This window comes from Advenella kashmirensis W13003 (genome assembly GCF_000506985.1).
GTDB lineage: Bacteria > Pseudomonadota > Gammaproteobacteria > Burkholderiales > Burkholderiaceae_B > Advenella > Advenella kashmirensis_A.
In genome coordinates, this window is sequence record NZ_KI650981.1 from 391,820 (window position 1) to 449,490 (window position 57,671).

Genomic DNA, 57,671 nt, shown 5'->3' on the forward strand with positions numbered 1-57,671 from the left:
ATGGCTGCGGCGCAGGCCTTGATAGACGTCTGCTTCGACAGCGGCGACTACAAGGAAGGCCGGTTGGCTTTTGCCGAAAAACGAGCACCTGTATTCAAAGGAAAGTGAAAAACATGAAGCCAGTAGATGGAAAAGCGTTGCAGCGTATTCGGGTTCTTGATCTCACGCGGGTTCGTGCCGGTCCTACCTGCATTCGCCAGTTTGCCGATTGGGGAGCAGACGTGATTAAAATAGAAAGCCCCGAATCCATGGAGGTCAGCGATGGATGGGGCGGTATGCGTGATGGGCCAGATTTCCAGAATTTGCACAGGAACAAACGGTCCTTGACGATCAATCTGAAGGATCCCAAAGGAAAGGCCATCTTCTACCGGCTGGTTGAGAAGGCAGATGTGGTGGTGGAAAATTTCCGCCCTGATGTGAAATTCCGTTTGAATATTGACTACGAGACGCTCAGTAAAATCAATCCTCGCATTGTATACGCGAGCATTTCTGGGTTCGGGCAAGACGGCCCCTACGCCAAACGCCCGGGATTTGACCATATCGTGCAAGGAATGGGTGGCCTCATGTCGATTACGGGTGATCCGGCGCATGGTCCCATGAGAACGGGGATCGCTGTTGCAGACACCGGATCGGGCCTGTATTGCGCACTCGCCATTATGACCGCGCTTTTTGAGCGGGAAGACTCGGGCAAGGGCCAGTGGGTGCAAGTATCGCTGCTCCAGACCATGATCGCCATGCTGGATTTTCAGGCTGCGCGCTGGCTGATGCTCAATGAGATACCGTCTCAGCCGGGCAATAACCATCCTACCTCGATTCCCACCGGTGTATATCCGACAGCGGATGGGCACATCAATATTGCTGCAGGTGAACAGGCGATGTTTCTGCGCCTGTGCAACGCGATCGGTCGGCCTGACCTGATTGAAGTGGAAAACTTCAGTACTGAGGAAAACCGCTCGATCCACCGTAATGAACTGAATCACGTTCTGTCTGATATTACTCGCCGAAGGAAGTCGTCGGAATGGCTGTCGATCATGGAGAAGGGACACGTTGCAGCAGGACCCATTTACCGAGTGAACGAAATGTTCGACGATGCGCAAATCAAGCATCTGAAAATGGCGGCGCCCGTTGACCACAAGCGGATCGGCAAGATTAAACTGGTGGCGCAGCCCTTTTCTATGAGTCGAACGCCATGTGAAATAAGAACAGCTGCACCGGATCGCGGTGAAAACACAGTCGAAATACTGACTTCTCTCGACTATTCGGACCGGGAAATCGAAGCACTGCGGCAGGAGGGGGTCATTTGAGCACGATGATAGCCCAGCGGGATGCTGCGATGAAGTCACTGGAAACGCCTCCGCGTCCTGTGTTCAGCACGGTCATTCCGACGCGCTGGAGCGATATGGATGCAGATGGGAGAGTGAATAATCTCGTGATTCTCAGGTTTGCGGAAGAAGCGCGTATGCAATGGGCTGCATCACTCGAATTGGCGCAAATCGCACCGGACCTGATGCCTGTCGTCGCAACTGTCGGGGCGGATTTTTTAAGTCCGATTCCATACCCATGCGACCTGATCGTGGATATTCGCTCTCGTCGTCTGGGCAACAGCAGTCTGGATCTTGGATTTGATATTGCAGATTCCGTATCCACAGGCCGTTTGTATGCACGGGCGTGTGCTACCTGGGTCTGGCTGGACAAACGTACTTCCAGGCCCGCCCCGATGCCGCAGTCGTTAAGAGAGCACTGCGAGTCATTCATGACGCATGCGGACTAGCGCTTTACGCATTCGCGAAAACAGTTTCTGCGAGATGGGCGTATTTTTTATTCTTCAAAGGTGATTTGATATGGATTTAATTGAAACCAAATTTTTGAAACTGGCCGCCGATAACGCACCGGGGCAGGAAACGAGAATAAACCGGATCGGTGACAGCGGCAGCGTAGTTGCGCTGAAAGGAGGAGAGCTGTCGGGCGTGCCTGTCGATTTTTCTCACGGTGATGTCGATGCCTTTCTTCCCAGCCCGGGCGCGCAAGAGGCTTTTGTCGCTGGCTATGCCAGCGGCGGCCGGCAGGCATATACAGAGTATCGGGGAGGCCGCCAGACCAGACAGGACTTAGCCTCCAAATTGGCTGCATTTACTGGAAAACCGATAGAAAATGACGACTCGCTCATCCTTACGCCAGGCTCCCAGGGCGCGCTGTTTCTTGCCATGGCATCTGTTATCACGGCGGGGGACAAGGTGGCCATTGTCCAGCCCGATTATTTTGCGAACCGCAAAATCGCTCAGTTCCTTGAAGCCGAGATCACACCGGTCCGCTTGCATTATGCGGCCCAGACCGACAGGGCAGGCCTGGATCTGGACGAACTGGAAAGCGCATTCAAGTCGGGCGCCAAACTGTTTGTATTCTCTAATCCGAACAACCCTGCCGGTGTAATCTACTCCGAAGACGAAATTGGTACGATCGCCAGTTTGGCGAACCGCTACGGTGTCACTGTCATCGTGGACCAATTGTATTCACGCCTGTTATATGACGGAAAAGGCTATACGCATTTGCGTGCTGCTGAAATCGATCCGGATAAGGTGGTGACCATCATGGGGCCGTCCAAAACCGAATCGCTCAGCGGCTATCGTCTTGGCGTGGCTTTTGGTTCCCTGCCCGTTATTGATCGCATGGAAAAGTTGCAGGCCATTGTGTCGTTAAGAGCGGCCGGGTATAACCAGGCCGTCCTGAACGCCTGGTTTTCGGAACCGGCAGGCTGGATGGCGCAGCGCATCGCTCAGCACCAGGCGATCCGCGATGATCTGGTTGCGAAACTGCGCACGATTAACGGCGCGTCGGTACGAACACCGGAAGCGGGCAGTTATCTATTTCCTACCTTGCCGACATTGTCCGTATCGACACTGGACTTCGCAGGCGTCTTGAGGAAAGAGGCAGGCGTTACGGTTACCATCGGGACGGAATTCGGTCCGCGGCACAAGGACAGTGTGCGCCTGAATTTTTCGCAGAACCACCAGGCGGCGGTACATGCGGTTGACAGAATGGTGCAACTTATACAACGGTATCGTTGATGGGAGCGTCAACGCAACCGGCTTTGCCCGTGCCACAAGGCAACTATGTGGTGGCACGGCGCCATGGCGACGTGGTCTGGAGTGCGGGCATGACGCCCAGGCAGAATGGCAAGCTGCTGTTCAGTGGAAAAATTCGTACGAGTGATTCTTTTCATATACATCAGGAAGCAGTGCATTTGGCCTGCATAAACGCGCTGGACGCGGTTTCATCGCTAATCAGAGAAGATGAGAAATTGGTTCAGATCTTGCACTTGATTGTGTATATCAATGCCGAGCCGGATTTCGAAGCGCATTCGCGCATTGCAGACCTGGCTTCGAATTGCCTGATGAACGTATTAGGCGAAATCGGAGTTGCCAGCCGAACGGCGCTGGGCACGGCTTCGCTGCCGGGCCAGGCGCCGGTCGAAATACAGCTTACGGTCGGGGTTGGTCAAGCCCGACCAACATGATGACAGAAATAGAAGGGTGTCATAGCCAGGCCATTTACGGGACGCATAGTCAGCGACGCGTCAACAGCCAGCATGGTCGCGGAATCCGAATTGTTTCAATATCGCCTGTCCAGCCTCGCTCATAATGAATGCACGCAAGGCAAGCACGTGGCCGCTTTCGGGATTCATACTTGCCATGACGTAGTCTGCCTGGATCTGCAGCGGTCCGGGCAATTCAATGACCCGGGTTCGCCCAGCCAGCTCGATGGCATCACGATAACTGGCGTAGGACAGGAAAATATCGGCCGTACCCGAGTCCACCAGATACTCACTCGCAGCCCATCCGTCTGGTATGGGAGTCGACGTTCTGCCTCCAACAAGAGGGGTCGCTTTACTTTTGAGAATAGCGCTTGCGCCGTTCCGCAATTGATCCGCCTTCTCGAATACTTGTACTGCGTAATCCCCGGAGGGGTCAAGCACTGGCGTCGATGTTCCGACCGTCAGCAGGGGATCGAGCATTGCCGTCAGCAGCGTTTCGGTGCAGATGTCCGAATTATTTTTGACCACTGCGCATAACTCATTCCTAGCAAATCGTTGTGAGTTGACGGCCAGCCCCATTGCAACCAGACGCGCAGGATTTGCGCGGTCTGCAGAGGCGAACAGATCAGCGCGTTCGCCTTTTTGCAAGCGTTCGCGCAATAAGCCTGCCGGTCCGAATTGCGCGTGAACCGATAGTCCACTGTCCTGCTCAAATCGCTCGAACAGGACTGTCAAAGCACGTTTCAGGCTTCCGGCAGCATAGACGACAATGGCTTCATTCAATTTGTGACTCCTGGCGGTTTACATTGTTGATCATGTTTGCGTATTCAGGCGAGGGGCGATTCGCTATCGGTTTCGTATCGGGATCGACCGCAATCACCGTTTTGTATTCATGTCCATCATGGGTTATGTTCAGCACCTTCAGCGGCGTGTCATAGGCCAGGGACAGCCGTTGCGAGGTGAGCACCTGATCCGGTTTCCCCACCAGCGGGGCGGCATAGGGGCTCATGAGCATGACCTGATCGGCAATGGCAAGCGCGTGAACCGGCTCGTGCGTTGAAAACACAACTGCAATATTGTCGTCTTGTGCAAGCTTTTGCATGAGTTTCAGGACGCGTTGGCGGTTGCCGGGATCCAGCGCCGAAGTGGGCTCATCCAACAGCAGAATCCGGCATTCCATTGCAATGGCCCTGGCGATCAGGACCAGCTGTTTCTGGCCTCCCGAAAGCGCATTGAATTCGCGGTCTGCCAGGCGTTCCAGCTGCATTGATGCCAATGCCGCCCATGTCTTCTCCCGATCCAGTCGGGAAGGCGATTGCAGGGCTGACAGATGCATGGCGCGACCCATCTGCACGATGTCGAAAACGGAGTAGGAGAAGGCGGGCGCAAAGCTTTGTGGGACGAACCCGATAATGTCGCTGTGCACGATCGAGCCTGCGGACAGGGGCAGCAATCCCATGAGCGTTTTCATGAACGACGTTTTGCCCTGACCATTGGGTCCGAGTATGGCAAAGATGGCGCCATACCGGATGTCGCAACTGATGTCCTTGAAGACGGGATCCGTTTTCGCATAGGCAAATGCGGCATCACGTACGTTGACAGCAATATCAGCCACTCCACCCCCGGCTCTGCGAGCGCCGCAACAGGCAAAGAAACACGGGTGCGCCAATGATTGCGGTCAGTATGCTCAACGGAATCTCGCTGCCTGTGAGACTGCGTGCCACATTGTCCACGCACACCATGAACACTGCACCCATCATGAACGAAACAGGCAAGAGCTTGCGATGATCAGGGCCTGTGAGGAGGCGTGCCGCATGCGGGATAACCAGACCAACCCAGCCGATGCTGCCGCTGACCGCGACCTGGGCAGAGACGACGATAGCCACCGCCGTCAGGAGCATCCATCGCAGGTGGCCCGTATTCACATGCAATGCCCGAGCCTCTTCATCGCCCAGCGACAAGATATTAATACGCCAGGCGAGTATAAGCATCAGGGCGGTCGCAGCTAGCGTGGGTCCGGCCAGTAATGTGAGTTTTGCGTAGGTCGCTGTTGAAAAACTGCCCATCAGCCAATAGACAATGACCGGTAATTTTTCTTCGGAGTCAGCGACGTATTGGATCAAGCTGACCAGAGCGGCAAAAAAGCCGCTAAGCACAACACCGGCAAGGACGACACCCAGGGTATTGGCGCGCGGCAAAGTACGCGTGACCGCATACACCAGCAACAGGGAAAGCATGCCCGAGCCGAATGCACTGGCCAGCAATCCCACGGCACCCCAGCCCAGCAATATGCTGAGTGCGCCGCCGACCGTGGCGCCGGTCGAGACGCCGATAATATGCGGTCCGACCAGGGGATTGCGGAACACGCCCTGTAGTACCGCGCCTGCTACTGCCAGCCCGCCGCCAGCGAGTGAAGCAACAAGAATGCGCGGCATGCGCACCGTCCAGACCACCGTTTTTTCAATATCATTGCCCTGTGCTGCGGTGTGCATGACAGGTTCCAGGAGAATCGCTGACAGATTCGACAGCGATATCGGATATCGACCCAGCGTAAGCGAACATGCCAGCAACCCGAGCCACGCGAGCCCCAGAACCAGCAATATCACTCTGGCAGAGACAGCGCCGCGCATCAATGGGGACGCGTGTACTTCATGCCATAGAAGGCAGAATAGTAACGGTCGGCAAGCGCCTGCATATCGGTATCGGCAAACTGATCGGGATAGAGTTTTTTGGCCATCCAGGTTTCGCCCAGGGCAATGGCCTCGGGCATGGGGTAGCCCCAGGCCTTGGCGTATTCGGGCATCAGGTAAACATTGCCTGTTTTGACTGCATCGATATTCTTCCACTGAGGCTGTGTTTTGATTTCATCGACCACCTGTGAATATCGATCCTGCACAAAAATGACCTCCGGATTCCATTTCAGGACATCTTCCATGGAGACTTTTTTGTAGCCCTTGATGTCTTTGGCTGCCACGTTCATGGCGCCGGCATGCTGCATCATCAGGCCGGTATATTTGCCGGAACCGTAGGTCGTGAGTTCCGGGTTCGCCATATATACCCGCTTGCGCTTTGCTTCTGGCAATGCGTTTATTTTTCCGCTCAGTCTTTTGCGTGACTGTTCAACAGCAGTAATGAGCGACTCGGCACGGTCAGTTGTACCGGTGATGTCTGCAATCAGGCGGATGCCGTCTTTCAGGCCTTCGGTATAGGCGGTGTCTTCATTATCAAGGCTGGGATTCAGAGCATGGGCCTGACCGGGGTTGTCCCGGCGCAGGGAAATGGCGATCGTGGGTATGCGACTGCTTTCGAGTTGCTTAAGCATATCGTCTGGTACGTAATTGGTAATAAATACGACATCGGGCTTGAGCGCCAGCACAGCTTCGATATTGACGCTGGCCAGATCACCAGGTGTCGGCATGGATTCCAGTGGTGGATAGAAACGGGCGAAATCGGGGCCAAGCTGTTTTTTCCAGCTTTGCAGTACGCCAACGATCTTGTCCGCAGCGCCCAGCTGGGCCAGGATATTGAGTGTCTGGTGTTGAAGCACAACGACATGGCGGACGTTATCGGGTATCTCTACCTTGCGACCCAACTGATCGGTGACTGTGCGATCCGCCATGGCTGCGCCAGCCCAAAATAGCATGAACGCGGCAATGGCGTGAGGGATGAATCTGGCTTGGAAAATCATGGGCGTAATAATCTGGATAGGTAAATATTCGATATGTAATTTACTATATATCGAATATTTACCTGGCGCAAGCCGACCGGCCATTCATTGTTTGATACCTCTTGTGGGCGGACACCACATCACTGTCGATCCGGCTGGCCCAATTCAATCGAGCGGCGATAAGCGGCGCTGGTCGCGGCTGCTACCAGTTGGCGAAGGACGCCTGCCTGTTCAAACGTTTCGATGGCAGCATGTGTCGTGCCATTGGGCGAGGTCACGTTTCGACGCAAGGCTGCCAGATCGGAATCAGGCAGGCATTGCAGTTTGGCCGCACCCAGTGCAGTATATTTTGCAAGGTCGGTCGCGATGCCCGGCGGCAATCCCAATGCCAGTGCACTGTCGGCCAGGGCCTCGCTGAACAGATGATAATAGGCCGGTCCGCTGCCACTAATTGCAGTTACAGCATCCAGCTCACGTTCTTTTTCTAGCCAGTAGGCGCGTCCCACGCTGTCGAACAGCGTTGTAATCATATCGTGTTGCTTCTCAGACAAGGGCTGGCTGGTATACAGACCGGTGCACCCGGCAAGAACCTGAACAGCGGTATTGGGCATCGCCCGCACGACCGGCGCGGGTATAGCGAGGGCGGTCTGCAGGCGCTGGGTGGTGACACCCGCTGCCAGCGATACGATGCAGGTATCCGCTCCCGTTTGCGCAGGCAGGCATGACAGCACCTGACCGACGAGTGCGGGTTTGACTGCTACGACAATCAGATCGAAAGTTGACTCGGTGACCGGCACGGCCTGCTTTACAACTGTCGCCTGGAATTCATTGTTATCTGCCTGTGGGTCGACCGCAGTAATCTGACTGGCAATGCCTTGTGCGAGCCACGCTTCACCCAATGTACTGCCCATTTTTCCATAGCCTAAAAATAAGATGTTCATTTCCATTCCTGTTTATGCAATATTGGCCTTTGCCAATGATTATTGAGAGTCAAAATCGTATACTTATCTAATTAATCGTATCTTTTGATGTGGTTCCCGAATGGGGTAAAACATCATTGAAACTGCTACTAAGAAAACCAAAGATAAAAGATGACTAAATCACGAGTAATGTTGTCCGCAACCCAACGCGCCTATACCGAATTGAAGCAGCGGATCCTGGATGGCGCCATCGCGGAAGGGTCCCCAATCCGGCAGGATGAGACCGCCGAGGAAATCGGCGTCAGCAAGATACCGCTGCGGGAAGCCTTGATGCGTTTGCAATCGGAAGGGCTGGTTGTCATTACAAGAAACTCAGGTGCTACGGTTGCAAAATTTACTGTTGCAGATTATCAGCAGATGCTGGATATCCGTATCGGGCTGGAGTGCAGGGCACTAGAATTGGCTATCCCGAATATGGTGCCTTCGGATATCGAGCATGCGCGTACGCTGCTTGTTGCCTATCATCAGGCCATGAGCGCGCGCGAGTGGAGCGAGTTGAATAAGAAATTCCATGAGTGCCTGTATATCCCGGCCAATAATCCACGACTGCTTGCCATGATCAATTCGCTGCAGAATAATATGGGCAGGCTGCTGAGCCTGCACGTGTCGATGGCTGCCAACCGCTCTCGTTCACACGAAGAACATTTGCAGATTGTCGATGCCTGTGAACAGGCTAATGTGTCGCTGGCCGTTGCTCTGTTGCGCAAGCATATAGAGCAGTCCAAGAAAGAAGTGTCTGCTTCGTTTCGTAGTGCTGTACAACAGCTTGCCTGATGATTTTGTCGTAGCAGAAAGGCTCTGGAGGCACCCCAGACAGGGTTCGGTGCATTCATTTTTCCGTTAAAAAAGCGCTGTGCATTTGTGCTTTATCGAGCGCATCTTCTGAGGCTGCAATGACAAACGTCGCAACCGCATTGCCCGTCAGGTTGGTCACCGTGCGCATTGCATCCATAAACCGGTCTACGCCAAGCAAAAGAACAATACCTGCCAACGGCACGTGCGGATAAACGGTCAATGTGGCGGCAAGTGTTACAAAGCCTGATCCTGCAACACCGGCAATGCCTTTGGATGTCACCATGAAAATCAGGATCAGCATGATTTCTTCGTAGAACGTCAAATTGATATTGCATGCCTGGGCGACGAAGATCACTGCCATGACAAAATACATGGAGGACCCGTCCAGATTAAATGAGAATCCAGACGGGATCACAAACCCGACGATATGTTTTTTGCAGCCCGCTTTTTCCAGTTTTTTCATCACACTGGGTAGAACGGCTTCGGAAGATGCAGTGCCGAATGCCAGTAGTAATTCCACCTTGAGGTACTTGATCAGGCCCCATAACGGCACCCTGGCGTAGGCTGCAATCGCGCCCAGTACAATGACAATAAACCCGATGCAGGCCAGATAGAACAGAACCAGCAGCTTTGCCAAGGGCAGCATGGAGCCGATTCCATATTTGCCGATGGTAAATGCGATGGCGGCAAAAACGGCCAGTGGCGCAAACTTCATGACCATGCCGACCATAATGAAGATCGCTTCGGAAATACGTTCGACGATCATGATTACCGGCTCGGCGCGTTTCCCCATTGAAAGCAGGGCACCACCGAACATCAATGCGAGCAAAAGTACCGGCAGGATATTGCCGTTAGTGAATGCAGACACGAAAGTGTCGGGAATAATGCTCATGAGCCAGCTGACGGTTGTCCGCCGTTCCGCTGTTTCAGTGAAGGTGGCAAGTGCAGAGGCGTCCAGCGAACTCAGATCAATGTTCATACCGGAGCCGGGTTGGAAAACGTTTGCAAGAATCAGGCCGAGAGCCATTGCAATTGTCGTAATGACCTCAAAGTAGATAAGCGACTTTAACCCGATGCGTCCTACGCCGGCACCGGACCCAATATTGGCGATGCCTGCCACGATGGTACAAAAGATCACCAAACCCACAAGGGCTTTGATCATTTTCAGAAAAGCGGCTGACAACGGGCTCATTTGCGTTGCCAGATCGGGTAGCCACATCCCCAGGAGTGCGCCTGCAATTAGCGCAAACACCATTTGCACGGCTAGATTTCGATAGAGTGGTTTTTTCTTCGAAGCGGGTGCAAAACCAGTCGTATTACTGTGTTCCTGTCCTGCTTCGGCGTTCGCCAGATTCTTCAAGTCATTCACTCTCCACCTCCCTTTTATGCCTTATCGCGACGCCAGAGCAATTTATGCTGCCTGGTCTGGTCGATCACTGAACAGCATGTATGCTAGAGCACGCTCTTATCTTTCATGGATATGAGGTCCTCGACAAAATGATTGTTGTCGTACCTTTCCAGGCTGAACATCCGCCCATAGTCAGGCAGGGTACCGCCACCCATCCACGCTGCGCACAGTGCACCCGTTGCACATGCGCCCATGGTGCCGTACCCGGATAAAGCGCCTGCCATGAATGCGCCTTTGGTTTTCATGGGGCCGATCAGGGGCCAGTTTTCTTCTGTCATGGCGTAGTACCCGCCATAGTGGTGCGTATTCCGTGGTAAGCGACCAATATAGGCTTGCAGGCCAGGGTGCAGCTTGCTGCCGGCGCGCAGCAGACTATCCGGAAATTGCGGATCGACAGGATCCTCTGCGTGAGGATCGGATTGTTGCGTGTTATAGGCCCATCCCATTTTGATCCACTTGCCGCTTTCGGCACCATCTGGTCGGCAGTGGATGCCGCCGGGCATCAAGTCCAGTAATTTTGCGGCTTGTGGATCTTCGGCCAGAATGGCGCGTTCTTCTTCAGTCCAGCTCAATTGCTGCGGGTCCAGGTCAATAGTGAAGGGCATGTTTCGGGGAATAACGCCTTCGCGGTCTTCAAACGCGATTTTCTGCTGATATACGCAGGAGACGGGCATGGATTCGCCCAGCAATTGCCCGACGTCTTTGAAGAACGGTCCGGCAGCATTCACCAGCCGGTCTGCACGCACGCTGAACGAGCCAGACGGGGTATCGACGCTTAATAAAAAAGGTTCGTTTGACTGGATCGCGGTCACTTTTCCACGTAATACCTGACCGCCTGCTTCACGGATTTTCTCCAGCATGAACTGGCCCAGTTGCTGGCCACTGATTGACCCTGCACGGCGAATATGGATGACTGCCGCAATGTCCTGTGCATAGGTCGGAAAGGTGTTGCGGATGAGTGTGGGGTCGAGCAGGACGTCGACGCCTTCAGGCGCGGTTGACCAGTCTGCTGAAACCGGAGGCACATAAGATGCGTTTGATGTACCGTCGTGGATCCGGATCAGCGATGAATGCGCAGCGCCATAGCCCTGGTAGAGATCATCGATCAGATCCTGCGGATTGTTGCGACGGGTGACCAGGGTGTAACCGCGGCGGGTCATATTGATGCGGTTGTTGGTTTGCGCAGCGATTTCTTCCATGAGTGACATGCTGTTGTCCGTAAATGCGGTCATCATGGGGTGTGGCCACCAGTTACGATAATTCTCCCCCGATTGGGCCGAGGTCAGGGACATGGGACCCAGTGGGTCGATCAAAACCGTATTTTTAATACCGTAGTCTTTCAATAAATAATAGGCAACGGCAATGCCGACGCTGCCTGCACCAATGACTGCTACCTCTGCAGCTAGTTCGTTACTCATGATTTCCTTCGCTTCGATCGTATTAAACGGCTGATGATATCAATTATTATATACGATAATATAAAATAGTATACTAAAATAAAAAAGCAAAAATGCTCGTACTATTAACGGCGCGTTTGACGCTAATTGTTATGCTGTACTTGCGTGAGCATTCGCGCGCAAAAAGACGGGCAAGTGCACCGCCTGAATGATCCAGGCTGCTCTGGCTACTCCGGTTTGATATTCGAGGCGTCGGCCATTTCCTTCATTTTTTTCAAATCAGTTTTGGCAAACTGTTCTAGCGCACTGCCAACATCGTTTTGCGGGATGAGGCCAAATGCCAGCTGCCGCTTGCGGAAATCATCGTCCTGATACAGTTTTTCCATTGCTGCGATCAGTTTCTTTTTGATGTCCTCGGGTGTCTTTTTCAGTAAGGCAACAGCAGTCCAGCCCGCTACATCGAAGTCTGGATAACCCAGTTCGGCGATGGTGGGTACATTGGGCAGGTCCGAGGTGCGTTCCTTGGTCGAGACGGCAAGAGGGCGCACTTTACCGGCTTTGATCTGTGCCATCGAGGCCATGGAGGTGTAGAAAATACCGTTCACATCGCCTGTTATTGCCGCCGTTAAACCTTGCGGACCGTCTTTATACGGGATATGCAATAACTGGATGCCTGCGACGTAAGCCAGCATCTTGCCTGTCATGTCACCTGTGGATCCGACCCCCGACGACGCGTAACTGACTGCTTCCGGCGCTTTTTTTGCCGCCTCTATGAACTGTTTCAAATCGCTGGCTCCTTTGTTAGCGGATACCAGAAGAAAGCTGGGCATTTTTCCGGTTGCGCCGATCAGCGAGAAATCGTCCGGACGATAGGTGAGGGATTTATATAGGATCCGGTTCAGCGTGAACGTTGCATTGGTGCCCAGGAGAATTGTGTAGCCGTCCGCCGGACTATTGGCCACCGTGGCTGCGCCGATCGATGTGCCGGCGCCCGGTTTGGCTTCCACCACGACAGGGACACCGAGTTCTTTGGACAGTTTTTCGGCCACGACACGCCCCAGAATATCGGTCGCGCTGCCCGGTGCAAAAGGCACGATCATTTTGATGGGACGATCGGGATAGCCCGCTGCGTGGGCCGACGTTGCCAGCGCCATTCCCAATAGGGTGGCAAGTATTTTTTTCATATGAGTTCCTTTATTGTTTTATTGAACAGGCAACGCGAGTTTGTGAAATTTTCCACCCTTCATCACAGCTGCAATATGGTCAGTATGTTGTTCCAGTATCGTAATGTCTTCGTACGGATCGCCTTTGATCAGGAGCAGATCGGCGTGTGCACCGGGTACAAGCTCCCCGAGGCGACCCTGCATGCCCAGTATCTCCGCATTAATGATGGTGGCCGACCGCAGTGCATCGGCGCTGCCGATTACTTCTGCCAGGACCGAGAGTCCTTCTGTCTGGTACTGTTGCGTGTGGCCAGACAGATCCGTACCCAGGCCGATTTTGACCCCGGCTTTTTTGAAGCGTGCAATGCCTTCGCGTCCGGCAACCCGGACGACTTCGTTTTTTTCCATGCTTTGCGGGCTTTTGCCTGACTTGGCGCCCAGGCGCGTATTGATTTCATGGACGACCTGGGTCGGTACCACGAACACATTTTTTTCTGCCATCAGCGTCGCCGTTTCGTCGGATACAAAGTTGCCGTGTTCGATGGTTCTCACGCCCGATTCCACGGCCCGGCGAATGGCGACGTCCAGATAGGCATGGGCGCAGACATATTTCCCCCAGCGTTCCGCTTCTTCTACGCAGGCCTTGATTTCATCAAGACGGTATTGAATCGACTCCAGAGGATCGTGAGGCGAAGCGACACCGCCGCTGAGCATGATTTTGATGTGATCGGCACCCAGGCGCAGTTCCTGACGGGTGGCTTTGATCATATCGTCCACTCCGTCCGCGATCCGGCTGAACAACGCCAGGCCACTGCTGCAACCGCAGTCGCCCATAAATATCATGCGCCCTCTGAAGTCGCCGTGCCCGCCGGTCTGGCTGACGGCGCGTCCGCCCACAAATAATCGCGGCGATGTCAGCAGCCCCTCCTGTTCGGCGTCACGCATGCCAAAGTCGCCGCCCGCGACATCCCGTACTGATGTGAATCCGCGATCCAGCATTCCGCGCAGAACGTTGCTTGCCTTGACTGTCGCATAGGTTTGCGGCACGTCGCCCAATGCTGCGATATTCATCTGGTTCATGAATATATGGACATGGGCATCAATGAGGCCTGGGGCGACGGTGTAGCCGGCGGCGTCGAGGGTGGGGAAGCCGTTTTTTCGAATAGGATCCGGGCTGACCTGCATGATGATGCCATCGTCGATCAGGATATTGACGGCGACGCCAAGCCGGTTTTCGCGCGGGTTCAGCAAACGTGCGCCCGCTATGATGTAGGAACTGCTCATGAATCTCTCCTGCGGATTTGGAAGTATGCGAGAACGGATATCGGCAGTGTTGCCGTATCGGGATAACCGTCGCTGCGATACAGACCCCGCTGTGGCACTGGCGCTTGACGGGATGAATGTGAAGATGCGATTTAGTATACTATTTTTAATAATTATATAATATAGGGTTGACACCTAGACGACGGTTTGTTTTGTTCTGTACGTGGGAGGGATCCTCTTATGCCGGGCGGTTACCAAGCCGGCGGCTGATATAGTCCGCAGTCTTCTGCATGATAGGAAGAAAGGTGGGAAGGATCGTGTCTTCTTGATGGCGTGCCAGGTTCAGGCTTGTCGTCAGGGCTGCCACGATTTTGTTTCTGTCGTCTCTGATGGGAACTGCCAGGCCGCAGATGCCCAATTCAAGTTGCTGGCTCGCAATGGCAAAGCCCTTTTGGCGGGCTTGCATGATCGCCTTTTTCAGGGGCGTAGTTTCGATGATCGTATTTTGCGTCAGGCGTTCGAAGGGAGCATGAGACAGATATGCCTCCAGTCCATCGGCATCCAGCCCCGAGAGCAAAATCTGGCCGCTGGAGGTCGCATGAGCCGGCAGCCGTTCGCCGACGCCCAGGCGGCGTGAAAGTGGGCTGGGCATTTCTGCACGCGCAATGTACACGATATCGTGGCGATCCAGGACCGAGACGGTGCAGATTTCGCCGGTTTTTTCCATATAGTCATCTACGGCTGCCCGCGCCAGCTCGCTCAAAGGCAGCGAGGTCAGGTAGGCATAGCCCAATTCAAGAATCGCAGGCGTGAGACAGAATTTTCGCTGTTCCATTTGTGCATATCCCAGCGTGATCAGCGTATGGAGCAACCGTCGGGCGCCTGCAGCGGTCAGTCCGCTCCGCTGGGCAACTTCGCTCAATGTGAGTGACTGGTGTCTGGGGCCGAAAGCTCTGATGACGGAGAGCCCGCGGGCAAAGGCCTCAACGAACTGATCGCTGCCCTTGGGTAAACCCGAGGTGGAGAAAGGCATGTTTTCTGGCATAATAAATTCTATTGTAGAAATAAAGTTCGACAGTCGAAATAATTAAATTGGATAATAAATCCGGAACACTGCTCTGTCAATACGTTTCGGAGCAAAAGTAAGGAGATTCAAGCTATGGAACTCACGCCCGTCAATGCGCGATTTGTTGCCGAAGTGACTAATATCAATCTGGCGAATCCGCTCATGCCCGGAGACCGCGATGCGTTGCAGCAGCATTTGGAGCAGTTTGCAGTTTTGGTGTTTCCCGATCAACCTCTCACAGAAGACCAGCAACTTACCATAGCCAAAATATTTGGCAATCTCGAGGTTTCGGTGGGCGCATCCATTTATAACGCGAACCGGCCAAGGCGTTTGGGGCACAGTGAGCTATCCGATATTTCCAATCTGGATGAAGCAGGCAAGATTCTTGACGATGGCGATATCAGGAGGCTGATTAATATCAGCAACCAGTTATGGCATACCGACAGTTCGTTCAAGCAGACGCCCGCCAGTGTGTCGCTGCTTTCTGCCCAGGAAATTCCTCCGGTGGGAGGGGCGACCGAATTTGCCGACATGCGCGCCGCCTGGGATGCGCTGGATGAACAGACGCAGACAAAATTGAAGCCGCTGATTGCGGTTCACGATTACTTTCATTCCAGAGGATTGACTGGATTCGATATCAACGGCATTCCAGACAGCTGGCGAGAGATGCAGCCTCCGGTTAGACAAGTGCTGGTGCGTCATCACCAGGCCAGCGATCGCTTCTCCCTTTATCTGGCTTCGCATATCAGCGAGATTGTGGGTATGACCGACGCGGAAAGCAAGACACTGGTCGACGAGTTGATGGCTTTCGCAACCCAGCCGCAATTTGTGTATCGCCATCGCTGGCGCCCCAATGATCTGCTGATATGGGATAACCGCAGCACCATGCACCGGGGCACCGGTTTCGACGAGAAATATCGCCGGTCCATGCGCAGGGCCACTGTGCAAGACGTCGGGCCTACGGTAGCGCCGGACAATTCTACAAACCGCTATTTGCAGAAGGAAACGGTATGATCGGGTTCATCAGAAAAACAGCAGCGTTGATACTGAGCCTGGGCTGTTCGGTCGCCGTGGCCGCTTTTCCCGACAAGCCGGTTAACATCGTGGTTCCTTTCGGAGCCGGATCTTCGACAGATATCCTGGCAAGAGGGGTTGCGCAGGAACTGAGCAAAGTGTGGGGCCAGCCGGTGACCGTAGACAACAAACCGGGAGCGGGGGGGGCTATCGGCTCTTCATCCGTGGCGCGCAGCAAGCCGGATGGCTATACGCTTTTGATGGGAACAAACGGGCCGATGGCCGCCAATCCCAGCCTATACAAAAATTTGACCTATGATCCCTTGCGGGATTTTGAGCCGGTGGTGCTCATGGGGCGTCTGCCGATGGTGTTGATCGCCAACAACGATACCGAGCCGATGAGCGTAACCGAGTTGGTGGCTGCTGCGAAAAAGCATCCCGGGACATTGAATTTTGGCGCCAGCAATACAACGGCACGCGTATGGGTGGAGCTGTTGAAGCAAATGGCCAGTATTGATGTAGCGACCGTACTGTATAGCAATGTCAGCGGCATGATGACGGATTTGATCAGTGGCAGAATTTCATACGCGTTTGAAAATGTCGGTCCCTCCCTTTCACAAATGCAGGCAGGTACGGTCAGGGCGCTTGCAGTTACCACGCCCGAAAGGGCCGCTTTTTCGCCAGACACGCCGACGATTGCCGAGTCCGGGCTGGACAAGCATCAACTGGTGGTATGGTTCGCTTTGTTTGCACCTGATAAAACGCCACAATCTGTCATCGACACTGTAAACAAGACCGTCAATCAGGTTCTGAAAACGGATGCGTTAAAACTGTTGTCATTACAGATCGGCATGGCACCGGTCGGAGGATCGGCGCAAAGTCTTAAGCAATATCAGGAAAGTGAAATCCGCAAGTGGCATGACTTGGTCATGTTGACTGGCGTACAGATTAACTGAACCAAAATCGGCCGGGTGGGTGCATGGGGCGATGGGCGCCTCAGCCGTCCCTGCAGACGGCTTAATGACTGATGCAAGTCATAAAATGAAGACGGCGCAAAGCAATGGGTATGATCCTTATTTAACGCTGGGACGCCCCACGCATGTTGCCGCCCAGAGCAAAAACACGGCCGGCGCAGAATAGACTACAAAGGGCGGCAGCACGGGAAGCAGCAGGCCTGCAGCCAGCGGACCTGTTCCTGCACCGATATCACGCCATACGGAACGGGCGGCCAGCGCCCGCACCCTTTCGGGTCCGGGGGTGCGGCGCATGACAATGGGCGCGAGCAGCGGCAATTGCAGGGCGCGCAGCACCACGATCGCTGCCGCGCAGCTCCATAGCCAACCTGCGCCGAAACCCATCAGGGCGACGCACGTCAGCAGCGACAGCGCCAGCAGTAGCCGCTCCGCACCGAATCGTTCGGCGAGTCTGCCGCCCACTGGACTGAGCAAAATTTCACCAAGATAGCGCAGCGCCAGCAGAATACCTGCCGTCATGACGGCGCCGCCGGGAAAGAGGTCTTTACCAAGGTAGGACAGGCCGATAATGAAAAGGCCATCCAGCGTGAATCCTTCCAGGAAGGACCACATATCCAGGCTGTTGGGCCGACCCGGGCCACGGCGCCCGGACGGCGCCGGATAGGGATGGGCCGGCAGTGCGCGCGTGACCAGTACGCCGGTGATTGCGGTCACGGCGAGTATCCAGAAGATCAGGCGCGGCCCGTACCCGTATGCAAGCAATGCCGCAAGCGGCAGGGCGATAGCCGGACCGAGTGCGATGAACGCTCTGGAGCGGCCCGATCGGCGCGAGGCGCCTGCGGCGTCGGCAGTTGCCAGCGCCTGGGTCGAAAGATTCAGGGCTGCGAAGGCAAGACCCCACAGCAGCCTTAATGGCAGGAGGGCCCACAGACCCGAGAGCGTTGCATAGCCAACAGCGCATAAAGCTGCGGCGATGACAGCCAGCGTGCAGACCAGACGATCGCCGTATCGCGCGTAGGCGCGCGCAACCAGGCCATAGCCGGCGATGCGCACCAGACGGTTGGCGGCCAGCAGCACACCTGCACCGGCCAGCGATACGCCGAATGCGTCCGAATACATGGGCAGCAGGAGATACAGGACGACATCGGTCGGCAAGGCGAGCGCCAGAGCAAGGGACGCAAGACGGGAATGCCGGTCGGCCGGGTTCGGACTCTGGTTCTGGGGCGCGGTTGGGGGCGAAGTCGTTGTCGGGGAGGGAACAGGGATCATGCCGGGATGCTACACCGGCACCGTCGATATCACAAACGAGATTAATTTACCGCATGTGTTATAAAATTGAACGCATGAAAGATCCCTTGCCTCCCCTCAATGCCGTGCGCGCTTTTGTCGCGGCGGCGCGCCACCAGAGTTTTACGCTGGCCGCCAACGAGCTGCACATTACGCACAGCGCGATCAGCCATCAGGTGAAGGCATTGGAAGGTTATATGGGTGTCCGCTTGTTTGAACGACGCGTACGGCAAGTGAGTCTGACCCTGGAAGGCCTGCGGTTTTTCAACCAGGCAGACGGTGCGCTCAGGCAGATTGCCGAAGCGGCGCGATCGGTCATGCACCAGGCGCCTGAGCGCGTGGTCAGAATCAATGTCCGTCCCTCGTTTGCGGTGCGATGGCTGATTCCCCGATTGCCTCGATTTATCGCGCTTTATCCGGATATCGAACCACATGTCCTGACGACGACTGTGCAGCCGGAGGCCGCAGACGATTTCGATGTCGCTATCCGGCGGGGGTTGAAAGGCTGGTCGGATGCAATGCAAATCTGTCCGTTTATCGAAGACGAAGTATGCCTGGTTGCATCCCCGGCCATGTTGGCCGGACATCCGGTCTCCGACCCGCGTTCGCTGGCGCGTTTCACTTTGCTCAGATCCAGGACCCGCAAGGGCGACTGGGATGCGTGGCTGGAACACGGTCGCAGCGGCAGCATCAAGCCAGCCGGTCAAATGCTGTTTGATCATGTGCATTTTGTCCTCCAGGCCGTCGAGGATGGACTCGGGTTTGCCGCCGTACCGGTTTCACTGGTTTCTCACGATATTGCGTTGGGGAGATTATGCTGCCTGCTGCCCGATCAGCGCATGCCGATCACCCGATACTATTACGGTATTGGGCCCAATGTTGTGCCTGACGCACAGTATTTTTTGGAATGGCTGGCCCTGGAGGGGGCGAACGCACCCGGAATATGAGGCGGTTCGCAGTTTCAGGTGTATGATAATTATCATATAACCACTGGTTATTTTATCGGCTCTTGTTATGCTGATATAGTTTTCTCCAAGGAAATCTGACTTTTTAATAACCCTTGCGAATAACGCCAGGCATTCAGGAATGTTGACCATGATGAAACCAGGAAAATTTTTTGCGCTCGTCGGCGCTGCCCTTATCGGCCTGAGCGCGTTTGCCGCCCAGGCCGATCAATTGGACGATATCAAGAAGAGCGGCGAACTGGTCGTCGGTGTGCTTGGCACCGATGAGCCCGCCACTTTTATCGATCCCAAGACACGTGAATTTATCGGCTACGAAGTGGACCTGGCCAAGGCAGTAGCCGATAAGATCGGTGTCAAGGCCAAATTCAAGCAGGTGGCTGTGGCCGCCCGTATTCCCGAATTACAGCAGAAGCGTGTCGATATCATCGCGGCGGGCCTGACGCATAACAAGGAACGCGAAGCGCAGATCGACTTTTCCGTTACCACCTTTGTGACCGGTCAGAAAGCCCTGGTGCGTGCCGACAGCGGTATTACCGATTTGTCCGGACTGGCGGGCAAAAAAGTGCTGACCATCCGCGGCGGAACCCAGGAGCCCAACATCCGCAAGGCCGTGCCCGATGTGAATGTGGTCACCTTCGATACCAGCCAGCAGGCGTTTCTTGCCTTGCAACAGGGCAAGGGTGTCGGCTATGTTGATGACGAGGCCGCGTTGTTGCGTGTATATGCCAAGCTGGGGCCCAAGAAGAAAGACTTCGTGGTGCTCAAGGAAAATATCAGCGAAGAACCGTTGGCTTTCGGCCTGCGCAAGGGTGAAGCCGGTCTGAAAAAAGTCGTCGACGATACGCTGCGTGAACTGGAAGCGTCCGGCCAAGCCGAGAAAATTTTCTTCAAATGGTATGGACCCGAGACAAAGTCGCAATTTTCAACGCGTGGTTTCAAGCTTGAAACCGACACTATAAAAGAGTAGCGTCGAATACACGTTGATGGTGGCGGATCCATTGCAATCCGCCTGCTGCATCCTGTCGCGGCATGACCGGCACTGCTGGCTTCGTGCCGATTTATTTTTTTTTATCTTGCCGATCCATGCCCGAGTTTGACGCCTCCATGCTGTTGAGCGGTCGCTATCACGAAATGCTGCTGGCCGGTCTGTGGTTATCCGTGCAGTTGCTGGCGGTGTCGCTTGTGTTCGCCCTGCCGCTGGCCACCTGTATTGCCTTGCTGCGGCTGTCACCATTTCGCCTGCTGCGCGCCGTGGGCTTCACCTATGTCGAGACGATTCGCAATATTCCGTTGCTCGCCCATATGCTGTTCTGGTATTTCGGTGCGCCTGAATTGCTGCCCGAAGAGGCCAGGCAGTGGCTTTATGCCGGCAACACCGAAGCAACCTGCGCGGTGATCGCGCTGACGCTTTATACGGCTGCTTACATGGCGGAAGAGATTCGCAGCGGCATTCGCGCAGTCGCATTCGTGCAAATGGAAGCGGCGCGGGCACTGGGCTTCAGCTTTCTCATGTCCATGCGCCTGGTGATTCTACCGCAAGCCCTGCGCGTCGTTACGCCGCCCCTGATTTCACAGACGCTTAATCTTTGGAAAAACACCAGTATTGCAACTGTCATTGGTGTGGCCGAACTCATGTATCAGGCAGGCCAGGTCGAGAGCGCCAGCTTCAGAAGTTTTGAAGCGTTTGCCTTCGCTACGTCGGCTTATCTCAGCTTATCCCTGCTGATCACTGCCTTGGCCACGTGGTTCCAGCATCGTTATCCGCCGAGGGCGATATGAGCGGATTTCTGGACGTCATCGATACTTATTGGCTGTATTTTCTGGTGGGGCAGTATCCGAACGGCCCGCTGGGTGGTCTGGCGCTGACGGTGCTGCTGGCCAGTTGCGCGCTGGTCATGGCCATGCCGCTGGGCATTGTGCTGGCGTTTGCCCGGATCAGCCCATGGCGCGCCGTACGCTGGCCGGTCAGCATACTTGTGTTTGTGGTGCGCGGCACACCGCTGCTGATGGTCGTGTTCTGGGCGTATTTTTTCCTGCCCAGTGTCACGGGAGTCAAGACGAGTCAGTTCTGGACCATGCTTATTGCACTCGTCATTTTCGACGCAGCCTATCTGGCCGAAATCATCCGGGCCGGCATACAGGGTATGCCCAAAGGGCAGATGGAGTGCGCGCGTTCGCTTGGATTCGGCTATTTCCGCGCCATGCGGCTGGTGATCCTGCCGCAGGCGGTGCGCCATATGCTGCCGTCGCTGGTCAATCAGTTTATTTCAACGATCAAGGAAACATCGCTGGGCTATATCATCGGCCTGGCTGAAGTGTCGTTTATTACATCCCAGATCAACACTCAGGTCATGGTCTATCCGGCACAAGTCTATCTCGTACTCGGGTTGACCTATCTGGTATTGTGTTTTGGCCTGTCCCGATTTGCCTACTGGCTTGAAAAACGACGTGGAAAACGACGGGCGATAACCGCTGTCGGCAAGGAAGCAATATGATAGAGATCGAAAAAGTCAATAAATGGTATGGTGATTATCACGCGCTGGTCGATGTCACCGAGAGCGTGGCTCGCGGGGAGGTGGTGGTAGTATGCGGACCGTCGGGTTCCGGCAAATCGACGCTGATACGCACCCTCAACCGGCTCGAGCCCATCCAGTCCGGAAACATCCGGGTCAATGGCCAGGATATTCACGCCCAAAACATTGACCTCAATGCGTTCCGGTCGGGGATCGGTTTTGTTTTCCAGCAATTTAACCTGTTTCCTCATTTGACCGCCCTGGAAAACTGTACGCTTGCCCCCATGCACCTGCGTGGCCTGTCTGCAAAGGTTGCGCAGGAAAAGGCGCTGTCACTGCTGGATCGCGTCGGGCTGGCCGACAAAGCGTCCGCCATGCCGGAATCGCTCTCGGGCGGGCAACAGCAGCGTGTGGCCATCGCGCGCGCACTTGCCATGGAACCACCGCTTATGCTGTTCGATGAGCCGACCAGTTCACTCGATCCGGAAATGGTCGGAGAAGTCCTGCTGGTGATGCGCGACATGGCAAAAGAAGATATGACCATGGTCTGTGTGACGCACGAAATGGGATTCGCGCGTGAAGTCGCCGATCGGATTCTGTTTATGGATGCAGGCAAAATACTGGAGCGGGCAACTCCCGACGATTTTTTCAACCGACCTGCCCACCCGCGTGCCGCCAAATTTCTGGCAGACATCCGCACGCCTTTTGCGAGGGCGATATGATATGACGCAGTCTGTTTCCTCTGACGTTTCTTCCCGGTCGTTGCCGGTCATCGATGTCGGTGCCCTGATCGCGGCTGACAATGCCAAGGCCATGCAAACCGTTGCCGAGCAGATTCGCGATGCTTGCCGCGTTCATGGTTTTTTCTATGTTTCAGGCCATGGCGTTGATGGGGAATTGATCGAACGCCTGGATTTGCTCAGCCGACGGTTTTTTGCACTTGATGAGCAGAAGAAAATGCGATGGCGGATGGCGCTGGCGGGCAGGGCGTGGCGCGGTTATTTCCCCCTGGGCGGGGAGCTGACTTCGGGCAGGCCCGATTGGAAAGAAGGGCTTTACCTGGGGACCGAGCTGGCCGAAGACCATCCCCTGGTGCTGGCGGCCACACCTGTCCACGGACGTAATCTGTTTCCCGATATTCCCGGTTTCAGAGACACGATATTGCAGTATATGAATGCGGTGACCGCCTTGGGTCACGTCCTTATGCAAGGCATCGCGTCAAGTCTGGCGTTGCCGCCTGCGTATTTTTACGAGCGCTATACTGCCGATCCCCTGATCCTGTTCCGTATCTTCAATTACCCCAGCCAGGATGTCCCCGGCGATCTGGATGTGCAATGGGGTGTAGGGGAACATACCGACTACGGTCTGTTGACGATCCTGCTGCAGGACCAGATTGGCGGCCTGCAGGTCAAGACGCCCGGCGGCTGGGTCGATGCCACGCCAATACCGGGTACGTTCATTTGTAATATCGGCGATATGCTGGAGCGCATGACGGGGGGATGGTATCGTTCCACCGCGCACCGTGTTGTCCGCAATACGTCCGGTACGGATCGCCTGTCTTTCCCACTGTTTTTCGATCCCAACTATTTCGCCGAAGTTCATCCAATCGACGGCTTGCCTCAAGTGCCGGACCCGGACGACAGCGCATCGCGCTGGGACCAGGCCAATGTGCATGCGTTCAATGGAAAATATGGCGACTACCTGTTGAACAAGGTGTCCAAGGTATTTCCGCAACTGAAGCAGGATGTGCTGTAGCCAGATGGCCGGCGCGTCTCGCGGCCCTGGCCGACAACGGCCATCACCCTGATTGCTCCGGGTTTGCCGGTTCATTATGATTCTTCCGGCGTTTCAGGTACCAACACTTACCGGCGCGCTCATCTTGCGCAGTAATGCCACTACGCTCTGGGCGGTAATCCGTCCTGTCTTGGGATTGTCCGAGGGGATATTCTGGATTTGCATGGATAGCAGTGCCGAGTCCGAAATGACTTCGATATGGTGTGTATTGTGCGTCAGGGATGGATCTGCCCAGACTTCCAGACGCGTTTTGTCGGGCCCGACCCCCGCCAGCGAGACACTGGCAGCCACGTTCAGATTGGCGGGGAAGCCTGCGGCAGCTTCTCTGGCCGAGCCGGAAAAAAGCAAGGAGGGTTCCGTTAGATTCAGCACGTCGATATTGCGTTCTTTTACGAAAGGCGCGCCGGCAAATCCTTGCAGCGGTTTCCGGGAAATCATCTTGACAGACTGAATCTCACCCTCGGCCGCGCCCAGCAATGCGTCCAGGCCCAGAATGGCTCCCGAGGGAACCAGAATCTGGCCGCCGTGATGCCGGGCCAATTCGATCAGTTCCGGATGCGCCAGAAGGGCGCCACTGCTCAGACTGATAACTTTTTTTCCCTGTTGCAGGAACGGCGATGCGATGCGAGGCAGAAGGTCGGCTGGCGCACATTCGATCACAATATCGCAATGCGGTTCCAGATCGTCCAGCACGACGAAGCGTGGCGGCGACTTGCCTTCCCAGTCAATCTCAGGGGGGCTATCGGGATTCCTGACGCCGATCGCGGCCAGTTGCAGGCCGTGTATGTCTTTGTTCAACTGGTGTGCAATTGAGCGGCCAATTGCGCCAAAACCTGCTATGCCTATCTGTAATGCTGTCATCTTTACTTTTCCTGTTCTGCAATCATATCCGGCCACGTTTTCGGTTGCTTTCATTCTATGGGGAAGGGCGGGCGGATCACAAACGATTTCTTGTCCGGGCAGGGATTAGCGCAACTCATGGCTGGAAGCGCCGGCGGCATCCAGTATCCACGTACGGAATTTCTGTATCGCCGCACGCCTGGGAGAAGAGGACGATGTCAGCAGGTAATAGTCGCCTGCGCTTCTGACGGGTTTGATGCCGGGCAACAAAACCTCCAGTTCGTTGTTGCCCGGATATCCCTGCAGGAGGATGTCGGGGATCAAGGCGATGCCCTGATGGTCCTGTGCAGCGCGCAACGAGATATAAAAATGGCCGAATTCCGGGTCATGCCCGCTGGGCCTGTATTCGACGCCATAAGCCGCCAGCCATTCGCGCCAGGCGTTGGGGCGGCTGGCAGTATGCACCAGCGGGGCGGTCTTCAAATCCTGTACCTGTGTGATGGTCGGTTGCGTGGCATACCATGTCCTGGATGCGACCGGCACCATTACATCGTGAAACAGCAGATCTGCCTCGATATCCGACCATTTATCAAGCATGATCAGATTGACCGTGGGATAGTGTGCAGGATAGCGCTGTCCCGGCAGTTTGCCGACACGCAGGGCGACATCGATATTGTCCGATTGCATATCGACCGGACGGATGTCCGACACGACCCGGACTTCGATATCGGGATGCAGGGATGTAAAGGACGCCAGCCGAGGCATGAGCCAAAGCGTGCCGATCGTCGGGATGGTACTGACGGTGAGTGTCTGGCGCGGATCCTGGACCGATAGCGCTTGCGTCGCTTTTTCGAAGCCATCGAGCAGTACATGACAAGCTTCATAAAATTGCTGCCCTGCGCTGGTCAATTCGATATGCCGCGCATGGCGAATGAACAGAGGCGTTCCAAGAAAGGCTTCGAGCTTCCGAATTTGCAAACTGATTGCCCCCTGGGTGACAAACAGCTCGTCGGCCGCCTGGGTAAAGGAAAGAAGCCTGGCCGCCGCTTCGAAATAGCGTGTTGCCAGCAGGGGGGGAAGGCGTCTGCTCATGGTCTGCTCTGCGTGGGCCGATACGGCCGTGAGGTGAAAAAATAAGTTTGGCATTAGCACAGCTAATCGCTGCACATACTATAAATCGTTTGTCTCGTTGACTACGTCTGACTAACATGAATTAAAGATAAATATGCATTGGATAGGCGGAACCAGGCCGATGCTTATTGTGCGTACCAGCCACTCATTCTGACAGGGGGAGAAAAATGATGATCGACACGGAAGACAGAACGCGTATTCGCCAGCGGTTTCTCAAGGTTGATGCGTCCAATGTTGCAGATGTTCTGGATGAGCTGGGTTATCCCGACCAGGGGCTCTCCTGCGAATTCCAGCGGCAGACCGGCAGCGAACGGCTTGCAGGCTGGGCTTACACCATACGTGGCCAGATGACCCCCTATGGGCTGGGCGGTGACGCCGAAAAAATGAAGGCTTGCGCGAATTTGTCGGCCGGCGACGTATCGGTATGGGCCGGAGACGGGGAGGGAATTTGCTATTTCGGCGAATTGATATGCATCGGCATGAAAGACAAAGGCTGCGTGGGCGCTTTGGTCGACGGCGGCGTGCGTGATACGAGCTGGATAAGCAAATTGGATTTCGCCGTGTTTGGACGGTTTCGTACGCCGGTGCAATCCATCACCCGCTGGAAAGTCAATGCATGGGATGTGCCTGTTTATTTGACAGGCGCGACTGGCCGGCGCGTGATCGTTTCTCCGGGAGATTTTATTCTTGGCGATGACGATGGCGCGATCGTGATCCCGCAGGCCATCGTGAAGGAAGTCCTGGAAAAATCGGAAAAATTGACCGAACAGGAAACTGCGGTTCGCAAAAGTCTGAGCGCCGGGATGACATTAACGCAAGCCCTGGCTCAATACGGACACGTATGACCTACTAATTGACCAAAGCGTAAGCTCTGGGGATCGGCACGCCTGGTCGATCGACATCGTCCCTTAAAAGGAGATATCTCATGCAGCACACTTTCAAGATTTCGTTGCTGGTCAAAATCTGCTTTCTGACGATGTCGATGCTGGTGTCAGCGGCTGCGCAGGCCTGGCCCGATCGCGCTCTGAAAATGATTGTGCCGTTTCCTGCGGGCGGCATCAATGATACGGTTGCCAGGCTGACCGCGAGTTACCTGGGAGACGAATTGGGTACGAGCATTATCGTGGAAAACCGGGGTGGCGCAGGGGGAACGATTGGCACGACGGTCGCTGCCGGCAGTCCGGCCGATGGCTATACTATTTTGCTGGGCGCAAGCAGCACGATTGCTGTCGCTCCCAATCTTTATAAGGAGCTGGGCTACGATCCCGAAACCGATCTGGTTGCATTGGGGGGCATCGGTTCGGCGGCCAGTCTGTTGGTTGTCGCCTCCAATGCCAAATGGCACTCATTGAGCGAATTGGTGACGGTAGGCCGGCAGTCGCCAGGCAAGGTCAATTATGGTTCCGCAGGCGCCGGAACCAGTCATCACGTCAAGACGGAATTGCTGCAGCAGCGTACGGGTGCCAAATGGACACATGTTCCATACCGAGGCGGCGCGCCGGCCATGACGGACCTGATGGGCGGACAAATCGATTTTCTGCTGGAACCCTTGCCCACCGCCTTGCCTTACGTTGAATCCGGGCGCGTCAGGGCTCTGGGCGTGACAACACTGGAACGCGCGCCCATGTTGCCGGATGTCAGGACGTTTGACGAACAGGGGATCAGCGGATACGATGCGACGCTCTGGTTCGGCCTGTTTGCCCCCGCAGGCGTGGACGAGGCCATCTCACGGCGCATTGCCGATGCCTTGCGGCGGGTATTTTCCCGCGAGGCTGTCAGGCAGGATTTCGAAAAACGCGGAGTGAGTGTCTATACGGAACCCCAGGCCCGATTCCAGACTTTCGTTGCGTCGGAAATCAGGCGTTGGGGAGACGTTGTCCGCAAGGCAGGCATCCCGATGCAATGAGCGGGGTGCAAGCGATAGACTCAATCCAGAAGGTTGCGCAGAACGTATTGCATAATGCCGCCGTGGCGATAGTACTCGGCCTCGCTGGGGGTGTCGATGCGCACGATCGCCTCGAATTGCACATCGCCCGCACGCACCTGAACCGTGGCGGGAATCGTATCCTGGTTCAGCGCGACCACACCCGTAATATCAAAGGTTTCTTCGCCGGTCAGCCCCAGGGTGGTTGCGGTTTGTCCTTCGGGAAATTGCAGGGGTAACACGCCCATGCCCAGCAAATTGGAGCGGTGGATACGCTCATAGGACTCGGCCAGCACCGCGCGCACGCCAAGCAGCATGGTGCCCTTGGCTGCCCAGTCGCGAGACGAACCGGAGCCGTATTCCTTGCCGGCCAGAATGACCAACGGTACGCCAGCCGCCAGGTAGGCGCGCGACGCTTCGTAGATGCTCGTGACCGGCGCATCGCTGCGCGTGAAGTCCCGCGTCAGGCCTCCTTCGGTGCCCGGCGCCAGTTGGTTGCGCAGGCGCACATTGGCAAAGGTACCGCGGATCATCACTTCATGATTGCCGCGCCGCGATCCGTATGAGTTGAAGTCTTTGGGCGCGATGCCCTGGGCGGTCAGGTAGGCTGCTGCAGGCGAATTTCTGGCTATGGAGCCGGCGGGGCTGATGTGATCAGTGGTGACCGAATCGCCTAGTTTCGCCAGCACTCTTGCGCCGGCGATGTCAGTCACGGGAGCGGGGCTGCGCGGCATGTCCTCGAAGTAAGGCGGCTTGCGCGCGTAGGTGGACGCGTCGTCCCATTCAAAAATCTGCCCTTGCGGCGTGGGCAGCGAGCGCCAGCGGCCATCGCCTGCAAACACATCGGCATAGCCGCGCGTATACATATCCGATTCGATAGAAGCGTCGACAACCTGCTGAACGTCGCTGGCTGCAGGCCAGATATCTTTCAGGTAGACGTCCTGGCCGTCTTTGCCCTGGCCGAGCGGCTGGCTGAACAAATCGATGTCCATCGTGCCGGCCAGAGCATAGGCCACAACCAGCGGCGGCGACATCAGGTAGTTCATCTTGACTTCGGCATGGATGCGGCCTTCGAAGTTTCGATTTCCCGATAGCACCGATACGACAGACAGGTCATTTTCATTGATCGCCTGGCTGACTTCGGGAATCAGCGGACCCGAGTTGCCGATACAGGTTGTACAGCCGTATCCCACAAGGTTAAAGCCCAACGCTTCGAGATAAGGCGTAAGCCCGGCCCGTTCGTAGTAATCGGTCACGACTCGGGAGCCTGGGGCCAGACTGGTCTTGACCCACGGACGGCGGTGCAGTCCTTTTTCCACGGCATTCTTTGCCAGAAGGGCGGCCGCCATCATGACTGTGGGGTTGGAGGTATTCGTACAGGAAGTAATCGCTGCGATGACGACAGAACCATGATCGATATTGCAGCGCGTGCCGTCGCTTAGCACGATCGGGATCGGATCTCGTTGACGGCGCTGGCCGGTAGTCGCACCCTCGGTGTGGTCGGTCGGTTGCATGGCGCGCTCTGGCGCGTCGCCGTATGATGGTGGATCAGAGGCCGGAAACGATTCGTCCACCGCTTTGTCATATCCTTGCGGCTTTTCCTCGGCTTCGCGAACGTAGGTTGCCAGCGCACCGCGAAATGCGTCCTGGGCATCGGACAGCGCGATCCGGTCCTGGGGGCGCATCGGGCCGGCAATGGAAGGTACCACGGTAGACAGATCCAGTTCCAATCTTTCCGAATAGCGGGGTTCGGCTTGCGGATCGTGCCACAGGCCCTGGGCTTTCGCATACGCTTCCACCAGCGCGATCTGGTCGGCCGGCCGGCCGGTAAAGGCAAGATAACGCAGGGTTTCATCGTCGATCGGGAAAATCGAAATCGTCGAGCCGTATTCCGGACTCATGTTGCCGATCGTGGCGCGATTGGCCAGGGGAACAGCAGAAACGCCAGGGCCGTAAAATTCGACAAACTTGCCAACGACTTTATGCTTGCGCAGCATTTCCGTAATCGTCAGGACCAGATCGGTGGCGGTCGAGCCTTCCGGGAGGGACCCCGTGAGTTTGAAGCCGACTACGCGGGGAATCAGCATCGAAATGGGCTGGCCCAGCATGGCGGCTTCGGCTTCGATGCCACCCACCCCCCAGGCAACAACGCCCAGGCCGTTGACCATCGGTGTGTGCGAGTCGGTGCCCACGCATGTGTCCGGATAGGCGGATTGAACGCCGTCATCTTCGGCAGTGAATACGACTCTTGACAAATGTTCCAGATTAACCTGGTGCACAATCCCTGTTCCCGGTGGAACCACCTTGAAATCCTTGAACGCATCCTGCCCCCAGCGCAGGAATTGGTAGCGTTCCATATTGCGTTGGTATTCGATTTCGACGTTACGCTCAAATGCATTCGTTTGTCCAAAGACATCGACAATGACCGAGTGGTCGATGACCAGCTCGACAGGCGCCAGCGGATTGATTTTGCCGGGATCGCCGCCCAGGTCCACCATGGCTTCGCGCATGGCAGCCAGGTCGACGACAGCGGGAACGCCGGTGAAGTCCTGCAATACGACCCGCGCGGGCGTAAACGCGATTTCACGGTCCGGCTCCGCATCGGGATTCCAGCCCGCCAGGGCGCGGATGTCCTGATCTGTGATGTCGGATCCATCTTCGTTGCGCAGCAGATTTTCCAGCAAGATCTTCATGCAATAGGGAAGTGTTGCCACATCAAGATTGTTATCTTGCACGGCATCGAGCCGGTAGATGCGGTAAGACTGCTCTCCTACCTTGAGTGTGCTTTGCGCGCCAAAACTATCCATGCTTGTCATGATGTGTTCTCCTCGGACAAATGAACGGGGTCAGTGCCTAACGTAACACCAAAGCGCAGAGTTTGCAAAGCAAAGGGTGCGAAAGGGAAAACCTGTCATGAATAAGTCATACGCGCTGTGGACAAGTCCACGGTTAAAAAGCAGTTTGCACATGCTTTTTAACCGTGGTTACCTTCGTTAGGCGCTGCTTAACCGTTGAGAACTGTTCCACCATTCACATGCAGTGTCTGTCCGGTGACATAAGATGAATCTGAACACGCAAGATAAACGTAAGCCGGCGCCAGTTCGCTGGGCTGGCCCGGTCGCCCCATGGGGGTGTCTTTGCCGAAATTTGCCACTTTTTTTGCGGAAAACGAAGCCGGAATCAGCGGAGTCCAGATGGGGCCGGGAGCAACGGCGTTGACCCGGATCTGCCTGTCCACGATCTTGGTCGACAACGAACGGGTAAAGGAAGTAATGGCGCCTTTTGTCGCTGAATAATCGATCAGATCGGGGTTGCCTTTGTAGGCTGTGATGGACGAGGTGTTGATAATACATGCTCCCTCGCGCATCACTTCAAGCGCTTCCTGGGTAATGGTCACAATACTGAAAAAGTTTGTCTGGAATGTGCGAACCAGCTGATCATGGCTGATGTCTTCCGGTTCCGGTGCAGTATGCTGTTCTCCGGCATTGTTGACTAGGATGTCAAGCTGGCCGTAATGCTTGAATGCATCGTTGACGCACTTTTTGGCAAACGCCACGTCTGCAATATCGCCTTTCAAGAGCAACACCTCTGAGCCGTAACGCTCGGCGCATTGTTTTGTTTCCTGTGCATCTTTGTCTTCTTCCAGATACACAATTGCAATTTTTGCACCTTCCTTGGCAAAGGCGATCGTTACTGCGCGACCAATTCCGCTATCGCCTCCCGTAATCAGCGCTATTTTGCCCTGCAGTTTTCCTGCCGCCTTATATTGCGGATCATCATATATGGGTGCGGGATGCATTTTGCTCTCGAGGCCCGGTTGAACGTCTTGTTCCTGTGCTGGCATTGTCTCTGTCATATCTTCTCCTTCTTACAAAAGATGATAGATGGAGCAACTGCATGCTCCAGGGCTTTAACTGTCTTTTTTCTTATGTACGTGCTTGGGTTTATCGGACTGGCTTGTGCTGGCCATTTCCTTAAGTTCCTTTTTGGACATTGAGTCATACATGGACTTGGAGGCGCCTTTCAGGCTACTTACTTTTTTTTCGCCTTCTTTGGCTGACAAGGCAGCACCCGCTGCCTGTTGCTGGCTTTTGGATTTTGCAGGCATGATGTACTCCTTCTAAAGTAATACACAGGTTTATTATCTGCCTGCAGCAACAGGCAAGGCAAATATCAGGGCAGCTACTTTGTAATCAGGCGTAATGTGCAAACGATCGTAATTTCCCGTTTGCTGTCATTACCCATTTATCTTCATGCAACAGGATCTGTACGCACCGACAGTCGGACGCGAACGTGCCAGTTGCGGTTCTATTTCAGATGTACAGATTTATTAAACAGATGTAACTTTGCGAGAGGTTTGCACTCTCTTCTTGTACATTCTTAGTATTAATCGCCAGAGAACTGTTCGTACGGCTAAATTGATCTTCGATTTTTTTACAGCATCACCAAATAAAAAAGGAAATCATAATGCTACATTACGCGATCGTTTTTTTTATTATTGCAATCATTGCTGCAGTACTCGGATTCGGCGGAATCGCGGCGGGTGCCGCGTCTATTGCGAAAGTGATATTTGTCATTTTCATCATACTGGCCATTGCGTCTTTTTTCTTCGGCCGTAATCGATAGCCCCAATCTGCAGGCGGATGCCTCGACACCCGACCTGGCTCAGGACAGTCCGCGTACAAAGGCCGCAATCGCATCGGTCGTTTGTTCAGGCTTGTCCCTGTGCGGAGAATGACGACAGTCGTCAATCACATACAGCTGAACGTCGGGTGCACGTTCGGCGATGCCTTCAATTTGTGCAAGCGAGCCGTACTCGTCTTCGCGTCCCTGAATGGCCAGAACCGGGCAACGGATCTGTGCCACTTCATCTTCTATTGTCCATTCCCGAAAGGATGCACTGAGCCATACATCGTTCCAGCCCCAAAAGGCGGAGTCAACGTTGTCGTGATAGCGTGCGAGTTTTTCAGGAAGATCGCTGCTCAGGTAGGCGGATTTGGCAAGCTCAATGTTTTGAATCGTGGCGTCTTCTACAAACAGATGCGGAGCCATGACGATCAGCGCCTGAATTTGGTCGGGAAAGGTGGCCGCATACAGCAGGGCGATGGAGGCGCCATCGCTATGGCCCACCAGAATGGGACGATCCCGACGTGTGTCTATGTCCAGCGCTTCGAAGAAGGCCGGCATAAATTGTTGCGCCTGGTGATGCATGAAATCCGGCAGCCATTTTTCTTGGGCCGGTCGGGGCGTTGATTTGCCATAGCCATAGCGCGAGAAAACCAGGCCCCGACACTGCAGAACCGAGCAGACTTTCGCCGGCCAGTCTTTCCACATGGCAACTGAACCCAGACCTTCATGAAGAAATACCAGCAGCGGCCTGTCGATGCGTTCAGGATGGAGCAGTTGGTATTCGATGGAGAGTGTTTTTTCGTTATATGAAACGTCGATCAGTTGTTTGTCAGCCATTTTCGGAATAAGTGTGTGTTTATGGTTGTCCATGCCAAGTTTAAGTAAAATAGGCGGTTGCGGGCAGTTGCCTGGTCGTGCCAGCGGTATTTATTCGCAGACAGGTCAGTTTAGCAATTCAGGCGCTGCATTTATAGAGGGGCATCCGGCTATTGCTGCGATGCCGTTCACATTAAGGTTTGTTAAATGAAATTCGCGCAATTCCAGCCTGGGATGGTTTTTGAACAGGGGCCCCGGCATTTGACCGAAGAAGAAATTATCAGCTTTGCCAAGGCATACGATCCACAGTGGTTTCATGTCGATCCTGTACGGGCCAAGGCGGGTCCATGGAAAGGTTTGATCGCCAGTGGCTGGCATACCTGTGGGATTGCCATGAAAATGGCTGTGGAAGCGGCGCTGGAAGGCTCCGAATCATTTGCTTCGCCGGGTCTGGATAGTGTCAAATGGCTCAAGCCGGTGCGTCCCGGAGACGACCTGTTCTGGAAAGGCGTCGTCAAGGCCAAACGCATTTCCAATACACGTGAAGGATTGGGCATTCTCCTGTGGAGCTGGGAAGTGACCAATCAGAAAGATGAGACGGTTCTGGAACTGGATGCCACCAGTCTCTTTGATATTTCAGATAGCATTGAAAAAGATGAGGACTGACGTAAGTCGTCCTGTTAATGCTATTCGGTCGTTTCGCTGTTAAATATTCATTCTCAGTCGCGTCCGGTGCACACACAACAACGCCTCCGACAGGAGGCGTTGTTGTGTGTGCCAGAATCTTGTGGGTTAAAGCAAGGACATGTTTATAACAATCAATAAAAAGCCTGCAAGCCGGTTTGTGCACGACCCAGGATCAGGGCGTGAACATCATGCGTGCCTTCGTAGGTATTGACGACTTCCAGATTCACCAGGTGACGCGCGACGCCAAATTCATCTGAAATACCGTTGCCACCCAGCATGTCGCGCGCCAGACGGGCAATGTCCAGTGATTTACCGCAGGAGTTGCGTTTCATGATGGAGGTAATTTCAACGGCAGCCGTGCCTTCGTCTTTCATGCGACCCAGGCGCAGGCAACCCTGCAGGCCCAAGGTGATTTCGGTTTGCATGTCGGCCAGTTTTTTCTGGATCAACTGGTTTTGCGCCAATGGACGACCGAACTGCTTGCGGTCCATTGTGTACTGACGGGCGGTGTGCCAGCAGGCCTCTGCCGCGCCCAGTGCGCCCCAGGCGATGCCGTAGCGGGCAGAATTCAGGCAAGTGAAAGGACCACGCAAGCCGCTCACGCCGGGCAGCATTTGCTCGTCTGAAACCTGAACGTCGTCCATGACGATTTCACCTGTGATGGAGGAGCGAAGGCCGACTTTGCCGTGGATGGCAGGAGCAGACAGGCCTTTCATACCTTTTTCGAGAATGAAACCGCGGATTTTTCCATCGAAATCCCCACCGACACAGCGCGCCCATACGACGAACACATCGGCAATCGGGGAGTTGGTAATCCACATTTTGTTGCCGCTCAGGCTGTAGCCGCTGTCGATTTTTTTTGCACGGGTTTCCATGCCGTCGGGGTCGGATCCGTGGTTGGGTTCGGTCAGGCCGAAGCAGCCGATCCACTCGCCAGCGGCAAGCTTGGGCAGGTACTTGGTTTTTTGCGCTTCACTACCAAATTCGTTGATGGGTACCATAACCAGAGAGGACTGGACGCTCATCATGGAGCGGTAGCCCGAGTCGATGCGTTCCACTTCGCGCGCGATCAGGCCGTAAGAGACATAGTTCAGGCCGCCGCCACCGTATTCTTCGGGGATGGTTGGCCCCAGCAGGCCCAGTTCGCCCATTTCGCTGAAAATCGCCGGGTCGGTTTTTTCGTGACGGAATGCTTCCAGCACACGGGGCGCGAGTTTGTCCTGGCAGTAGGCCGCTGCCGCGTCACGCACCATGCGTTCTTCGTCGGTCAACTGGGAATTGAGCAAAAGGGGATCGTCCCAGTGGAAAGAGGGGTTAGAGGACATGTTGGCTCCTGTACTTGTAATGGAATGGGTGCTTCCTGCGGGATTGCAGGGGCGATATGAGACGTTGCCGTTGAACGATATAGCCCGTTTGTGTGCATTGTATGTGTTAAATTATCAACGATCAATTGAAAAAAATGCACAATGTCGTGCGCAATGTTCAGATCAACTGTCAGGAGAGGGCGATGCGTAAAGGGATTCCCAGTCTGGGCGCGCTGCAGGCGTTTGAGGCTTGCGCGCGTCTGGGCTCATTTTCCAGGGCGGCTGAAGAATTGTCGCTGACCCATAGCGCCGTCTTTCGGCAGGTGGAGGGGCTGGAGACGCGCCTGGGCGTAACATTGTTCAATCGCGTCCGCCGCCGTATTTCACTGACCACGCAAGGGGCGGAGTACGCAGCCCGTATCCGTCATCACCTGGAACAATTGCAAAAAGACACCTTCGGCTTGATGAGCCGATCGGGCCTGGGACGCAGCCTGCATATCGCGACCCTGCCCACCCTGGCCACGACGTGGTTGATTCCCCGGCTGGCTGATTTTCAGCGGCACTGGCCCGATATTCAGATCAGTCTGTCGGTACGCACGCATCCGTTTCAGTTTACTGATGTGCCCGTGGACGGGGCGATTTATCATGCTTCGCAGCCCTGGGCAAATACCCAGAGTGTGGTGCTGTTTCAAGAGCAGGAGCTGGTGCCGGTCTGCTCCTCGCAATTGCTTGCGAGAGCCAGGCAGAAGGGAGCGGGCGCGCTGGCTCAACTGACGCATCTGCATATGATGACGCGTCCGGATGCGTGGCCGAACTGGTACGAGCATAATGCGCTCCCGTTTTCACCCATGGTGCTGGGTGGCCCGCGCTACGAACTCTTCACCATGTTGCTGGCCGCGGTCGATGCAGGCTTGGGCGTGGCTTTGATGCCCGCCTTTGTGGCGAGGGAACATATCAAGAGTGGACGCTATGTGATGCCCGTGCCGCTGACACTGCCGGTGGATCAGGCCTATTATTTTGGCTATCCCAAAGCCGATAGCTATCCCGAGGCACTGACGCTGTTCGAGGCCTGGGTCAAGGCGCAAGCCGTTCGTTAAGAAACGGGCATTCGCATTCGGGTGTCACGCATGGACATATTGAATCAAGCACCCCTCTCAATAGCGAGCCGAAATATCAGAATATCGCTGCTGCATTGATGGGCAATGCAGACGGTAAAAGGGCCCGACCGAAGCCGGGCCCTGCCTGATAAGGAGATTGCGATGCGTAAAATCGCTTTACAACTTATCCTGATCAGCATATTGCTGGTGATGCTTTTATATAGCACGCCAGCTTACTGATCAGGGACTGGTGGGCCCCAACCCACCAGTTTCAGGTTTTAATTTACTCAACTGTGTTTCTTTTGTCAACGTCGTATTTTCCGAGAGTTTGCTAGCGCACATCAGCGGACTTTCATCACCAGAATCACCAGACTCTTAAGTTTTCAGACAATTTTTCGCCCGCCCGCCTGACATCAGCTCGTCCCACCTATTGATACGAGAACGTGATGGTGGATACCGCACGAACGTCTCCCGGTTGCATCTTTCCGGTTCGGACATAGCGGGCCTGGAATGCAATCGACGGATTGCTCGGGGCCGTGTTGTTGCTGTTATTGGGGCCGATCTGCCATTGATTGGTATTGCCTTTGGCAGCCGAATCCGGACCGAAGCGGCAGGGTACCCCGCGTCCGCAATTGCTGGCGCTGAATGAGGGAGAGGTTTGCAGCAACTGCACGCCTATTCCTTTTGCCGAGCCGACATTGGTCAGCGTATCGCTCGTGTTAGAGGCCTTGTTGGCGTCGGTCAGGGTGGCGAACATGGTAATGCCCGGGTCGCATTTCAGCGAGAAACGAGCCGTCTCGCCACCGCCGGAAGTACTGCCGATCGCAGGAAAGGCTGACACGGGTACATCCGGCAGGCGGATATTCTGGACGGTGGCGCCGGTTCGGGTGCACGTGGAGCTGCTTCCATGTATACGGATGGTGAATTTGGCTTTGGACGGGCCTTGAAAGGGTTTCCCGTTACGCAACAAGCGAAATGTGACTGGAAAGACCGTATGCGTCCATTCCTGGGGCAGGGTGTTGACGAAAGGCTTATCGCCAAGCTTGATGAACGTGACCCTGATGGACAGTCCCGCCTGGCAGCAGGATCCTGAAGCGGGTGACCTGAAGGTGATTCTGCGACCTGGCTGAGTACCCGGCTCAGTGACCTGATCATTGATGGGCAACCAGGTTGCAGACGCCGGGTCTTTGACGTCCAGTACATACCCAATGGTATCGAGGTTTGGAATCTGAAAAATGGAATGAGGCTGCCCATGAACCGTGGCAATACCGCCGGCACGGGGCGCTTCGGACCAGGCTTCCGCGGTGACAGCCTGTTTTCCTCCCCACTTGAATACCGTGTACTGACTCATATCGGCTGGATTTGCACCGCTTTTGAACGCGACGGGCTCATGAGCGGCATACCGATTGCCCGCTCCTGCAATGACCTGTGTTCCAAATATATAGGTGTGAAAGTTGGCGCTGCTATGTGCTGGCCACAGCACTATCGAAGCCGCGGCCAGCGTAGCGCCGACATGACGTAAAAAAGACCGCTTTTGCAGAGTGTGGTGAGTTCGAGTAGCTCTTACTGACATTGGATTTTCACCTTTACTAATTTGTCGCGCGATTGCCTGCCTGAGAGCGAGGACGGATCAAACGTGTACGGTGCCTTGCATTGAGCGCTTGCGACCGTACCCCAGCGCAGCAACAGTATTCCCGTGGCCTTGGGGCCGCGTGCAAAAACATAGCCTTGCTGGGCAACGAAGCCGACTGCATTGCCTTCCTCGTCAAGCACATCGGTACCCAGGGGTGGGTATGAACCATCGGGGAGCGTGATCTGAAACAGCACACCGGCGCCGGTCTTTGTTTTCAATTCAATCAGCATGGCATTGTTGGCTCGCGGAATGACCTGGTAGCTGGTTGCTTCGAAGTCGACATTGCCGCCTGCGCCCAACGGATCAACGCCTACGGTGTTGATCTGGTACGGGTTGAGATAGGAAACGACCGCGAGTCCATCGGCATCAAGCCGTGCATTGCCGCCAGAGGCCACGCTGGCGCCTTCTGCGCCCGGTGCAGAAATAATGGCGAATGTGTTGCCGACCTGCTCGGAAAAGGAAATGCCCTTGGGGTGCGCAATGACGGCCCCCGAGGCTGACATACCAAGCTGCCGATAGCCGCCGCCTATGCCGGCACTGGCGCTGAGCAGTCCGTAGGAAGAACGGTAGCTGCCGCTCATGCTGCCGCTGGTTGTGCCTGAATCATGGCTGGCGGTAAGTGAATAGGCATAGGCGTTGTTGTTGCCGAAGGTGCCGGCGAGCATGGACGAGACATAAGATCCGTCGTCGCTGCGGCTGCCTGCCTGTGCCGTGAGCGAATGGGTGCCTGACTTGCCTAGCGGAATGGAGAAGCTGAGAAAAACATTATTGCTGGTCTTGGACGTGTAGTAATCACGTGAACGGCTGAAAGACAGGGTATAGGAAATGTTTTTGTAGCTGTTGCTGTAACCGGCCTGAACCGTTGTGTCCCGCCCGCTGCGGTTCCAGTAGTCCGTTGCATAGGCAGTGAGATAAGCGCTACCCCAACGGTCCGGGAAAGGCTGGTTCAATGTGAGCTGCCATTGGTTTTTTTGCCGTTCCGCAAGGTACCAGTAACGGCGCGTCAGGATATCAGGATTGTCATGCAGTGTCGCGCTGAGAATTGAGTCGTATCCTTTGGCGGAGTAACGGGTCGCCGTCAGGGCAATATTGCTTTTGGTGGATGCAAAATAATTGCTATAGGTTGCACGCCATGTGAGCCCCGATGCGCGTTCGCCATAGCGTGGCGCACTTCGGGATGAAATGAGATCCAGCCCGAATGCGCCCAGGGCCGTGTTGAATGCACCGCCCAGCAGAATGGAACGAAAGCGGCTGCTGACATTGAAACCTGCGTTGACGGTCAACCAGTTGGTCATGCCGTATTGCAGGGATGTTTGCATGACCTTGTTTTTCAGCGTGGTTTGTCCGAATCTGAGACGGCCGGCTGCGATTTGGTATTTCAGACGTCCCGGGCGTAAGAGGCGCGCCAGGGTGTTGAATGGGACCGTGAAGCTTTGTGCCGATCCGTTTGCCTCGGTGACGGTGACATGCAGGTCGCCGCCATAACTGGACGGATACAGATCGTTGATTTCAAACGGGCCGGGCGGCACAGTCGTCTCGTAGATGACATTCGCGTTTTGTCTGATCGTCACCAGCGCATTGCTGTGTGCCATGCCCCGTACGGCAGGGGCAAACCCGCGCGCAGAGTCGGGCAGCATCCGGTCGTCAGAAAACAACTGCACGCCGCGCAACGACATGGAGTCAAACAGCACGCTGTTCGTGGCGAAATCACCCGCCATGATCTGGCTGTTCAGAAACGGGATATCGCGTTGCAGGTAGTTCGTATAGGCACGATATCGGCTGCGGCGGTCATCGCCATCATAATAAGACGTTGTGGTTCCCCAGTTATAGGAGCCCTGATGGCGGTAATGCCAGTTGCCCAAATTGGCGCCGCCGTTCAGATTCAAAAAGCGGGAATGGTTTGTCTGGTTCCAGTCCCTGAACGTGGTTTGATAAAAATTGTAATCGTAATTCAGAAACGCAGTCGGTACGCCGGTCTGCCAGTTGTCCGGATTGATATAGCCGCGCGGCCGTTGTCTGACATAGGCCTGGGCAATGTCGACGTCCAGTCGAAATTCGTCAAGGCGATAGTTGAACCTGGCTTGCGGGATTGCGTCAGCGGATGATAAGCACAGGGAGTCTTTTTTATCGTCTTGACTGCTTACACTGTCTAGCGAAAAACGACTTGTATCGAGGTCGAGAATACCCAGTAAAGCCTCATTCATGCACAGGACAGTTGTTGCGCCTGGATGGGGTTCGCGAAATCGCAAGCGCATTTTTCCCTTCCATGCGTTGTTGACGTAAATGTCCGATTCGTACTCGCCAGGAGGAACAGGATTCTGCTGCGCGAAGCGGGAAACGTCGAGCCCGTGGGCGGATGAGCCCCGAAGAAACGCTGCGTCAAATTCGACACGTTGCTCAGCGGCAGCGGGACTCAGGGGGAGTGACAGGAGAATACCGGCGAGAACAGTGGTTGCAGATTGCTTTGATGAATAACGGCACATGATGCAGCAAACAGTTTATTTGTTGTTTCCGGAAATGGTAGTGCGGGTCGTACCACCGTAATCATTGATATACGAAACATCCATGCTTGCATTGGCGGGTATGCTGACACGCTTATGCAAATTGACGCTGGAGAACGGAGCAACCATGGCGGCGAGTGGCACAGTGGGACCCGTCTTGTCACGACTTGTGCTGAACCCGTTCAATGAAAAGTAATAGGGACCCGGATTGTGAATCATCAGCTCCCCGCTGGCGCTGGTCGTCCATTGCAGATTGCGTGCCGCTTCGTTCATCGTCAGATTCAGGTTGTCGGGACGTACAAATATTTTGATCCGTGAACGGACGGCCATTTGCAGGTAATTTCCATTGTTTGCGGCGGGTTTGGGCGGGATGTCCAGCACGTTCAGCCAGAAGACTGATTCACGGTCGGTGGGCAACCCGGCATTGGTCAGGGTCAGTCGCAACGTCTGTCCGGCTGTGGGCTCCATCCGAAAAACCGGGGGAGTAACGATAAAAGGGGCTGCACTTTCATTTGGCGCGCCATTGCTGTCGCCATCGTCGGCCCAGGCCTGCACCAATGACGGTTGCGAACCGTCATTGAGCAGCCTGACAGTGACGCTTGCCGATGACAGAGGATAAATGACCCGTGTGCCGGTTATGACCACGGAGGCATTGCTTTGCAATGTCCAGAACAGCGAAACCATGAAAAAAGCGGCACGAATACGTGTCATCATCATTTTGTTTTGTCCGTCTATCATTGGTAAGCAGAATCGTTTACAGCGATTAGTTGTAAACGACGGTGTAGTTGACGCTGGAGGCGACTTCGCCTGGCGTTGCTGCGCCTGTTGCGAAGTATTGTGCGTAGTAATCCAGGCTGAGTTCAGCTGCATCTACGGGAACTGAGGTTGAAGACTGAGCAGTGGCGCTGTTCTGGGAAAGGTCAATTGCCTGGAAGTTGTTGTTGAGTAACTGAACTTCTACGTTGCTGGCGGGGGAAGTGGTCGCTGTGTTTTTCAGGCGGCTGCCGATAATGGTGTTGCCGGGTTCAAAGTAAGCCAATACATTGCCGTTGCCAGGGTTGCAATTTTCCAGCTTGATGGTAAAGCGTGTGGCGGCAGCAGTCTTGTTCGCTGCGTTCAGCGATGATGTACCGACTTCTGGCAAGCGCACGGTCAGGTTTTCGGTGCCGGTTTTGATCTGGCAAGTCTGATCGGTCACTTTGCCGGTGATGGTGATCGTGCCGTCAAATGCGAAGGCAGATGAACTCGCAACGATTGCTGCAACAGCAAGGAACAGTTTTTGAAATTTCATGAGGACCTCAATAAAAATAAGTTGAACTAGAAGTGCGTTTCGCGATGAAACAACGGCAATGTAAATGCGGCGTCAAAACGTGTAAATACGGGATAAGGTCAAAGAATGTTAATGATCGAAATATTGATCTAGATCATTTTTTTTTTTTTTTTTTTTGTGGTAGGCATCGTTGTGGAGTATCGATTTTTCGGATGAAATTTCAATTGAAATAATTGAATTTCAATTGAAATTTGTGGGCAAGTTAATGATTCGTTTCGCTAAAAATTTTTTTTTGTTGAAAAGTGAAGGAGTCATGCGTTTGGGGCGTGTGCAGGATGCGTACAACTGCCTTCAAACCGGGTCATCCAAAATATTGTGAAGAAAGATTTTTATATTTTGATAAAAGTTCGGGCGGCGCTTTCAGTCGGATTTTTATGTGTGGCATAAGCAACGCAGCGGGATGACGATATTCGAGCCGTTAATTGATCGATGGAACTGAATACTCTGTTGTGTATCGACGAGACAGATATGGATCAGATGCACTGTATTGCAATCCGGATATCTCGTGGTTAGCCTGTCTTTCGGTCATCACGCAGTGACAAAACTGATCAAACCCAGATGGCAGGAAGCGGAGAAAAAAGCAGAATAACGCTGCTGTATTGAAGGGCAATGCAGACGGTAAAAGGGCCCGACCGAAGTCGGGCCCTGCTCGATAAGGAGATCGCGATGACCAGAATCGCTTTACTACTTATCCTGATTAGCATGATGCTGGTGCTGGCTGCACCAGCCTACTAATCAGGGATCGGTGGAGTAGCAGCTCCACCGGTTTCGGGTTTAAATTTACTTAAGCGCGCGCGATTTGTCAATGTCGTATTTGCCGAAGGTGTATACGATTCGAACAGCCCGGATATTGAGAGCTCTTGCTTAGATTACGCATGGATATTTTCGATCAAATTACCCTTTCAGTGTTACCAATCAACTGCAGAGTATCGTCGCTGCGTTGAAGGGCAATGCAGACGGTAAAAGGGCCCGACCGAAGCCGGGCCCTGCCTGATAAGGAGATTGCGATGTTACGAATCGCTTTACTACTTATCCTGGTTAGCATGATGCTGGTGCTGGCTGCACCGGCCTACTAATCAGGGATCGGTGGAGTACACGGCTCCACCGGTTTCGGGTTTAAATTTACTTAAGCGCGCGCGATTTGTCAACGTCGTATTTCCCGAATGGGCCAAGCGCGGAAAAGGAATGAGCCAGCGCGGAAAAGTATTGTCGCCGCTGATCGCTCTATCGGAAAATAATGGTGCGATGGTTGTTCAACAGAATGCGATGCTCCACATGATATTTCACGGCTCGCGACAGCACCAGCGATTCAATATCGCTGCCCACCCGCGTCAGTTCGTTGGCCGACATGGTATGGTCCACCTGCTCAATATCCTGCGCAATAATCGGGCCTTCATCCAAGTCCGCGGTCACGTAGTGGGCGGTGGCACCGATTATTTTTACGCCTCGGGCATGCGCCTGATGGTAGGGCCGGGCGCCCTTGAAGCTGGGCAAAAAACTGTGGTGAATATTAATGGCGCGTCCTTCGAGCGCGCGGCAGAACCGATCTGACAGAATCTGCATATACCGTGCCAGCACCACGACATCAGCCTTGTGATTCTCTACCAGGGCCAGTACCTGTTTCTCTTGTTCGGCCTTGGTGTCGGGGGTGACGGGCAGATAGTGAAAAGGAATACCGTAGCCTGTGGCCAGGCGCTCGAAGTCGCGATGGTTCGATAATACGGCGACAATTTCGATGGGCAGGGAACCGCTATTGGCGCGAAACAGCAGGTCGTTCAGACAGTGCCCCTGCTTGCTGACCATGATCAGTACGCGCGCTTTTTTTCTTGCGTCATACAGTTTCCAGGTCATGTTGAACTGTTCGCCCAGGGGAATGAATTTCAGATGGATATCGTCCTGGCTCAGGTCGCCATCAACACTGAAGTGAACGCGCAGGAAAAATCTTTCGGTTTCTTCATCGCCAAATTGCTGTGAATCAAGAATATTGCCATTGAGCTCAAGCAGCAGGCCGGATACGGCATGGACGATCCCGGTACGGTCGGGACAGGATACGGTCAGAATATAATCGTTTTGCATAAAAAGGTGCGGCCGTATTGGCGTTTGGGTTGATTGTTTATGAGGCGGTCAGGGAACGTGCGGTTGCACTTGCAATCGCGAGTGCGGCGGTCAGACCGGGAGATTCGATGCCAAACAGATTGACCAATCCCGTGACGCCATGGTCGGCAGGACCGGAAATCATGAAATCACCCGCATTTGAAGTGGCGGGCACAATTTTCGGGCGGATGCCGGCATAACCCGGTTCCAGTGCGTTTTCAGGCAGCCCTGGCCACCAGTTGCGGATGGCCCGATCGAAGGCGGTGACGTGTTCAGGGTTGACCAGGTAATTTTCGTCTTCGATCCATTCGGTATCGGGACCAAATTTGGCCTGTCCGCCCATGTCGAGCGTCAGGTGCACGCCCAGTCCGGCCGCGTTGGGCATTGGATAAATCAGGCGGGAAAACGGTGCGCGGCGGTTCAGTGTGAAATAGCTGCCTTTGCAATAATACTCACCAGGAATATGTTTGGGGTCAAGCCCGGCTATGCGGCGCGCTAGAGTAGGCGCGTGCAGGCCGGAGGCATTGATTAGCGTGCGACAGGTCAGCGTCATCGCTTCGTCGCCGCCAAACTCACAGGTGAAGGAGCCATCGGCATTGATCTGCGCTCGCAGCATGGGAGTGCGCAGGACGACCTGGGCTCCGGCATGTTCGGCATCGCCCTGCAAGGCAAGCATATAGGCATGACTGTCAATAATGCCGGTGGAAGGGGACAGGACGGCTGCGACGCAGTCCAGCTCGGGTTCCAGTTTTTTTGTCTCTTGGGCTGTCAGCCATTGCAGATCATCGACGCCATTGGCTTTGCCCTGGGCGGCAATTTTTTCCAGATAAGGCACTTGCGATGCGTCTGTGGCAACCAGCAGCTTGCCCAGTCGCTTATACGGAATATGGCGTTCTTCGCAATAGTCGTACAGGCGCTTTTTGCCCTCCAGGCACAGGCGTGCTTTGAGGCTTCCTTGCGGATAATACAAACCGGCGTGGATGACTTCGGAGTTGCGCGAGCTGGTGCCCATGCCAATGCCTTCTTCAGCCTCCAGCACGAGTACGTCGGTACCGGAGCGGGCCAGTTCGCGTGCGATCGCCAGTCCGACGACACCGGCGCCGACGACGATGCATTCTATGTCAATATTCATTGTGTTTCTGTTAACGTGGGAGTCAGATCAAAGCTGCCGGCATGATAAACCAGTGGGAGGGAATCAATATGATGGCAGCGTTCCACTTCGCCGATCAGGATCATGTGATCCCCTTCGTGATAGTGGTTGCGGTTATAGCATTCGAACCAGGCCGAACAATAGCGGTCATCCAGTTTGGGAACCTGTTCGAGGCTGGTGCCAGGCGTCCACAGGACATCGCGAAAACGGTCCTGCGGGCTGCCGGTGGAAAATTGGCGGGCAAGTGCAAGTTGCTCCGCGTTCAGGATATGGATGTTATAGCGTTGTATCTGTTCAAAAGCTTCGCGATTGGAAGAGCTTTTGATCAGGCTCCAGAGGATGAGCGGCGGGTTCAGAGAGACCGAGTTGAATGAACTGACGGTCAGCCCGATGGGATGGCCTTCCTGGGGATGCGTGGCGGTGACAATCGTCACGCCGGTCGCAAAACGGCCCAGGGCCGATCTGAAATCACGGGAATCAAAATCCGGAGCCTGTGCGCTCATTGTCTGTTTACCTTATGTCCGGGCATGGTCACCTCAGGGAGAAAGACGAGCCATGGACCAGTTGCCGTCCTGATCACGGGTATATCGAAGCCGGTCATGGAGTCTTGAGGGACGGCCTTGCCAGAACTCGATCATATCGGGTACGACGACATAGCCGCCCCAATGAGGGGGTTTGGGGACCGTTTCGCCAAATTTCTCCTGGAAATCGACAACGCGTTCTTCCAGTTCTTCGCGGGTGGTGACCTGGCTTTGTCGGGATGCCCACGCCCCGATTCGTGAACCGAGCGGGCGGCTGACAAAGTAGTCGGTTGATTCGGCTTCAGGCAAGAAACGCGCTACGCCGTTGATGCGTACTTGTCGCTGAAGCCCCAGCCAGAAGAACAGCAGGCTGACGGCAGGATTGCCCGCAATATCGCGTCCCTTGTCCGATTCGTAGTTGGTGAAAAACGTAAAACCATCGGCCGTCAGGTCTTTGAGCAATACCGTGCGCGACGAGGGTCTGTGCCGGGCGTCAACAGTAGAGAGCACCATGGCGTTGGGCTCGGCGATGTTGCCTTTCAGGGCATCATCGAACCATTGTTCAAACTGTTTGATTGGGTCAGGATCGACCTGGGTTTCCAGAAGCACGTTTTTATCGTAATTCTGGCGTAAATCTGCGAGCGTCATAATTACATCTTCAGGGGAAAAAACCTAAAGGGCTAGTGTACTGCAATTACAGGGATTTCCCTGCCAATTCCGACTCGCCGTCAGCAGATTAAGGATGCGCCTTGTGGCTTTTGTGGGCGTGCTTTTTGAGTGTATCGGCCAGTTCGAACAGGGCATGATCCTGGATATTGGCGTCGGACAGAGCATGGGCCGTTTCGATCACATATTCCGGGCAGGGGCCGTTCTGGCCAGAGGCGTTCAGAATGATCTGCAGGGTTTCTTCAAAGGTGAGATCCCGGGCGTACGCGTGGTTTTCCCGGTCCATGATAAAGGCGAGGGCACGCACCGGCCCCAAATCTGTTTCGCAGGTTGTCCAGGTAGGAATGTAGGCACCGGAGACCATTTCCCGCTTCCACAGGGCACGGAATTCCTGCTCCAGCGCGTCAGGGCGCAGTTTGAACACTTTACCCTGGCAGCGTCCGCCTTCATCCAGGCCGAAGACCAGGCCGGGACGTTCGGGAGTGCCACGATTGACGCTGGACCACAGGCAGAGTGCCCGGTGATAGCCATGAAGAGTGGCAACGCGGCATTCCTGGAATTCAAATTCCGGGCGCCAGATCAGGGAGCCGTATCCAAAGACCCAGACATTGTCAGGATCGGTATGAGCCAGATTCTGCTGCATGGAATGTTCGACTTCTTCGTCTGTCCACAAGCGGAACTGGCGGATATGGTCGAGTGCTTTTTGTAAGGGATTCCTGATTAATTCTGCCACGGGGTCAGCTTTTCTGAATGTGCATTAAAATGACAAACGTCCGGACGGCAGTTGAAGCCGAGTCACCCGGCCGCTTCATGTTGTTATAACTCTGAAACAATTTTAGTATAGGTCAGAATCGATTGGAATGGATACAACAATAAACGATAAGCAAAGACGTTTCAGTGGTTTACAGCGTCTTTATGGCGAAGGCGCAACGTTGCAACTTGAACGGGCGCACGTGATGATCGCCGGAATTGGCGGCGTAGGCTCATGGACGGCAGAGGCGCTGGCGCGTTCCGGTATCGGAGAGTTGACGCTGGTTGATCTGGACCATATCGCAGAGTCCAACGTCAATCGGCAGATTCATGCGCTGACGGATACGCTGGGGCAGGCCAAGATCCAGGCGATGGCGGACAGGATCGCGGGTATCAATCCGGATTGCCGTGTCCATCGGGTTGATGATTTTGTGGAGCCGGGCAATGTCGATGTACTGCTCCAGGCGCGGCCGGTGAGTGTGCTGGTCGATGCCACCGATCAGGTGCCTGCAAAGCTTGCCATGACACTGGCCTGTCACAGACATGCAATTTCGTTTGTGATGTGCGGCGGGGCAGGCGGAAAACTGGATGCGCTGACATTGAAGGCGGGAGATTTATCCATGGCCCGCAATGATGCGTTGCTGGGCCGAATTCGCCAGCAGTTGCGCAAGCATCATGGCTATCCCAAAGGATCAGACAGGCATGGCAAGGCGCTGCGCAAGCCGCCTTCCATGCGCGTGTTTACGCTCTGGTTGGACCAGCCTGCGGTGCTGCCGGACGCGTGGGCCAGGACGGAGGAGCCGGGTTCGCTCCAGGGATTGTCGTGTGCCGGATATGGATCGGCAGTCACCGTTACTGCCGCCATGGGTATGGCGGCTGCCGGGGAGGCGATTCGCAGAATTCTGGCGTGATAATGTGGACGTTTAGGGTGGAGACAGGCGCCGGTCTTTCGGCAAGCTGCAGTCGGAGCGCGGACTTTTTTTGGTCGTGCTGTGATGGAGTTTAACCGTGTTGGGATGAAGCGTGATTTCGATGTCTGTGGCCAATAACCGACAGGATACAAATATTTACCCGGGTAATATTCCAATTTTATTTTTATCCGGGTAATATTATGGCTGTTCAATACAACAGCCCATAGGAGGGAGCATGACGACTTCCGTATCTACTTACACCGTTTTCCAGGGATATCAGCGGCTTGCGTCGGGCACCTTGCCCGAAGTGACTCCCGTTTACAAAGACGCCCTGAAAGCTACTACCGCAGACGCCGTGCTGATTTTCGATGATCAGACGGGACGCTCAATTGATATTGATTTGCGGCATACTGACAGATCTTTGCCGATACATAACAGCTTGAACGTGAACGACGGCGCTGCGGTCGCTGTCCAGTCAGAAGCAGCGCATGAGCCGCACGAGCCCGTATCCCGGGGGCGTGGGCGGCCCAAATTGGGCGTGATTGCGCGCGAAGTGACGTTGCTGCCCAGGCATTGGGAGTGGCTGTCGGCCCAGCCGGGCGGCGCTTCGGTCGCTTTGCGCAAGCTGGTCGAGAGCGCCCGGCTGGGGAGTGCAAACCGTGACGCGCGGCGCCATGCCCAGGAGCGGGCTTATCATTTCATGCTGGCGCTGGGTGGTGATCTTCCCGGCTATGAAGAAGCCACACGGGCATTGTTTGCCGGCGACTTGACGGCGCTGGAGCAGCACATTGCCGGCTGGCCCGACGATGTGCGACTGCATGCGCTGAAACTGGCTGCGACCGCCTGAGTGATAGGCTGCAGCGTGCGCTAGGTTTCCGACGCTTCCACTGGTGTCGTTTGGTCCAACCGGTCCAAAAATTCCTCCAGAACGACACCGGTGTGGGACGCGGCTTTCTTCGCAATAATGTCTTTGACCGGACCCATGGCGACAACTTGTCCGCCACCGTTACCGCCTTCGGGCCCCATGTCGACAATCCAGTCGGCTTCGGCCATGATATCCAGATTATGTTCGATGACGACCACCGTGTTGCCTGCCTGGACCAGCCGGTGCAGCACGACAATCAGTTTCTCGACATCGGCCATGGACAGTCCGACGGTGGGCTCATCCAGTACATACAGGGTATGCGGCCTGCGCGAAGCACGGCCGGTCTTGATGACGCCTTCGTCAAGGCGGGCCTTGACCAGTTCCGAGACCAGCTTGATTCGCTGGGCTTCACCGCCGGACAGGGTTGGCGATGGCTGGCCCAGTGTCAGGTAGCCCAGGCCGACATCCTGCAGCAACTGCAGCGAACGCTTGACACGGGGGTGAGCCGCGAAATAGGGAATGGCGTCATCGACTTCCATCTTCAGCACTTCCCCTACATTTTTTTCACGCAGCCGAATCGCCAGGGTATCGGGGTTGAAGCGGTCTCCGCCGCAGGCTTCGCATGGCACTTTGACATCGGGCAGGAAGCTCATTTCGATGGTGCGCATGCCCTGGCCTTCGCAAATCGGGCAGCGTCCGTCACCGGTGTTGAACGAGAAGCGGGAGGTGCTCCACCCACGGATCTTGGCGTCACGGGTTTCGGCAAATTGCCGTCGTACGTCGTCCCAAAAGCCGATATAGGTTGCCGGGCAGGAGCGTGGCGTTTTGCCGATAGGCGTCTGATCGACCTCCAGCACGCGATCCAGGCTTTCCCAGCCGGTGATGTCGGCGCAGCCGCGCCAGGCGGCGGGGTTTTTGACGCCGACCACGCCTTTGAGATTGTCCAGCAGCACATCGCGCGCCAGTGTCGATTTCCCGGAACCCGATACGCCGGTGATGACGCTGAGGCGGCCTTTGGGAATACGTACATTGACGTGTTGCAAGTTGTGCAAATGGGCACCATGGATATGTATAAATCCGGTGTCGCCGTCGATCGCCTGGCCTGGCTGCAAGGGGTGAGTCATGGGATGGGCCAGATAGCGTCCGGTCAGCGAGCGCTCGTTGGCGATAATATCTTCGTAGCTTCCCTGGGCCACGACGGTGCCGCCGCGAACGCCCGCTCCAGGTCCGATGTCGATGATGTGTTCGGCACGGCGGATGGTATCGTCGTCATGCTCTACCACGACCAGTGTATTGCCATTGCCTTCCAGTCGCGACAGGGCATTGAGCAGAATGCGGTTGTCGCGCGGATGCAGGCCGATGGTCGGTTCATCCAGGATGTAGCAGACGCCCTGCAGATTGGAGCCCAGTTGCGCCGCCAGGCGAATGCGCTGCGCTTCGCCGCCGGACAGGGTGGGGGCGGAACGATCCAGGCCGAGATAGCCCAGGCCGACTTCTTCCATGAAGGCCAGCCGGCTTTTTATTTCATTCAGAATATCACGGGCGATATCGGCATCGCGTCCCTTGAGTACCAGGCCGGCGAAAAACGTATGCGCTTCGGTGACGGGCAGCGCCGCCAGATCGGCAATGCTACGATCTTTCCAGCGTACGGCCAGTGCATTGCGATTCAGGCGCTGACCATGGCAGGCCGGGCAGGCAGCAAGCTCGTGTTCTTCCTCGCCTGGCAGGTTTTTCCATGATTCCTCTTCGCCCGTCTGTTCCTCGTCAAAACCCGTCAGCTTGACGCCGGTGCCAAAGCAGCTGTGACACCAGCCATGCTTGGAGTTATAGGAAAACAGGCGCGGATCGGGTTCCGGAAAACTGGTGCCGCAGGAAGGGCAGGCGCGTTTGGTGGAAAAATGCTGCTGTTCAAGCTCACTGGCGTGCAGTGGATCGGCCGGGTCCAGATCCAGGATGATACTCATGGTTCCGTGGCCGGTTTCCAATGCACTATGCAGCGCGTCCTTCAGTTGGGACTCGACTGCGGGTCCGATCACTAGATCGGCGACGGGCAGTTCTATGGTGTGTTCCTTGTAGCGGTCCAGACGCGGCCAGGGTTTGACCGGGATGAAATCGCCGTCGACCCGCAAATGGGTGTAACCCTTGCCTTCGGCCCATTTGGCCAGATCGGTGTAGTAGCCCTTGCGGGCCGTGACCAATGGGGCCAGAACACCAATATGCCGGCCTTTGCACTGGCTCATGATGCGGGCGAAAATCTGTTCCTGTGATTGCGGTTCTACCGGAACCTGGCAATCGGGACAATATTGGGTTCCCAGCTTCACATACAGCAGGCGCAGAAAATGATGGGTCTCGGTCATTGTGCCCACCGTGGATTTGCGTCCGCCGCGACTGGTGCGCTGCTCGATGGCCACCGTAGGCGGAATGCCGTAAATGGCATCCACATCGGGCTTGCCGGCAGGCTGGACGACGGCGCGTGCATAGGCGTTGAGCGATTCGAGATAGCGGCGCTGTCCCTCGTTGAACAGAATGTCGAACGCCAGCGTGGATTTGCCGGATCCCGATACGCCGGTAATGACCGTGAAGGTATTGTGGGGAATATGGACGTTGACGCCCTTCAGATTGTGTTCCTTGGCGTTCAGAATATCGATCTGCGAAGGCGTTTCGCGCTCACCGGCCTGTAGCGTATCGGTAGCGTACTCGCCCTCGGGCTCCTGCAGTGACAGTGGAACACTGGCAATAATGTCGGATTCATATTCGCGCAAGGCGGTGCCTGTGTGGGATGCTGCGATTTCCATGACCGTGGCGGGCGTTCCCTCGGCAACGATCCGGCCGCCATCGACTCCGCCTTCCGGACCGAGGTCGATCAGCCAGTCTGCCGAGCGGATCACATCCAGGTTGTGTTCAATGACCAGCAGTGAATGGCCCGCGGCGAGCAGCTTGCGAAAGGCGCCCATGAGCCGGGCGACATCGTCAAAGTGCAGCCCGGTAGTAGGTTCGTCAAACAGGAACAGGCTGCCTTTTTTGGCCACCTTGGCAGCGGAAATACCACTGCGTGCCGCTTCGGCCAGGTGACCGGCCAGCTTGAGGCGCTGGGCCTCGCCGCCAGACAGCGTTGGAACCGGCTGACCAAGTTTGAGGTATTCCAGGCCGACATCGACAAGCGGTGACAGGCTGGTTTGCACATCGCGCAAACCCTTGAAGAATGTCAAGGCTTCGCTGATGGTCATGTCCAGTACCTGATCGATGGATGCGCTGTTGCCCAGGTGTTCGACACGCACTTCGAGAATTTCCGGACGGAATCGCTTGCCATCGCAGTCGGGGCAGCGGATGTACACATCCGACAGGAATTGCATTTCGACATGCTCGAAGCCTGTGCCGCCGCAAGTCGGGCAACGGCCATCGCCGCTGTTGAAACTGAAAGTGCCCGGCGTATAGCCGCGTTCCCGGGCGGTGGGCGCCTGGGAGAAAAGCTTGCGGATGGCGTCGAAGGCGCCGACATAACTGGCCGGATTGGACCGGGCGGTTTTGCCGATCGGGCTTTGATCGACCATGACGACTCCGGCAACCTGCTCGGCGCCCAGGAGCCGGGTGAACTCTCCAGGTGCTTCGGTCGGCCGGCCAAAATGCTTGAGCAGAGCAGGGTAGAGCACATCCTGCACCAGCGTGGATTTGCCCGAGCCCGATACGCCTGTGAGGCAGACCAGGCGACCCAGAGGGAAGGCGACATCGACATTCTGCAGGTTGTTGGCGCTGACGCCTTCAAGGATCAGTTTGGGCGTATTGTTCTGCACGGGCATTGGGCGGGGCGCTTCGACGCGCAACTGGCCGCTCAGATAACGCCCGGTCAAGGAACGGGCGTCGCGCAGGCGTTGCGGCGTGCCGTCAAAGACAATTTCTCCGCCGCGTTCACCCGGCCCGGGACCCATATCCAGAATACGGTCGGCGGCCACCATGACCTGAGGATCGTGCTCGACAACGACCAGCGTGTTACCTGCGTCGCGCAAGCGGTGCAGAACCTGCACGATCCGGTGCATATCGCGCGGATGCAGGCCGATGGACGGTTCGTCCAGCACGAAAAGTGTATTGACCAGCGAGGTGCCCAGTGCTGTGGTCAGGTTGATGCGCTGCACTTCGCCGCCGGACAGCGTCCGGCTTTGCCGGTCCAGGCTGAGGTAACCCAGACCGACATTGCAGAGAAAATCAAGCCTGTTACGGATTTCCTGAAGCACCAGATCCATGGCGCTGTCCATGAAAACGGACAGTGCCAGCGTGGTAAAGAATTGACGTACCTGCGTGATCGGCAGGCGCATCAGATCGTGGATACCCAGACCGTCCAGCGTATCGAGCTGGGGCACGGACCATTTTGCATGCACCGGCATGAATCGGGTATACGTGCCCATGATGTCGTCTCTGACAGGAGCATCGCCCAGCCGCCACAGGGTGGCATCGGGCTTGAGACGTGAGCCGTGGCAGGCCGGGCAGGGCGTGTAGCTACGATATTTGGACAGCAGGACGCGCACATGCATTTTGTACGACTTGGTTTCAAGCCAGTCGAAAAAACGCTGTGCACCATACCACTGATGTTTCCAGGCCGACGGGCCGCCTTTCCATTCGGGATCGCCATAGAGCACCCAGTGTTTTTCGGCGTCGTTGAGTTGTTTCCAGGGCGTATCGATGCGGATGCCGGCCTTTTTGGCGTATTGCATCATTTCGGTCTGGCATTCGCTATAGCTGGGCGTTTGCCAGGGTTTGACCGCGCCTTCCTGCAATGTCTTGGTTTCGTCGGGAATGACCAGGCCGAAATCAATGCCCATGGCGCGACCGAAGCCCCGGCAGGTTTCGCAGGCACCCAGCGGCGAGTTAAACGAAAAAGTGCTGGGTAGCGGCGATGAATAGGTAATGTCGCAATTGGCGCAGTGCAGTTGTTCACTGAACTTCCAGGTTTCCAGCGCCTGGCTGTCGTTGTCTACGGCGTAGACGGTGCACATGCCGCTGCCGTAGCGCAGGCAGGCTTCGAGTCCTTCAATGACGCGGGCTTTTTCGGCCGTCGAAAAACGAAAGCGGTCCTGAACGACATGCAGGACGCGGCTGATTTCGATTTTCTGGGTTTTGCTGCGGCCTTTTTGCGCCACCGTGACACTGCGTTCTTCTTCGGCATGAACGCGGGTATAGCCTTGCTGCTCCAGATATTGCCGGACTTCCTCTTCTGTGTAGTTGCCGGGAACGACCACAGGGAAAGTGAGGATCAGGCGCGGATCGCCCAGCGCGGGCGTGGTGGTCGCGAGAAAGTCGAAAATGGTATCGGGGTTATCCTTGCGCACTTCGGTTGCGCACTGGCGGCAATACAATCTGGCCGCCCGGGCAAAGAGCAGTTTGATGTGATCATTCAATTCGGTCATGGTACCGACGGAACTGCGCGAATTGCGTACCGGATTGGTCTGGTCGATGGCAATGGCGGGCAAAATGCCTTCAATACGGTCCGCTTGTGGCTTGTCCATGCGATCCAGAAACTGTCGCGCGTAGGGCGAAAACGTTTCGACGTACTTGCGCTGCCCTTCAGCATAAAGCGTGTCAAATGCCAGTGAACTTTTGCCGGACCCCGATACGCCCGTGACGACCACGAATTCGCCGGTGTTGAAGGTGACATCGAGATTTTTGAGATTATTTTGCCTGGCGCCGAATATCCGGATCTGCGAACTCATGAAGTGCTCCGATGGACTTCGACGCATGCCGAAGTGCAATGAGGATAAGGATGAATCTTACTGTATAAATAAACAGGTGTAGTATTGTCGCATATTAATCTATTTCTGGCATGACACAACGAAAAAAACGCCGAGACAGGCCCACAAAATACGCAACAGAAGTCGATAAGATGGGGACGACTCAGCCGATTCACAGTGCCGGTATGGTCAGCAGGCCGATCATTGCGAGCGTGCTCTTTTCGAGGCTTGCGCAGTCCGTGTTTTGTTTGTATTGTGCCGGGATTGCGATTACACTTTTGCACGCTTCGTGCTTGTCCATTGTCATCTGCTGAATGCCCCTTTTCCTCCGACCTGCCAAATTGTCCTTTCCTTTATGAGTACTGAATCCAGTCAAATGCCAACCCCGCCTTTGGGGCTTACCATGGGCGATGCCGCCGGTATAGGACCGGAACTGGTGGTCAAACTGTTCAATGAAGGGCTGCCCGCACCCGCGGTAGTGTACGGCGATGCCGGTGCTCTCAGGCGGGCCATCTCCCAATTGGGGCTGGCGCTCACTGTCGCTTCATATCCGTCGGTGACGCAGTGGCAGGAAGCACTTGCAAATCCGGCCGTGCCGTCTGCCATCCCGGTTATTGAATGTGGCGATGCCCTGCCGGATGAATTGCCCATGGGGCAGGTCAACGCCCAGGCAGGCCTGGCTTCTTACCATTTTCTACTGCGGGCCATTGCTGATGCCATGGCGGGGCGGATCTCGGCCATTGTCACGGCGCCACTGAATAAGCTGTCGTTGCGCGCGGGCGGGGTTGATTTTCCAGGCCATACGGAAATCCTGGCCCATGTCGCCGGCGTCCCCTGGGTGGCGATGATGTTGCTCAATGAGCAGTTGCGTGTGATCCTGACCACGATCCATGTGCCTTTGAGTGCCGTGCCGGGCCTGATCACATTTGAAAACGAGCTGGAAACGATCCGCCTCGCGGCGCGCGCCTGCCACATGCTAGGACAGGACACCCCGCGGATTGCCGTTGCCGGGTTGAATCCGCATGCGGGTGAGGGTGGGCGGTTTGGCCATGAAGACGAGGCGATTATCCGTCCGGCGGTCGAGGCGGCGCGAACGCAGGGTCTGGACGTCACCGGACCGCATCCGGGCGATACCGTCTTCATGCGCGCCCGCCAGGGCGAGTTTGATATCGTAGTGGCGCAGTATCATGACCAGGGTCTCATTCCCGTGAAATATCTGGGCGTGGACCACGGGGTTAATGTGACAGTGGGCCTGCCTTTTGTTCGAACAAGTGTCGATCACGGCACCGCGTATGATATTGCCGGAAAAGGGATCGCAGACCCGTCTTCATTGAGAGTCGCCTGTGAGTTGGCGCTACGAATGCAGATCCCCGCTGTCTGATTTTTGCCCGGCCGCAGCTTCAAATGTGCAAATTCATGGATAAACGCATGATTTAATGCTAGAATAGCAGATTACGTAAAAATTTTCTCGGAGATTCTCATGGCAGAAGTCAAACGCACTCGCCGCAACACGCTGGAGCGTCGTTGCCTGGGTAAAGCATTCAAACGTCTTTTCGTACGCTCTCCTAAAGGCGTATTCAAAATGCTGGAAAAAGTCAAACGCGCCTAAGCAAAGATATCGGGCAAAGGTATTGGCACCTCTTTTGGGGAGCGAACCAGGCGCCCCTGCCGGCAGGATGTAATGAAGGTTGAACGACAGCACGCTTGACCTCTGGGTTTAGCCGGCAAACTGAACGCATGAATGTGATGCGCGGCAGCGAACAAAAAGTCATCAACGAAAAGCCACTTTTGAAAGTGGCTTTTTCGCGTCCGTCTGCGGCAACAAGCGAAGGGGGCATGACCGGTTGATCGCGTGCTCCGGCTCTTACGCAGGCCGTTAGCGCCAATTCATGCGGTTTACTTTTTGCTACAAGTTGCACATCGTATTTAAAACAATCTCTGCTATCGTTAACGAACAAAAAATCAATAATGCTCGGGATAGATATATAAGGCTATGACGCAGAATCTCTATTTTTTTACGGTGTTGACGCCTACCTACAATCGCGCGCACACTCTCGAGCGCGTCTATGAGTCGTTGTGCGAACAGCAATTCAAGGATTTTGAGTGGCTGGTGGTTGATGACGGTTCAACCGACAATACCCGTAACAAAATTGAAGCCTGGCAGGCGGAGTCGCCGTTTCCGATACGCTACGTCTGGCAGCCCAATCAGCACAAAAAAACGGCATTCAATACCGGGGTCAAAGAAGCCTGGGGTCGCCTGACGGTTGCGCTCGACAGTGACGATACGCTGCTGCCCGATTCCCTGCAGTCTATGGCCGATGTGTGGCGAGGCATCCCCGATGACCTGAAAAGCGGCTACATTGCGGTGATCGGACTGTGCGCGCGTCCCGATGGCAGCATCGTGGGAGATCGCTATCCTCAAGATGTGATGGACATGACATCGCTGGACATGAATTTCAAATGTCATGTCAAGGGTGAAAAATTCGGTTGCCTGCAAACCGAAGTGCTCAAACATTTTCCTTTCCCGGAGGATATCGAGGGGTTCGTGCCCGAAAGCATGGTGTGGCGCGCGATTGCGCGAGATGGATACCTGACGCGCTTTGTTAATCAGGTCTTTCGCATTTACCATGAAAGCGAAGATTCACTGAGCCTCGAAGGTGCGCAGTCGGGTGAGAAACATGCTCTGGGCATTCTACTGCTCGCCCGCGATACCGTGGTCAACTGTCTGCCCTGGTTCCGCTTTCAGCCGGTAGCGTTTTTGCAGGCTGCGGCCCGTTATACCCGTTTCCGGCTTCATTTGCAGCACGCGGGCAAACGGTTGCCGCCGGCAGGAGAATTGCAGGGCAATATGTCGAAACTGCTGGTCTCTATTATGTTCCCGGTTGGCTGGGCGCTTTATTTGAGGGATCGACGTCGCCACGCATAAAGCGTCGCGACAGGGAGAACCTGGAATCACGTCTGCTATTGACCCACTGACTTGACCCACTGACCCCGGTCAAATCGTAAAAAGTCGTGATCAATGCAGCGTAGGCGAGGGCGGTGTCGGCGAATCCGGCGGCGTATCCTCGTCGTTGCCGTCATTCTCGTCGTCTTCGTCCTCAACCAGCTCGCCTGCTTGCGGTTCACGCATCCCAAAAGGCAACATTTCTTCCAGGGAATCGCCCCATTCGACTTCCTCACCTTCGAAGTCGATCCGGACAAAACGCGCGTTTTCAATATCGGTGATCTGGATGCCCCACAGAAACTCGCAGGCGTAGACTTCTTCCTCGGGGTTTTCCAGATCA

Annotated in this window: 55 protein-coding genes (2 of these 55 running past the window's edge); 25 read left to right on the top strand and 30 right to left on the bottom strand. The window is 55.3% G+C overall.

Annotation, left to right across the window (positions count from 1 at the left end; translation table 11 throughout):
* The 5 genes from W822_RS41330 to W822_RS41350 form a co-directional block, all read left to right on the top strand.
* Positions 1-108, top strand: the 3' end of a protein-coding gene (locus tag W822_RS41330) for an enoyl-CoA hydratase (RefSeq protein ID WP_024006639.1). Its footprint begins 687 nt before the window's first position; 108 of the gene's 795 nt are visible here — the last part of the coding sequence; the start codon falls outside the window, past its left edge; the stop codon is at positions 106-108.
* A 5-nt stretch (positions 109-113) separates the two neighbouring features.
* Entirely contained in the window at positions 114-1,304 is a 1,191-nt protein-coding gene (locus tag W822_RS41335) for a CaiB/BaiF CoA transferase family protein (RefSeq protein WP_024006640.1), read from the top strand.
* A 5-nt stretch (positions 1,305-1,309) separates the two neighbouring features.
* On the top strand, positions 1,310-1,771 hold the full coding sequence (locus tag W822_RS41340; protein WP_051401820.1) for an acyl-CoA thioesterase: 462 nt from the start codon (positions 1,310-1,312) through the stop codon (positions 1,769-1,771).
* 70 nt (positions 1,772-1,841) lie between these two features.
* Positions 1,842-3,065: a pyridoxal phosphate-dependent aminotransferase gene (locus W822_RS41345; protein ID WP_024006642.1), complete on the top strand. Its 1,224-nt coding sequence runs from the start codon at positions 1,842-1,844 to the stop codon at positions 3,063-3,065.
* Positions 3,065-3,514 (top strand): RidA family protein, encoded by a 450-nt coding sequence (locus tag W822_RS41350; protein WP_024006643.1) that lies wholly within the window; start codon positions 3,065-3,067, stop codon positions 3,512-3,514. The genes W822_RS41345 and W822_RS41350 overlap by 1 nt, the downstream gene beginning before the upstream one ends.
* 60 nt (positions 3,515-3,574) lie before the next feature.
* Here W822_RS41350 and modA read toward each other — a convergent pair whose 3' ends face one another.
* The 5 genes from modA to proC form a co-directional block, all read right to left on the bottom strand.
* Positions 3,575-4,315 (bottom strand): molybdate ABC transporter substrate-binding protein, encoded by a 741-nt coding sequence (gene modA / locus W822_RS41355; RefSeq protein WP_024006644.1) that lies wholly within the window; start codon positions 4,313-4,315, stop codon positions 3,575-3,577.
* Positions 4,308-5,147 carry an ABC transporter ATP-binding protein gene (locus W822_RS41360; protein ID WP_024006645.1) on the bottom strand — a complete coding sequence of 280 codons (840 nt, stop codon included), beginning with the start codon at positions 5,145-5,147 and terminating at the stop codon, positions 4,308-4,310. Before W822_RS41360 ends, modA begins: the two co-directional genes overlap by 8 nt.
* A complete protein-coding gene (locus tag W822_RS41365) occupies positions 5,140-6,162 on the bottom strand; it encodes a FecCD family ABC transporter permease (RefSeq protein ID WP_024006646.1) in 1,023 nt (340 codons plus the stop codon). The genes W822_RS41360 and W822_RS41365 overlap by 8 nt, the downstream gene beginning before the upstream one ends.
* Positions 6,162-7,151, bottom strand: a complete 990-nt coding sequence (locus tag W822_RS41370) for an ABC transporter substrate-binding protein (RefSeq protein WP_253272327.1) — start codon at positions 7,149-7,151, stop codon at positions 6,162-6,164. The genes W822_RS41365 and W822_RS41370 overlap by 1 nt, the downstream gene beginning before the upstream one ends.
* Positions 7,152-7,339: 188 nt before the next feature.
* A complete protein-coding gene (proC, locus tag W822_RS41375; RefSeq protein ID WP_031243383.1) occupies positions 7,340-8,140 on the bottom strand; it encodes a pyrroline-5-carboxylate reductase in 801 nt (266 codons plus the stop codon).
* Positions 8,141-8,290: 150 nt separating this feature from the next.
* On the opposite strand from proC, the gene W822_RS41380 reads away from it, so the two are divergent.
* On the top strand, positions 8,291-8,953 hold the full coding sequence (locus W822_RS41380; protein WP_024006649.1) for a GntR family transcriptional regulator: 663 nt from the start codon (positions 8,291-8,293) through the stop codon (positions 8,951-8,953).
* Between the two features lie 55 nt (positions 8,954-9,008).
* On the opposite strand, the gene dctA is transcribed toward W822_RS41380, so the two are convergent.
* The 5 genes from dctA to W822_RS41405 form a co-directional block, all read right to left on the bottom strand.
* Entirely contained in the window at positions 9,009-10,343 is a 1,335-nt protein-coding gene (dctA, locus tag W822_RS41385) for a C4-dicarboxylate transporter DctA (RefSeq protein WP_253272328.1), read from the bottom strand.
* An 83-nt stretch (positions 10,344-10,426) separates the two neighbouring features.
* Positions 10,427-11,800, bottom strand: coding sequence for an NAD(P)/FAD-dependent oxidoreductase (locus W822_RS41390; protein ID WP_031243387.1), 1,374 nt, complete (start codon positions 11,798-11,800; stop codon positions 10,427-10,429).
* A gap of 206 nt (positions 11,801-12,006) precedes the next feature.
* A complete protein-coding gene (locus tag W822_RS41395) occupies positions 12,007-12,963 on the bottom strand; it encodes a Bug family tripartite tricarboxylate transporter substrate binding protein (RefSeq protein ID WP_024006652.1) in 957 nt (318 codons plus the stop codon).
* Positions 12,964-12,981: 18 nt separating this feature from the next.
* A complete protein-coding gene (locus tag W822_RS41400) occupies positions 12,982-14,226 on the bottom strand; it encodes a metal-dependent hydrolase family protein (protein WP_024006653.1) in 1,245 nt (414 codons plus the stop codon).
* A gap of 217 nt (positions 14,227-14,443) precedes the next feature.
* The gene (locus W822_RS41405) at positions 14,444-15,250 is read right to left on the bottom strand and encodes an IclR family transcriptional regulator domain-containing protein (protein ID WP_024006654.1); all 807 of its coding nucleotides are present in this window, start codon (positions 15,248-15,250) and stop codon (positions 14,444-14,446) included.
* A gap of 114 nt (positions 15,251-15,364) precedes the next feature.
* On the opposite strand from W822_RS41405, the gene W822_RS41410 reads away from it, so the two are divergent.
* Positions 15,365-16,285, top strand: coding sequence for a TauD/TfdA dioxygenase family protein (locus W822_RS41410; protein ID WP_024006655.1), 921 nt, complete (start codon positions 15,365-15,367; stop codon positions 16,283-16,285).
* Positions 16,282-17,241, top strand: coding sequence for a Bug family tripartite tricarboxylate transporter substrate binding protein (locus tag W822_RS41415; RefSeq protein WP_024006656.1), 960 nt, complete (start codon positions 16,282-16,284; stop codon positions 17,239-17,241). The genes W822_RS41410 and W822_RS41415 overlap by 4 nt, the downstream gene beginning before the upstream one ends.
* Before the next feature lie 117 nt (positions 17,242-17,358).
* Here the strand turns inward: W822_RS41415 and W822_RS41420 are convergent, their stop codons facing one another.
* Complete coding sequence (locus W822_RS41420) at positions 17,359-18,528, bottom strand: MFS transporter (RefSeq protein ID WP_024006657.1); 1,170 nt, start codon at positions 18,526-18,528, stop codon at positions 17,359-17,361.
* 53 nt (positions 18,529-18,581) lie between these two features.
* Between W822_RS41420 and W822_RS41425 the strand changes: the two genes are divergently transcribed.
* From W822_RS41425 to W822_RS41450, 6 genes are all read left to right on the top strand, one after another.
* Entirely contained in the window at positions 18,582-19,493 is a 912-nt protein-coding gene (locus W822_RS41425; RefSeq protein WP_155848200.1) for a LysR substrate-binding domain-containing protein, read from the top strand.
* 151 nt (positions 19,494-19,644) lie between these two features.
* On the top strand, positions 19,645-20,478 hold the full coding sequence (locus W822_RS41430) for an ABC transporter substrate-binding protein (RefSeq protein WP_024006659.1): 834 nt from the start codon (positions 19,645-19,647) through the stop codon (positions 20,476-20,478).
* A 116-nt stretch (positions 20,479-20,594) separates the two neighbouring features.
* Positions 20,595-21,290: an amino acid ABC transporter permease gene (locus tag W822_RS41435; RefSeq protein ID WP_024006660.1), complete on the top strand. Its 696-nt coding sequence runs from the start codon at positions 20,595-20,597 to the stop codon at positions 21,288-21,290.
* The gene (locus tag W822_RS41440) at positions 21,287-22,006 is read left to right on the top strand and encodes an amino acid ABC transporter permease (protein ID WP_031243396.1); all 720 of its coding nucleotides are present in this window, start codon (positions 21,287-21,289) and stop codon (positions 22,004-22,006) included. The genes W822_RS41435 and W822_RS41440 overlap by 4 nt, the downstream gene beginning before the upstream one ends.
* Positions 22,003-22,746, top strand: a complete 744-nt coding sequence (locus W822_RS41445) for an amino acid ABC transporter ATP-binding protein (RefSeq protein WP_024006662.1) — start codon at positions 22,003-22,005, stop codon at positions 22,744-22,746. The genes W822_RS41440 and W822_RS41445 overlap by 4 nt, the downstream gene beginning before the upstream one ends.
* Position 22,747: 1 nt before the next feature.
* Positions 22,748-23,779 (top strand): isopenicillin N synthase family dioxygenase, encoded by a 1,032-nt coding sequence (locus tag W822_RS41450; RefSeq protein ID WP_024006663.1) that lies wholly within the window; start codon positions 22,748-22,750, stop codon positions 23,777-23,779.
* Between the two features lie 93 nt (positions 23,780-23,872).
* On the opposite strand, the gene W822_RS41455 is transcribed toward W822_RS41450, so the two are convergent.
* Complete coding sequence (locus tag W822_RS41455) at positions 23,873-24,679, bottom strand: aspartate dehydrogenase (protein ID WP_024006664.1); 807 nt, start codon at positions 24,677-24,679, stop codon at positions 23,873-23,875.
* A gap of 105 nt (positions 24,680-24,784) precedes the next feature.
* Positions 24,785-25,750 carry a LysR substrate-binding domain-containing protein gene (locus W822_RS41460; RefSeq protein WP_024006665.1) on the bottom strand — a complete coding sequence of 322 codons (966 nt, stop codon included), beginning with the start codon at positions 25,748-25,750 and terminating at the stop codon, positions 24,785-24,787.
* Between the two features lie 206 nt (positions 25,751-25,956).
* Here W822_RS41460 and W822_RS0123970 point away from each other — a divergent pair, with 206 nt between their 5' ends.
* Entirely contained in the window at positions 25,957-26,634 is a 678-nt protein-coding gene (locus W822_RS0123970; protein WP_253272329.1) for an RraA family protein, read from the top strand.
* A gap of 80 nt (positions 26,635-26,714) precedes the next feature.
* Positions 26,715-27,695, top strand: a complete 981-nt coding sequence (locus W822_RS41465) for a Bug family tripartite tricarboxylate transporter substrate binding protein (protein ID WP_024006667.1) — start codon at positions 26,715-26,717, stop codon at positions 27,693-27,695.
* 20 nt (positions 27,696-27,715) lie between these two features.
* Here W822_RS41465 and W822_RS41470 read toward each other — a convergent pair whose 3' ends face one another.
* From W822_RS41470 to W822_RS41480, 3 genes are all read right to left on the bottom strand, one after another.
* Positions 27,716-30,529, bottom strand: a complete 2,814-nt coding sequence (locus W822_RS41470) for an aconitate hydratase (RefSeq protein WP_024006668.1) — start codon at positions 30,527-30,529, stop codon at positions 27,716-27,718.
* A 188-nt stretch (positions 30,530-30,717) separates the two neighbouring features.
* Positions 30,718-31,569 carry an SDR family oxidoreductase gene (locus W822_RS41475; protein ID WP_024006669.1) on the bottom strand — a complete coding sequence of 284 codons (852 nt, stop codon included), beginning with the start codon at positions 31,567-31,569 and terminating at the stop codon, positions 30,718-30,720.
* Between the two features lie 54 nt (positions 31,570-31,623).
* Positions 31,624-31,821 carry a DUF3008 family protein gene (locus W822_RS41480; RefSeq protein ID WP_024006670.1) on the bottom strand — a complete coding sequence of 66 codons (198 nt, stop codon included), beginning with the start codon at positions 31,819-31,821 and terminating at the stop codon, positions 31,624-31,626.
* A 359-nt stretch (positions 31,822-32,180) separates the two neighbouring features.
* Between W822_RS41480 and W822_RS46185 the strand changes: the two genes are divergently transcribed.
* A complete protein-coding gene (locus W822_RS46185) occupies positions 32,181-32,339 on the top strand; it encodes a DUF1328 family protein (protein ID WP_024006671.1) in 159 nt (52 codons plus the stop codon).
* A 39-nt stretch (positions 32,340-32,378) separates the two neighbouring features.
* Here the strand turns inward: W822_RS46185 and W822_RS41490 are convergent, their stop codons facing one another.
* Positions 32,379-33,179, bottom strand: a complete 801-nt coding sequence (locus tag W822_RS41490) for an alpha/beta fold hydrolase (protein ID WP_024006672.1) — start codon at positions 33,177-33,179, stop codon at positions 32,379-32,381.
* 186 nt (positions 33,180-33,365) lie between these two features.
* Here W822_RS41490 and W822_RS41495 point away from each other — a divergent pair, with 186 nt between their 5' ends.
* Positions 33,366-33,824 (top strand): MaoC family dehydratase, encoded by a 459-nt coding sequence (locus W822_RS41495; protein ID WP_024006673.1) that lies wholly within the window; start codon positions 33,366-33,368, stop codon positions 33,822-33,824.
* Positions 33,825-33,976: 152 nt separating this feature from the next.
* Here the strand turns inward: W822_RS41495 and W822_RS41500 are convergent, their stop codons facing one another.
* On the bottom strand, positions 33,977-35,170 hold the full coding sequence (locus W822_RS41500) for an acyl-CoA dehydrogenase (RefSeq protein ID WP_024006674.1): 1,194 nt from the start codon (positions 35,168-35,170) through the stop codon (positions 33,977-33,979).
* Between the two features lie 182 nt (positions 35,171-35,352).
* Here W822_RS41500 and W822_RS41505 point away from each other — a divergent pair, with 182 nt between their 5' ends.
* Positions 35,353-36,246, top strand: coding sequence for a LysR substrate-binding domain-containing protein (locus W822_RS41505; RefSeq protein WP_024006675.1), 894 nt, complete (start codon positions 35,353-35,355; stop codon positions 36,244-36,246).
* 427 nt (positions 36,247-36,673) lie between these two features.
* Here W822_RS41505 and W822_RS45965 read toward each other — a convergent pair whose 3' ends face one another.
* The 9 genes from W822_RS45965 to W822_RS41555 form a co-directional block, all read right to left on the bottom strand.
* The gene (locus W822_RS45965) at positions 36,674-37,819 is read right to left on the bottom strand and encodes a fimbrial protein (RefSeq protein WP_081724440.1); all 1,146 of its coding nucleotides are present in this window, start codon (positions 37,817-37,819) and stop codon (positions 36,674-36,676) included.
* Positions 37,810-40,362 (bottom strand): fimbria/pilus outer membrane usher protein, encoded by a 2,553-nt coding sequence (locus W822_RS41515; RefSeq protein ID WP_024006677.1) that lies wholly within the window; start codon positions 40,360-40,362, stop codon positions 37,810-37,812. The genes W822_RS45965 and W822_RS41515 overlap by 10 nt, the downstream gene beginning before the upstream one ends.
* 15 nt (positions 40,363-40,377) lie before the next feature.
* Entirely contained in the window at positions 40,378-41,097 is a 720-nt protein-coding gene (locus W822_RS41520; protein ID WP_051401821.1) for a fimbrial biogenesis chaperone, read from the bottom strand.
* Between the two features lie 46 nt (positions 41,098-41,143).
* The gene (locus tag W822_RS41525) at positions 41,144-41,671 is read right to left on the bottom strand and encodes a fimbrial protein (protein ID WP_024006679.1); all 528 of its coding nucleotides are present in this window, start codon (positions 41,669-41,671) and stop codon (positions 41,144-41,146) included.
* A 1,263-nt stretch (positions 41,672-42,934) separates the two neighbouring features.
* Complete coding sequence (purU, locus tag W822_RS41535) at positions 42,935-43,786, bottom strand: formyltetrahydrofolate deformylase (protein WP_024006683.1); 852 nt, start codon at positions 43,784-43,786, stop codon at positions 42,935-42,937.
* Positions 43,787-43,823: 37 nt separating this feature from the next.
* Positions 43,824-44,936: an NAD(P)/FAD-dependent oxidoreductase gene (locus W822_RS41540; protein WP_024006684.1), complete on the bottom strand. Its 1,113-nt coding sequence runs from the start codon at positions 44,934-44,936 to the stop codon at positions 43,824-43,826.
* A complete protein-coding gene (locus tag W822_RS41545; RefSeq protein WP_024006685.1) occupies positions 44,933-45,457 on the bottom strand; it encodes a flavin reductase family protein in 525 nt (174 codons plus the stop codon). Before W822_RS41545 ends, W822_RS41540 begins: the two co-directional genes overlap by 4 nt.
* 33 nt (positions 45,458-45,490) lie before the next feature.
* Complete coding sequence (gene pdxH, locus W822_RS41550) at positions 45,491-46,123, bottom strand: pyridoxamine 5'-phosphate oxidase (RefSeq protein ID WP_024006686.1); 633 nt, start codon at positions 46,121-46,123, stop codon at positions 45,491-45,493.
* Between the two features lie 88 nt (positions 46,124-46,211).
* Positions 46,212-46,784, bottom strand: a complete 573-nt coding sequence (locus W822_RS41555) for a gamma-glutamylcyclotransferase (protein ID WP_024006687.1) — start codon at positions 46,782-46,784, stop codon at positions 46,212-46,214.
* Positions 46,785-47,001: 217 nt separating this feature from the next.
* On the opposite strand from W822_RS41555, the gene W822_RS41560 reads away from it, so the two are divergent.
* Positions 47,002-47,802, top strand: coding sequence for a tRNA threonylcarbamoyladenosine dehydratase (locus W822_RS41560; RefSeq protein WP_024006688.1), 801 nt, complete (start codon positions 47,002-47,004; stop codon positions 47,800-47,802).
* Positions 47,803-48,037: 235 nt separating this feature from the next.
* Positions 48,038-48,649 (top strand): DUF2239 family protein, encoded by a 612-nt coding sequence (locus tag W822_RS41565; RefSeq protein ID WP_024006689.1) that lies wholly within the window; start codon positions 48,038-48,040, stop codon positions 48,647-48,649.
* 20 nt (positions 48,650-48,669) lie between these two features.
* Here W822_RS41565 and uvrA read toward each other — a convergent pair whose 3' ends face one another.
* Positions 48,670-54,369, bottom strand: coding sequence for an excinuclease ABC subunit UvrA (gene uvrA, locus W822_RS41570; RefSeq protein WP_024006690.1), 5,700 nt, complete (start codon positions 54,367-54,369; stop codon positions 48,670-48,672).
* A gap of 190 nt (positions 54,370-54,559) precedes the next feature.
* Positions 54,560-54,688, bottom strand: a complete 129-nt coding sequence (locus tag W822_RS46755) for a hypothetical protein (protein WP_301280279.1) — start codon at positions 54,686-54,688, stop codon at positions 54,560-54,562.
* 75 nt (positions 54,689-54,763) lie between these two features.
* On the opposite strand from W822_RS46755, the gene pdxA reads away from it, so the two are divergent.
* The 4 genes from pdxA to W822_RS41585 all read left to right on the top strand — a co-directional run bounded on the left by pdxA (position 54,764) and on the right by W822_RS41585 (position 57,313).
* Positions 54,764-55,768: a 4-hydroxythreonine-4-phosphate dehydrogenase PdxA gene (gene pdxA, locus W822_RS41580; protein WP_024006692.1), complete on the top strand. Its 1,005-nt coding sequence runs from the start codon at positions 54,764-54,766 to the stop codon at positions 55,766-55,768.
* Positions 55,769-55,867: 99 nt separating this feature from the next.
* Positions 55,868-55,996 (top strand): hypothetical protein, encoded by a 129-nt coding sequence (locus W822_RS46760; protein WP_024006693.1) that lies wholly within the window; start codon positions 55,868-55,870, stop codon positions 55,994-55,996.
* Between the two features lie 95 nt (positions 55,997-56,091).
* Positions 56,092-56,235, top strand: a complete 144-nt coding sequence (locus W822_RS46415; RefSeq protein ID WP_155848201.1) for a hypothetical protein — start codon at positions 56,092-56,094, stop codon at positions 56,233-56,235.
* A gap of 145 nt (positions 56,236-56,380) precedes the next feature.
* Entirely contained in the window at positions 56,381-57,313 is a 933-nt protein-coding gene (locus W822_RS41585) for a glycosyltransferase family 2 protein (RefSeq protein WP_024006695.1), read from the top strand.
* A 90-nt stretch (positions 57,314-57,403) separates the two neighbouring features.
* Here the strand turns inward: W822_RS41585 and W822_RS41590 are convergent, their stop codons facing one another.
* On the bottom strand, positions 57,404-57,671 hold the 3' portion of the coding sequence (locus tag W822_RS41590; RefSeq protein ID WP_024006696.1) for a hypothetical protein. Its footprint extends 236 nt past the window's final position; 268 of the gene's 504 nt are visible here — the last part of the coding sequence; its start codon lies off the right edge, out of view — the gene reads right to left on this strand; it ends in the stop codon at positions 57,404-57,406.

Excerpts from the sequence above, each read along its gene's own strand:
- W822_RS41335 (WP_024006640.1), top strand. The coding sequence starts at position 114 with ATGAAGCCAGTAGATGGAAAAGCGTTGCAGCGTATTCGGGTTCTTGAT.
- W822_RS41340 (WP_051401820.1), top strand. The coding sequence starts at position 1,310 with ATGATAGCCCAGCGGGATGCTGCGATGAAGTCACTGGAAACGCCTCCG.
- W822_RS41345 (WP_024006642.1), top strand. The coding sequence starts at position 1,842 with ATGGATTTAATTGAAACCAAATTTTTGAAACTGGCCGCCGATAACGCA.
- W822_RS41350 (WP_024006643.1), top strand. The coding sequence starts at position 3,065 with ATGGGAGCGTCAACGCAACCGGCTTTGCCCGTGCCACAAGGCAACTAT.
- W822_RS41365 (WP_024006646.1), bottom strand. The coding sequence starts at position 6,162 with ATGCGCGGCGCTGTCTCTGCCAGAGTGATATTGCTGGTTCTGGGGCTC.
- W822_RS41370 (WP_253272327.1), bottom strand. The coding sequence starts at position 7,151 with ATGGCGGATCGCACAGTCACCGATCAGTTGGGTCGCAAGGTAGAGATA.
- proC (WP_031243383.1), bottom strand. The coding sequence starts at position 8,140 with ATGAACATCTTATTTTTAGGCTATGGAAAAATGGGCAGTACATTGGGT.
- W822_RS41380 (WP_024006649.1), top strand. The coding sequence starts at position 8,291 with ATGACTAAATCACGAGTAATGTTGTCCGCAACCCAACGCGCCTATACC.
- W822_RS41390 (WP_031243387.1), bottom strand. The coding sequence starts at position 11,800 with ATGAGTAACGAACTAGCTGCAGAGGTAGCAGTCATTGGTGCAGGCAGC.
- W822_RS41395 (WP_024006652.1), bottom strand. The coding sequence starts at position 12,963 with ATGAAAAAAATACTTGCCACCCTATTGGGAATGGCGCTGGCAACGTCG.
- W822_RS41400 (WP_024006653.1), bottom strand. The coding sequence starts at position 14,226 with ATGAGCAGTTCCTACATCATAGCGGGCGCACGTTTGCTGAACCCGCGC.
- W822_RS41405 (WP_024006654.1), bottom strand. The coding sequence starts at position 15,250 with ATGCCAGAAAACATGCCTTTCTCCACCTCGGGTTTACCCAAGGGCAGC.
- W822_RS41410 (WP_024006655.1), top strand. The coding sequence starts at position 15,365 with ATGGAACTCACGCCCGTCAATGCGCGATTTGTTGCCGAAGTGACTAAT.
- W822_RS41415 (WP_024006656.1), top strand. The coding sequence starts at position 16,282 with ATGATCGGGTTCATCAGAAAAACAGCAGCGTTGATACTGAGCCTGGGC.
- W822_RS41420 (WP_024006657.1), bottom strand. The coding sequence starts at position 18,528 with ATGATCCCTGTTCCCTCCCCGACAACGACTTCGCCCCCAACCGCGCCC.
- W822_RS41425 (WP_155848200.1), top strand. The coding sequence starts at position 18,582 with ATGTGTTATAAAATTGAACGCATGAAAGATCCCTTGCCTCCCCTCAAT.
- W822_RS41430 (WP_024006659.1), top strand. The coding sequence starts at position 19,645 with ATGAAACCAGGAAAATTTTTTGCGCTCGTCGGCGCTGCCCTTATCGGC.
- W822_RS41435 (WP_024006660.1), top strand. The coding sequence starts at position 20,595 with ATGCCCGAGTTTGACGCCTCCATGCTGTTGAGCGGTCGCTATCACGAA.
- W822_RS41440 (WP_031243396.1), top strand. The coding sequence starts at position 21,287 with ATGAGCGGATTTCTGGACGTCATCGATACTTATTGGCTGTATTTTCTG.
- W822_RS41445 (WP_024006662.1), top strand. The coding sequence starts at position 22,003 with ATGATAGAGATCGAAAAAGTCAATAAATGGTATGGTGATTATCACGCG.
- W822_RS41450 (WP_024006663.1), top strand. The coding sequence starts at position 22,748 with ATGACGCAGTCTGTTTCCTCTGACGTTTCTTCCCGGTCGTTGCCGGTC.
- W822_RS41455 (WP_024006664.1), bottom strand. The coding sequence starts at position 24,679 with ATGACAGCATTACAGATAGGCATAGCAGGTTTTGGCGCAATTGGCCGC.
- W822_RS41460 (WP_024006665.1), bottom strand. The coding sequence starts at position 25,750 with ATGAGCAGACGCCTTCCCCCCCTGCTGGCAACACGCTATTTCGAAGCG.
- W822_RS0123970 (WP_253272329.1), top strand. The coding sequence starts at position 25,957 with ATGATGATCGACACGGAAGACAGAACGCGTATTCGCCAGCGGTTTCTC.
- W822_RS41465 (WP_024006667.1), top strand. The coding sequence starts at position 26,715 with ATGCAGCACACTTTCAAGATTTCGTTGCTGGTCAAAATCTGCTTTCTG.
- W822_RS41470 (WP_024006668.1), bottom strand. The coding sequence starts at position 30,529 with ATGACAAGCATGGATAGTTTTGGCGCGCAAAGCACACTCAAGGTAGGA.
- W822_RS41475 (WP_024006669.1), bottom strand. The coding sequence starts at position 31,569 with ATGACAGAGACAATGCCAGCACAGGAACAAGACGTTCAACCGGGCCTC.
- W822_RS41480 (WP_024006670.1), bottom strand. The coding sequence starts at position 31,821 with ATGCCTGCAAAATCCAAAAGCCAGCAACAGGCAGCGGGTGCTGCCTTG.
- W822_RS46185 (WP_024006671.1), top strand. The coding sequence starts at position 32,181 with ATGCTACATTACGCGATCGTTTTTTTTATTATTGCAATCATTGCTGCA.
- W822_RS41490 (WP_024006672.1), bottom strand. The coding sequence starts at position 33,179 with ATGGCTGACAAACAACTGATCGACGTTTCATATAACGAAAAAACACTC.
- W822_RS41495 (WP_024006673.1), top strand. The coding sequence starts at position 33,366 with ATGAAATTCGCGCAATTCCAGCCTGGGATGGTTTTTGAACAGGGGCCC.
- W822_RS41500 (WP_024006674.1), bottom strand. The coding sequence starts at position 35,170 with ATGTCCTCTAACCCCTCTTTCCACTGGGACGATCCCCTTTTGCTCAAT.
- W822_RS41505 (WP_024006675.1), top strand. The coding sequence starts at position 35,353 with ATGCGTAAAGGGATTCCCAGTCTGGGCGCGCTGCAGGCGTTTGAGGCT.
- W822_RS45965 (WP_081724440.1), bottom strand. The coding sequence starts at position 37,819 with ATGTCAGTAAGAGCTACTCGAACTCACCACACTCTGCAAAAGCGGTCT.
- W822_RS41515 (WP_024006677.1), bottom strand. The coding sequence starts at position 40,362 with ATGTGCCGTTATTCATCAAAGCAATCTGCAACCACTGTTCTCGCCGGT.
- W822_RS41520 (WP_051401821.1), bottom strand. The coding sequence starts at position 41,097 with ATGATGATGACACGTATTCGTGCCGCTTTTTTCATGGTTTCGCTGTTC.
- W822_RS41525 (WP_024006679.1), bottom strand. The coding sequence starts at position 41,671 with ATGAAATTTCAAAAACTGTTCCTTGCTGTTGCAGCAATCGTTGCGAGT.
- purU (WP_024006683.1), bottom strand. The coding sequence starts at position 43,786 with ATGCAAAACGATTATATTCTGACCGTATCCTGTCCCGACCGTACCGGG.
- W822_RS41540 (WP_024006684.1), bottom strand. The coding sequence starts at position 44,936 with ATGAATATTGACATAGAATGCATCGTCGTCGGCGCCGGTGTCGTCGGA.
- W822_RS41545 (WP_024006685.1), bottom strand. The coding sequence starts at position 45,457 with ATGAGCGCACAGGCTCCGGATTTTGATTCCCGTGATTTCAGATCGGCC.
- pdxH (WP_024006686.1), bottom strand. The coding sequence starts at position 46,123 with ATGACGCTCGCAGATTTACGCCAGAATTACGATAAAAACGTGCTTCTG.
- W822_RS41555 (WP_024006687.1), bottom strand. The coding sequence starts at position 46,784 with ATGCAGCAGAATCTGGCTCATACCGATCCTGACAATGTCTGGGTCTTT.
- W822_RS41560 (WP_024006688.1), top strand. The coding sequence starts at position 47,002 with ATGGATACAACAATAAACGATAAGCAAAGACGTTTCAGTGGTTTACAG.
- W822_RS41565 (WP_024006689.1), top strand. The coding sequence starts at position 48,038 with ATGACGACTTCCGTATCTACTTACACCGTTTTCCAGGGATATCAGCGG.
- uvrA (WP_024006690.1), bottom strand. The coding sequence starts at position 54,369 with ATGAGTTCGCAGATCCGGATATTCGGCGCCAGGCAAAATAATCTCAAA.
- W822_RS46755 (WP_301280279.1), bottom strand. The coding sequence starts at position 54,688 with ATGGACAAGCACGAAGCGTGCAAAAGTGTAATCGCAATCCCGGCACAA.
- pdxA (WP_024006692.1), top strand. The coding sequence starts at position 54,764 with ATGCCAACCCCGCCTTTGGGGCTTACCATGGGCGATGCCGCCGGTATA.
- W822_RS46760 (WP_024006693.1), top strand. The coding sequence starts at position 55,868 with ATGGCAGAAGTCAAACGCACTCGCCGCAACACGCTGGAGCGTCGTTGC.
- W822_RS41585 (WP_024006695.1), top strand. The coding sequence starts at position 56,381 with ATGACGCAGAATCTCTATTTTTTTACGGTGTTGACGCCTACCTACAAT.